This is a genomic window from Thalassotalea sp. HSM 43 (assembly GCF_004752005.1).
GTDB lineage: Bacteria > Pseudomonadota > Gammaproteobacteria > Enterobacterales > Alteromonadaceae > Thalassotalea_A.
Genome location: NZ_CP038493.1, coordinates 2535739 through 2593409, shown reverse-complemented (window position 1 = coordinate 2593409; position 57671 = coordinate 2535739). Strand labels below are relative to the sequence as shown.

General features: G+C 43.4%; 52 protein-coding genes, 1 tRNA gene and 2 pseudogenes (1 of these 55 running past the window's edge). 27 read left to right on the top strand and 28 right to left on the bottom strand.

Going from position 1 to position 57671, the window contains the following annotated elements; translation table 11 throughout:
* The 9 genes and pseudogenes from E2K93_RS11185 to E2K93_RS11145 all read left to right on the top strand — a co-directional run.
* A protein-coding gene (locus E2K93_RS11185; RefSeq protein WP_135439171.1) for a 2-hydroxymuconic semialdehyde dehydrogenase crosses the window boundary here: on the top strand, window positions 1–112 show its end. It extends 1358 nt beyond the left edge of the window; the window shows 112 of its 1470 coding nt (coding positions 1359–1470); its start codon lies beyond the left edge, outside the window; the stop codon is at window positions 110–112.
* 48 nt (window positions 113–160) lie between these two features.
* The gene (locus E2K93_RS11180; protein ID WP_135439170.1) at window positions 161–580 is read left to right on the top strand and encodes a RidA family protein; all 420 of its coding nucleotides are present in this window, start codon (window positions 161–163) and stop codon (window positions 578–580) included.
* Between the two features lie 7 nt (window positions 581–587).
* Window positions 588–1166, top strand: a complete 579-nt coding sequence (locus tag E2K93_RS11175) for a 3-hydroxyanthranilate 3,4-dioxygenase (RefSeq protein WP_135439169.1) — start codon at window positions 588–590, stop codon at window positions 1164–1166.
* Between the two features lie 3 nt (window positions 1167–1169).
* The gene (locus tag E2K93_RS11170) at window positions 1170–2162 is read left to right on the top strand and encodes an amidohydrolase family protein (RefSeq protein WP_135439168.1); all 993 of its coding nucleotides are present in this window, start codon (window positions 1170–1172) and stop codon (window positions 2160–2162) included.
* Window positions 2163–2223: 61 nt separating this feature from the next.
* The gene (kynU, locus tag E2K93_RS11165) at window positions 2224–4272 is read left to right on the top strand and encodes a kynureninase (protein ID WP_135439167.1); all 2049 of its coding nucleotides are present in this window, start codon (window positions 2224–2226) and stop codon (window positions 4270–4272) included.
* A gap of 14 nt (window positions 4273–4286) precedes the next feature.
* Complete coding sequence (locus E2K93_RS11160; RefSeq protein WP_135439166.1) at window positions 4287–5660, top strand: FAD-dependent oxidoreductase; 1374 nt, start codon at window positions 4287–4289, stop codon at window positions 5658–5660.
* The gene (locus tag E2K93_RS11155; RefSeq protein WP_135439165.1) at window positions 5660–6514 is read left to right on the top strand and encodes a tryptophan 2,3-dioxygenase; all 855 of its coding nucleotides are present in this window, start codon (window positions 5660–5662) and stop codon (window positions 6512–6514) included. The genes E2K93_RS11160 and E2K93_RS11155 overlap by 1 nt, the downstream gene beginning before the upstream one ends.
* Before the next feature lie 44 nt (window positions 6515–6558).
* Window positions 6559–7509 carry a class I SAM-dependent methyltransferase gene (locus tag E2K93_RS11150; RefSeq protein WP_135439164.1) on the top strand — a complete coding sequence of 317 codons (951 nt, stop codon included), beginning with the start codon at window positions 6559–6561 and terminating at the stop codon, window positions 7507–7509.
* A 142-nt stretch (window positions 7510–7651) separates the two neighbouring features.
* A pseudogene (locus E2K93_RS11145) lies at window positions 7652–7787 on the top strand (IS5/IS1182 family transposase); the annotation flags it as partial.
* 81 nt (window positions 7788–7868) lie between these two features.
* On the opposite strand, the gene E2K93_RS11140 reads toward E2K93_RS11145, so the two are convergent.
* The 5 genes from E2K93_RS11140 to E2K93_RS11120 form a co-directional block, all read right to left on the bottom strand.
* Window positions 7869–8342, bottom strand: a complete 474-nt coding sequence (locus tag E2K93_RS11140) for a hypothetical protein (RefSeq protein WP_135439163.1) — start codon at window positions 8340–8342, stop codon at window positions 7869–7871.
* Window positions 8343–8411: 69 nt separating this feature from the next.
* Entirely contained in the window at window positions 8412–8786 is a 375-nt protein-coding gene (locus tag E2K93_RS11135; RefSeq protein ID WP_135439162.1) for a hypothetical protein, read from the bottom strand.
* Between the two features lie 70 nt (window positions 8787–8856).
* Window positions 8857–9555: a single-stranded DNA-binding protein gene (ssb, locus tag E2K93_RS11130; protein WP_135439161.1), complete on the bottom strand. Its 699-nt coding sequence runs from the start codon at window positions 9553–9555 to the stop codon at window positions 8857–8859.
* Between the two features lie 347 nt (window positions 9556–9902).
* Window positions 9903–11438, bottom strand: coding sequence for an SO2930 family diheme c-type cytochrome (locus E2K93_RS11125; RefSeq protein WP_135439160.1), 1536 nt, complete (start codon window positions 11436–11438; stop codon window positions 9903–9905).
* 104 nt (window positions 11439–11542) lie between these two features.
* Window positions 11543–13351: a parallel beta-helix domain-containing protein gene (locus tag E2K93_RS11120; RefSeq protein ID WP_135439159.1), complete on the bottom strand. Its 1809-nt coding sequence runs from the start codon at window positions 13349–13351 to the stop codon at window positions 11543–11545.
* A gap of 672 nt (window positions 13352–14023) precedes the next feature.
* Between E2K93_RS11120 and E2K93_RS11115 the strand changes: the two genes are divergently transcribed.
* The gene (locus E2K93_RS11115) at window positions 14024–14830 is read left to right on the top strand and encodes a formyl transferase (RefSeq protein ID WP_135439158.1); all 807 of its coding nucleotides are present in this window, start codon (window positions 14024–14026) and stop codon (window positions 14828–14830) included.
* A 1153-nt stretch (window positions 14831–15983) separates the two neighbouring features.
* Here E2K93_RS11115 and E2K93_RS11110 read toward each other — a convergent pair.
* The 9 genes from E2K93_RS11110 to E2K93_RS11070 all read right to left on the bottom strand — a co-directional run bounded on the left by E2K93_RS11110 (window position 15984) and on the right by E2K93_RS11070 (window position 24569).
* Window positions 15984–16059 (bottom strand) — tRNA-Phe (locus E2K93_RS11110).
* A 182-nt stretch (window positions 16060–16241) separates the two neighbouring features.
* Entirely contained in the window at window positions 16242–16559 is a 318-nt protein-coding gene (locus E2K93_RS11105; RefSeq protein ID WP_135439157.1) for a DUF1289 domain-containing protein, read from the bottom strand.
* 210 nt (window positions 16560–16769) lie between these two features.
* On the bottom strand, window positions 16770–18329 hold the full coding sequence (locus E2K93_RS11100) for a SulP family inorganic anion transporter (protein WP_135439156.1): 1560 nt from the start codon (window positions 18327–18329) through the stop codon (window positions 16770–16772).
* 222 nt (window positions 18330–18551) lie between these two features.
* Entirely contained in the window at window positions 18552–19595 is a 1044-nt protein-coding gene (hemH, locus tag E2K93_RS11095) for a ferrochelatase (RefSeq protein ID WP_135439155.1), read from the bottom strand.
* 11 nt (window positions 19596–19606) lie between these two features.
* Window positions 19607–20191 (bottom strand): glutathione peroxidase, encoded by a 585-nt coding sequence (locus E2K93_RS11090; RefSeq protein WP_135440479.1) that lies wholly within the window; start codon window positions 20189–20191, stop codon window positions 19607–19609.
* Between the two features lie 46 nt (window positions 20192–20237).
* Complete coding sequence (ccmI, locus tag E2K93_RS11085; RefSeq protein ID WP_135439154.1) at window positions 20238–21530, bottom strand: c-type cytochrome biogenesis protein CcmI; 1293 nt, start codon at window positions 21528–21530, stop codon at window positions 20238–20240.
* 9 nt (window positions 21531–21539) lie between these two features.
* Window positions 21540–22019: a cytochrome c-type biogenesis protein gene (locus E2K93_RS11080; RefSeq protein WP_135439153.1), complete on the bottom strand. Its 480-nt coding sequence runs from the start codon at window positions 22017–22019 to the stop codon at window positions 21540–21542.
* Window positions 22020–22022: 3 nt separating this feature from the next.
* On the bottom strand, window positions 22023–22568 hold the full coding sequence (locus E2K93_RS11075) for a DsbE family thiol:disulfide interchange protein (protein WP_135439152.1): 546 nt from the start codon (window positions 22566–22568) through the stop codon (window positions 22023–22025).
* Between the two features lie 3 nt (window positions 22569–22571).
* A complete protein-coding gene (locus E2K93_RS11070) occupies window positions 22572–24569 on the bottom strand; it encodes a heme lyase CcmF/NrfE family subunit (protein WP_135439151.1) in 1998 nt (665 codons plus the stop codon).
* 370 nt (window positions 24570–24939) lie between these two features.
* Between E2K93_RS11070 and ccmA the strand changes: the two genes are divergently transcribed.
* From ccmA to E2K93_RS11035, 7 genes are all read left to right on the top strand, one after another.
* Window positions 24940–25584, top strand: a complete 645-nt coding sequence (ccmA, locus tag E2K93_RS11065) for a cytochrome c biogenesis heme-transporting ATPase CcmA (RefSeq protein ID WP_135439150.1) — start codon at window positions 24940–24942, stop codon at window positions 25582–25584.
* Between the two features lie 2 nt (window positions 25585–25586).
* The gene (gene ccmB / locus E2K93_RS11060) at window positions 25587–26267 is read left to right on the top strand and encodes a heme exporter protein CcmB (RefSeq protein WP_211183415.1); all 681 of its coding nucleotides are present in this window, start codon (window positions 25587–25589) and stop codon (window positions 26265–26267) included.
* A 1-nt stretch (window position 26268) separates the two neighbouring features.
* Window positions 26269–27009 carry a heme ABC transporter permease gene (locus E2K93_RS11055; RefSeq protein ID WP_135439149.1) on the top strand — a complete coding sequence of 247 codons (741 nt, stop codon included), beginning with the start codon at window positions 26269–26271 and terminating at the stop codon, window positions 27007–27009.
* A 10-nt stretch (window positions 27010–27019) separates the two neighbouring features.
* The gene (gene ccmD, locus E2K93_RS11050; protein ID WP_135439148.1) at window positions 27020–27229 is read left to right on the top strand and encodes a heme exporter protein CcmD; all 210 of its coding nucleotides are present in this window, start codon (window positions 27020–27022) and stop codon (window positions 27227–27229) included.
* Between the two features lies 1 nt (window position 27230).
* Window positions 27231–27692: a cytochrome c maturation protein CcmE gene (gene ccmE, locus E2K93_RS11045; protein ID WP_135439147.1), complete on the top strand. Its 462-nt coding sequence runs from the start codon at window positions 27231–27233 to the stop codon at window positions 27690–27692.
* A 516-nt stretch (window positions 27693–28208) separates the two neighbouring features.
* The gene (locus E2K93_RS11040; RefSeq protein WP_135439146.1) at window positions 28209–30812 is read left to right on the top strand and encodes a TonB-dependent receptor; all 2604 of its coding nucleotides are present in this window, start codon (window positions 28209–28211) and stop codon (window positions 30810–30812) included.
* Between the two features lie 107 nt (window positions 30813–30919).
* Window positions 30920–31186, top strand: a complete 267-nt coding sequence (locus E2K93_RS11035; protein WP_135439145.1) for a hypothetical protein — start codon at window positions 30920–30922, stop codon at window positions 31184–31186.
* Window positions 31187–31193: 7 nt separating this feature from the next.
* Here the strand turns inward: E2K93_RS11035 and E2K93_RS11030 are convergent, their stop codons facing one another.
* The 6 genes from E2K93_RS11030 to E2K93_RS11005 all read right to left on the bottom strand — a co-directional run bounded on the left by E2K93_RS11030 (window position 31194) and on the right by E2K93_RS11005 (window position 38554).
* On the bottom strand, window positions 31194–31517 hold the full coding sequence (locus E2K93_RS11030; RefSeq protein WP_135439144.1) for an ExbD/TolR family protein: 324 nt from the start codon (window positions 31515–31517) through the stop codon (window positions 31194–31196).
* Between the two features lie 551 nt (window positions 31518–32068).
* A complete protein-coding gene (locus E2K93_RS11025; protein ID WP_135439143.1) occupies window positions 32069–32791 on the bottom strand; it encodes a response regulator transcription factor in 723 nt (240 codons plus the stop codon).
* Window positions 32792–33111: 320 nt separating this feature from the next.
* Window positions 33112–34890 (bottom strand): acyl-CoA dehydrogenase C-terminal domain-containing protein, encoded by a 1779-nt coding sequence (locus tag E2K93_RS11020; protein WP_135439142.1) that lies wholly within the window; start codon window positions 34888–34890, stop codon window positions 33112–33114.
* A 425-nt stretch (window positions 34891–35315) separates the two neighbouring features.
* On the bottom strand, window positions 35316–36383 hold the full coding sequence (locus E2K93_RS11015) for a flavin-containing monooxygenase (protein WP_135439141.1): 1068 nt from the start codon (window positions 36381–36383) through the stop codon (window positions 35316–35318).
* 139 nt (window positions 36384–36522) lie between these two features.
* Window positions 36523–37035, bottom strand: coding sequence for an RNA methyltransferase (locus E2K93_RS11010; protein ID WP_135439140.1), 513 nt, complete (start codon window positions 37033–37035; stop codon window positions 36523–36525).
* A 136-nt stretch (window positions 37036–37171) separates the two neighbouring features.
* Complete coding sequence (locus E2K93_RS11005; protein WP_135439139.1) at window positions 37172–38554, bottom strand: PhoH family protein; 1383 nt, start codon at window positions 38552–38554, stop codon at window positions 37172–37174.
* Between the two features lie 422 nt (window positions 38555–38976).
* On the opposite strand from E2K93_RS11005, the gene rapA reads away from it, so the two are divergent.
* The gene (gene rapA, locus E2K93_RS11000) at window positions 38977–41880 is read left to right on the top strand and encodes an RNA polymerase-associated protein RapA (RefSeq protein WP_135439138.1); all 2904 of its coding nucleotides are present in this window, start codon (window positions 38977–38979) and stop codon (window positions 41878–41880) included.
* A 32-nt stretch (window positions 41881–41912) separates the two neighbouring features.
* The gene (gene rluA, locus E2K93_RS10995) at window positions 41913–42581 is read left to right on the top strand and encodes a bifunctional tRNA pseudouridine(32) synthase/23S rRNA pseudouridine(746) synthase RluA (protein ID WP_135439137.1); all 669 of its coding nucleotides are present in this window, start codon (window positions 41913–41915) and stop codon (window positions 42579–42581) included.
* 49 nt (window positions 42582–42630) lie between these two features.
* Here rluA and djlA read toward each other — a convergent pair whose 3' ends face one another.
* Genes djlA through E2K93_RS10980 form a run of 3 tightly spaced genes read right to left on the bottom strand, consistent with a single transcriptional unit; the run spans window position 42631 to window position 45124 of the window.
* Entirely contained in the window at window positions 42631–43425 is a 795-nt protein-coding gene (djlA, locus tag E2K93_RS10990; RefSeq protein WP_135439136.1) for a co-chaperone DjlA, read from the bottom strand.
* 23 nt (window positions 43426–43448) lie between these two features.
* Window positions 43449–44114 (bottom strand): N-acetylmuramate alpha-1-phosphate uridylyltransferase MurU, encoded by a 666-nt coding sequence (gene murU / locus E2K93_RS10985; protein ID WP_135439135.1) that lies wholly within the window; start codon window positions 44112–44114, stop codon window positions 43449–43451.
* A complete protein-coding gene (locus E2K93_RS10980; protein WP_189637753.1) occupies window positions 44111–45124 on the bottom strand; it encodes an aminoglycoside phosphotransferase family protein in 1014 nt (337 codons plus the stop codon). The genes murU and E2K93_RS10980 overlap by 4 nt, the downstream gene beginning before the upstream one ends.
* Before the next feature lie 178 nt (window positions 45125–45302).
* Here E2K93_RS10980 and lptD point away from each other — a divergent pair, with 178 nt between their 5' ends.
* The 7 genes and pseudogenes from lptD (at window position 45303) to E2K93_RS10945 (ending at window position 52928) form a co-directional block, all read left to right on the top strand.
* On the top strand, window positions 45303–47585 hold the full coding sequence (gene lptD, locus E2K93_RS10975) for an LPS assembly protein LptD (RefSeq protein ID WP_135439133.1): 2283 nt from the start codon (window positions 45303–45305) through the stop codon (window positions 47583–47585).
* Between the two features lie 40 nt (window positions 47586–47625).
* Window positions 47626–48933: pseudogene (gene surA / locus E2K93_RS10970) on the top strand (peptidylprolyl isomerase SurA); the annotation flags it as partial.
* On the top strand, window positions 48933–49916 hold the full coding sequence (pdxA, locus tag E2K93_RS10965; protein WP_135439131.1) for a 4-hydroxythreonine-4-phosphate dehydrogenase PdxA: 984 nt from the start codon (window positions 48933–48935) through the stop codon (window positions 49914–49916). The pseudogene surA and the gene pdxA, both read left to right, overlap by 1 nt.
* Window positions 49913–50719, top strand: a complete 807-nt coding sequence (gene rsmA, locus E2K93_RS10960) for a 16S rRNA (adenine(1518)-N(6)/adenine(1519)-N(6))-dimethyltransferase RsmA (protein WP_135439130.1) — start codon at window positions 49913–49915, stop codon at window positions 50717–50719. The genes pdxA and rsmA overlap by 4 nt, the downstream gene beginning before the upstream one ends.
* 13 nt (window positions 50720–50732) lie before the next feature.
* Window positions 50733–51119 carry a Co2+/Mg2+ efflux protein ApaG gene (gene apaG, locus E2K93_RS10955; RefSeq protein WP_135439129.1) on the top strand — a complete coding sequence of 129 codons (387 nt, stop codon included), beginning with the start codon at window positions 50733–50735 and terminating at the stop codon, window positions 51117–51119.
* A 2-nt stretch (window positions 51120–51121) separates the two neighbouring features.
* Entirely contained in the window at window positions 51122–51934 is an 813-nt protein-coding gene (locus E2K93_RS10950; RefSeq protein ID WP_135439128.1) for a symmetrical bis(5'-nucleosyl)-tetraphosphatase, read from the top strand.
* A 70-nt stretch (window positions 51935–52004) separates the two neighbouring features.
* Complete coding sequence (locus tag E2K93_RS10945) at window positions 52005–52928, top strand: Dyp-type peroxidase (RefSeq protein ID WP_135439127.1); 924 nt, start codon at window positions 52005–52007, stop codon at window positions 52926–52928.
* A 58-nt stretch (window positions 52929–52986) separates the two neighbouring features.
* Here the strand turns inward: E2K93_RS10945 and argR are convergent, their stop codons facing one another.
* Window positions 52987–53457 (bottom strand): transcriptional regulator ArgR, encoded by a 471-nt coding sequence (argR, locus tag E2K93_RS10940; protein ID WP_135439126.1) that lies wholly within the window; start codon window positions 53455–53457, stop codon window positions 52987–52989.
* A gap of 352 nt (window positions 53458–53809) precedes the next feature.
* On the opposite strand from argR, the gene mdh reads away from it, so the two are divergent.
* Window positions 53810–54748: a malate dehydrogenase gene (gene mdh / locus E2K93_RS10935; RefSeq protein WP_135439125.1), complete on the top strand. Its 939-nt coding sequence runs from the start codon at window positions 53810–53812 to the stop codon at window positions 54746–54748.
* 127 nt (window positions 54749–54875) lie between these two features.
* On the opposite strand, the gene E2K93_RS10930 is transcribed toward mdh, so the two are convergent.
* The 4 genes from E2K93_RS10930 to E2K93_RS10915 form a co-directional block, all read right to left on the bottom strand.
* Window positions 54876–55349, bottom strand: coding sequence for a TlpA disulfide reductase family protein (locus tag E2K93_RS10930; RefSeq protein ID WP_135439124.1), 474 nt, complete (start codon window positions 55347–55349; stop codon window positions 54876–54878).
* Window positions 55349–55678 (bottom strand): hypothetical protein, encoded by a 330-nt coding sequence (locus tag E2K93_RS10925; protein WP_135439123.1) that lies wholly within the window; start codon window positions 55676–55678, stop codon window positions 55349–55351. The genes E2K93_RS10930 and E2K93_RS10925 overlap by 1 nt, the downstream gene beginning before the upstream one ends.
* A gap of 216 nt (window positions 55679–55894) precedes the next feature.
* Window positions 55895–57139 carry an ammonium transporter gene (locus E2K93_RS10920; RefSeq protein WP_135439122.1) on the bottom strand — a complete coding sequence of 415 codons (1245 nt, stop codon included), beginning with the start codon at window positions 57137–57139 and terminating at the stop codon, window positions 55895–55897.
* Between the two features lie 12 nt (window positions 57140–57151).
* A complete protein-coding gene (locus tag E2K93_RS10915) occupies window positions 57152–57490 on the bottom strand; it encodes a P-II family nitrogen regulator (protein WP_135439121.1) in 339 nt (112 codons plus the stop codon).
* Window positions 57491–57671 lie beyond the last annotated feature (181 nt).

Below are 57671 nucleotides of genomic sequence, written 5' to 3'. Positions count from 1 at the left end.
TACCCCCTTTGGTGGTATGAAGTTATCCGGTGTCGGCCGTGAAGGTGGTCAGCATTCGCTAGGGTTCTACAGCGAACCAAGCAATGTATGTATCCAAATAGACCAACAATAAAATTAATAACACATTAAATTACAACAAGTTAAATATACCGAGAACAGTATGACTACAGAAGCAAAAGTTGTCAGTGGCAAAGCCACACCACGAGGTAAGTTTCCCCACGTTAAACGTGCTGGCGATTTTATTTTTATCTCTGGTACCTCATCACGCCTGCCAGATAACAGTTTCGCCGGTGTCAGCGTCGATGCCATGGGCGTTACCGATTTAGACATTCGTGAGCAAACTCGTGCGGTTATCGAAAACATCCAAGATTTATTAAACAGTGTTGGCGCCAGTCTTGACGATTTAGTTGAGTTCAATACCTTTTTGGTCAACATGAATGACTTTGGCGGTTACAACGAGGTGTATGCCGAGTATTTCGATTACGACGGTCCTACTCGCACCACGGTTGCGGTTCATCAATTGCCTCACCCGCATTTGTTGATCGAATGCAAAGCGGTAGCCTACAAACCACAAGGATGAGCTAAATATGTCAGCGTTAAAAGCATTTAATTTTCATGCCTGGATTGAAGAGCATAAACACTTATTGAAGCCACCTGTGGGCAATGTGCAAATATGGCAGGATACCGACATGATGGTGACGGTTGTGGGTGGCCCAAACCAACGCACCGATTTTCACGACGACCCAGTTGAAGAGTTTTTCTATCAACTTAAAGGTGACATGGTGTTAAAGGTGATTGAAGACGGTAAATGCAAAGATGTGTTTATTCGTGAAGGCGATATTTTCTTCTTACCGAAACATGTACGCCACTCACCACAGCGCCCACAAGAGGGCAGCATCGGTTTGGTTATTGAACCCAAACGCCCTGACGGCATGAAAGATGCCTTTGAATGGTACTGCTTCAACTGTGAGTCATTGGTGCATCGTTCAGAAGTCATATTGAAATCCATCGTTGATGATTTACCTAAGGTTTATCAAGCCTTTTACAATGATCAGCAGGCGCGTACTTGCCCAAATTGCGGTGAATTACACCCGGGTAAGCAACCACCACAAGGCTGGGTACATATTCCGCCTAGAGCAGAACAAACTACAGAGGCAGAGGAATAAACTATGCGCGTTGTCGATATTCACTCTCACTTTTTCCCGAAAACATGGCAAGACTTACAAGCCAAGTTTGGCGGCGATGACTGGCCATGGCTACGCCATCAAGACGATGGCAAAGCCATGCTTATGAAAGGCCAGCAAGAATTTCGCCCGATCTATTCCGCTTGTTGGGATCCTGCTGTACGCCTTGAAGAAATGGACAGAGATGGCGTAGAAAAACAAATCATTTCTGCAACGCCGATTTTGTTTGCCTATCAAAAGCCGCCAGAACAAGCACATTATTGCGCACAAATATTTAATGATGCGGCGATGGAGATATGCAGCCATGACGCAACTCGTTTATTTGCGATGTCACAAGTGCCATTACAGGACGTCGATTTAGCCTGTAAAGAAGTGACTCGCGCTAAAAGTATTGGCCATGTTGGTGTGCAAATAGGCAACCACGTTGGTCTTAAAAATATGGATGATGAAGGTGTATTAACCTTCTTACAACACTGTGCTAGCGAAGATGTTGCGGTATTTGTCCATCCTTGGGACATGATGGCGAGCGAGCGCACCAAAGATTACATGATGGGCTGGACCGTTGGTATGCCAGCAGAAACTCAACTGTCCATTGTCTCGATGATTTTAGGCGGTGGTTTTGACCGAGTGTCAGACAAGTTAAAAATCTGTTTTGCTCACGGCGGTGGCTCTTTTGCGTTTTTGCTAGGCCGTCTGGATAACGCCTGGCATCACCGTGATATCGCTCGAGGGAAATCTGAATTTCCACCGAGTCATTATTTAAATCGCTTCCATCTTGATACTGCCGTATTTGACCATGACTCTTTAGAGTTACTGGTACGCAAGATGGGCACCGAGCGCTTAATGTTTGGCACCGATTACCCATTCCCTTTGGGCGAACAGCAAATGGGACAATTAATTAAGACTGCGCCAACCCTCGCAGACGACGTCAAACAAAAATTACTTGCCAGCAACGCTGAGCAATTTTTTGGCATCTAGTGCTCTGTAACAATACAGACATTGCGCCAAGTGAAAAATAACCGAATTAAAGAATTTTATTATGTTAAACGAATTAGCCATCAAATTAGATAACGCAGCCATGACCGCAGAAAGTGTCGAACAGCTGTCGATAGATACCGAATTGTCATTACCTCAAGCTTATCAAGTACAAAAGCTCAGCATCGACCAGCGCCTTGAGCGCGGCGAGAAATTAGTGGGTTATAAAATGGGCTTTACCTCACGCGCTAAGATGATTCAGATGGGCGTCGATGATTTGATTTGGGGTCGCCTAACAGACTCTATGATCATCAAGCAAAATGACAGTATCAATTTAAATGAATACGTTCATCCGCGCGCTGAACCAGAAATTGCCTTCAAATTAAAAGCGCCTCTTTCTGGCATTGTTACCCCTGAACAAGCGCTCGCCGCCGTAGAAGCGATCGCCCCCGCTATTGAAATCATTGACTCACGTTATCGTAACTTCAAGTTTTCGTTGTCCGATGTTATCGCCGATAACTGTTCAAGTACCGGCTTTATTATTGGTAAATGGCATGCAGCTGATACCGATATCAGCAACTTGCATATGGACTTACTGGTTGATGGTGAAAGCGCCGCCAGCGGCGACAGCAGCGCGATTTTAGATCATCCGTTAAACTCTCTGGTTGAGGCTGCTCGTTGCATTGCCGAATCAGGCGAAGAACTGCTACCGGGACAAATCATTCTTGCCGGCGCCGCTACGGCTGCGGTTGCACTAGAGGCGGGTCAACATATCAGCGTCGAGGTTGAAGGATTAGGCGGCTGTGGATTTCATCTGTTGCCAAATAATGCCTTTGAAAACAGCCAAGAATTTGCCGAGCAAATGGATAATCAAGATCCATTAAAACCATACCGCGATAAATTTCATCACCCAGTAATTAATGGCGAGCAAGTATTGTACTTCACCGGCAACTCATTAGGTCTGCAACCAACAGCGGCTCGCGACTACGTTAATACCGAGTTAGACGAGTGGGCTAAATGGGGCGTCGAGGGCCACTTTGAAGCGAAAAATCCGTGGGTGAGTTACCATGAACTATTAACACCACAATCGGCCAATCTAGTGGGCGCGAATGAGTCGGAAGTGGTCTGTATGGGCTCATTAACCAACAACTTACACTTGTTGTTTGTCTCTTTTTACAAGCCAACAGCAAAACGCTTTAAGATCATCGCCGAAGCGAAAATGTTTCCATCGGATCGTTATCTGCTTGAAACGCAAGTGCGTCATCATGGTTTCCAACCGGATGATGCGATTATTGAAGTGGCACCGCGTGAGGGAGAACATACCATTCGCGAGCAAGACATCATCGATACCATACAACAACATGGCGATGAGGTTGCATTGGTGTTCTTAGGCGGCGTCAACTATTTCACCGGTCAAGTGTTTGATATGCAAACCTTAACAAAAGCAGCTCATAGTGTTGGCGCTTTAGCGGGTTTTGATTTGGCGCATGGTGTTGGCAATATCGAACTGCAATTGCATGACTGGAATGTCGATTTTGCTGCTTGGTGTACTTATAAATACTTGAACTCTAGCCCAGGTAATACCGCCGCTATTTTCGTTCATGATAAACACGGCAATAATACCGAGCTAAATCGTTTTGGTGGCTGGTGGGGTCATAACAAAGAGCGTCGCTTTTTGATGGAAAACAGCTTCCAACCGATGACAGGAGCAGAAGGCTGGCAACTTAGTAATGCACCAGTCATGGGGATGGCCGTATTGAAGTCATCTTTAGATATGTTTGATGAAGTCGGTATGGCAAAACTGCGCTCGAAAAGCTTAAAACTAACCAGTTACTTAGAGTTTATTTTTAACGATATTGTCGGTCAGTTTGACAATATTGAACTGCAAATTATCACCCCACAAAATCCAAATCAGCGCGGCTGTCAGCTGTCCGTTAAATTGGTGGGTACCGATAAGTCATTCTTTAAAACACTAACGGAAGCTGGCGTAATTGCTGATTTTCGTGAACCTGATGTTGTCCGTCTATCACCGGTACCTTTGTATAACAGCTTTAGTGATGTCTATCGTTTTGGCCAAGTACTTAAAGGTTTGCTTGCCAACTGGCAACACTAGGCGGGAGGTATTTGATGAGTAACTCACAGAAACAACGCATCGCCATCGCCGGTGCCGGCCCTGTTGGCAGCTTACTGGCGGTAATGCTTGCCAAGAAAGGCTATCCAATCGATTTGTTTGAATCGCGCCCAGACTCTAGGCAAACCAACATTTATCAAGGCAAGTCAATTAACCTTGCCTTATCTGATCGCGGTTGGTTGGCTTTACAATCAATTGGCCTTGATACAGAAATTCGTGAACATGCTATTCCGATGTATTGCCGGGTTATGCACGACAAACAAGGCAACTTGACGACATTCCCATACGGTAAAGACAATCAAGCGATATGGTCTGTGTCACGCTCAGGCATTAACGAACAGTTGATTAATATCGCCGAGCAACAAGACAACGTTAAGGTGCATTTTGAGCACCGCTTAGCAGAGCTCGATTTTGACAGCTTACACAGCACCTTTAGCTGCCAAGATGGCGATGCCGAGTTTGACAGCGACTTAATGATTGGCGCCGATGGTGCGTTTTCCAAAGTACGTCGCTTGGCACAAGAGCTGCAAGGCCAGCGCATAAGCCATAGTTTGGAATACATGCCGCAAAGCTATATGGAATTAAGCATTAGCGCCAATGCGGACGGTAGCCATAAGATGGAAAAAAATGCCCTGCATATATGGCCTCGCGGCGAGTTCATGCTCATTGCCCTGCCTAACCCAGATGGCTCATTCACCTGTACATTGTTTTTAGATCATGAAGGTGAACTGAGTTTCGAATCACTGGATAACGCGCAAAAAGTACAAGCATTTTTTGCCGATAACTTTGCCGATGCGCTTGATTTGCTTGATGATCCGGTAAATGATTTTCTCGCTAAGCGTCCATCCTCATTATGCCTAGTACATATCTATCCGTGGGTGTTTAACAATAAGGTTGCCTTAATTGGCGATGCCGCTCATGCTATGGTGCCGTTTTATGGTCAGGGGATGAATTGTGGCTTTGAAGACTGCCGCGTGATGGATGAGCTGGAAAGCCAATATAACGGCGACTGGCAACAGATTTTGCCCGCTTATCAAGCGGCACGAAAAGCCAATGGTGACGCCATTATCGAACTTGCTAAACGCAACTTCATTGAAATGAGTGAACTCAGTGGTGATGCCAACTTTTTGTTACGCAAGAAGATAGAAGCAAAGTTTAATGAACGCTACCCTGAACTTTGGGTGCCATTATATTCTATGGTAACCTTTTCACCCCATATTCCCTACGAATACGCATTGCGTACCGGTGACATACAAAAGCAAATCATGGATGAAATCATGCAAATCCCTAACATTGCCGAATGCTGGCAAGAAGCGCATGTTTATGACCGATTGCATTCCTTAGCTGTAGCAAAATTGGAGGCAGCATAATGTCTTGCCCTTATCATCAAGAAAAGAATGTTCGCGATCTCGAAGACAGCATTCACACCGACTTTAAAAACGATATGTCTTATGGCGATTATCTGTGTCTCGATCAAATATTGAGCGCGCAAAAGCCATTGTCAGATCAGCACGATGAAATGCTGTTTATCACCATTCATCAAGCCAGTGAATTATGGCTTAAATTAGCCGGCTTTGAATTAAGCGCTGCGATTAAAAATGTACAAGATGGTGACTTTGGCCATGCCTTTAAAGTGATCTCTCGGGTTAAACAGATTTTTATTCAGCTGACCCAATCCTGGGGGGTATTATCAACCCTAACACCGGTTGATTACCTTAAGTTTCGTGATGCATTGGGTCGCTCTTCTGGCTTTCAGTCGTACGAATACCGCAAGCTAGAGTTTTTGCTGGGAAATAAAAACAAAGCCATGTTGAAGGTGCACGAAGCAACGCCTGAAGTACACGCTGAGTTGGCTAAAGTATCAAGCGCGCCAAGTATCTACGATGAAGCAATCAAGGCGCTAGCAGGCGCAGGTTTCGCCATCGATGACGAACAACTGACACGTGATTTTAATTTGCCTTACAGTAAGAATGAATCGGTGTTAAATGCTTGGCTTGCGGTATACGCCAATTCTGAAAAACACTTTGAGTTGTATGAGCTGGCCGAGAAACTGATGGACATTGAAGATGCCTTTCAAAACTGGCGCTTTAAGCACATGTACACAGTACAACGTATTATTGGTAATAAAATGGGCACCGGCGGTTCATCTGGTGTCGGATTTTTGAAAAAAGCACTGGATATAAGTTTCTTTCCAGAACTGCTTGAATTACGAACACGTTTGTAATACAAGACACTTAAACCTAATGAATAACAACAAGGAATGGCCTAATGCAACATTGGGACGACTATTGGCATAGTGGCTTTTTAACGTCGTTTGGCAGTGCTTTCAACAATAATTATCAAGGCGTATATCTAGATTTTTGGCAGACCGTTTTTTCCAGTCTGCCTAAAAAAGCGAAGATTCTTGATCTCGCCACAGGCAATGCATCCTTGCCTTTGATCGGCGCTGAAGTGTCAAATAAATTAGCACTGGAACATCATTTTTGCGCGACCGACCTTGCTAATATAGATACCAGCCTAATTAGCGAAAAATTAGCTGATATTTCATCACAAGCTCAAGATACTGTCGAACTGTACCCCAACACCTGCTCCACTACGTTGCCTTTTGCTGATCAAACATTTGATTGTGTTACTTCGCAATATGGATTCGAATACAGCGACCAATTACAAACGTTGGCGCAAATATCTAGAGTGTCTAAGCCCAACGCACAGGTTATTCTAGTTACCCATCATGCTGATTCTGTGATTTTAAAAAGAAACAATAAAACCATTCAGTTGTTAACTAAAATCTTAAGCAGTAATGGCTTGCTTGCCATTATTATTAAGCTCGTAAAGCAACTTGGCGATGATGACAATCGCTTTGATCCCAAATCGGAAAAGCTAAGAAATAAACTAAACAATAAAATACGCAGTTTAGAGCAAGATAATAAAACCAGTTATATGGATACCAATATTCAAGATCTGATTTTAACATTGTTTAAGCAAGGGACACTTAGCCAGCAACAAAGGCTCAGTAAAGTAGACGCCTACAAAATGGAAGCGAGAAGTCACATACAACGTCTGTCTGACTTGAAAAATGCCGCGATTAGCGAGAAAAAGCTCGAGCTATTGTTAACTCAAGCAGACCAATTAGGCCTAAAACCTTTTGCGAAAGAGTTACTACACGACGACAAAGACAACCTGCTAGGTTGGATAATAAAGCTCAATAAAAGTGCCTAAAGCGATCTTAGTAAGCAGATATCAACTCTCTAGTGCAATAGCGAACTGACGATTATGCAAAAAATGCATATTGCACATGGTTTGATGATTTTTGATTGCACGATCCAGATTTGGTCTCAACCCTGATGAATTTGATTAGTGCTTATATAAATATAGGCACCTGGTTGAAAATTAAAAAATATCGGGCTGTTGCGACCCGTTACGACAAATTAGAAAGAAACTATGAAAGTACGGTTGCCCTTGCATTTGAAATGGTTTGGCTGCCGATGCATTGCTGATTAAACAAATAACACACAAAGTTCAACACCTCTAGCGATATGCTTAGTAATAACTTCAGTAATGTTCTTTCTACTTTGCAATTATGATTGAGTGTACGTTAAAAACCAACCGTTCCCCAGCGGCACGTCATATGTAAAAACACCTTCTTCATTTAAACCGACTCTCCAATTGTTTTTATCATGAACTTTTTCATCAAATAAGTTTGGCGATTGAAGATTATATCTGAATTTATAAGAATATCCTTTTCCCGCGAAACCTCTAACAAACCGAGTTAAAGCTAGATTGCAAAAATTTTCATCATATTTAATAAACACATATTCAACATTAACCGCTCTCAAATGTTTTTTTAACACATGTTTTTCGATATCTGATGCTTTTGAAGCGTAAAATGCACCGTTAAAATCAATTGAACACGATAACTCAGAGATTGCATCGAAAACATGCTTATTGTCTTGATACTCATTTACAAGCAATTGATCGTCCAAATCTGGATCGTGCAATAAGGCATACATCCCGAAAATAACAACACTTAAAAAAATAAAAAAAGCTCTCACTGTATACTCACTTTAAGTAAACTGGCAACCTATTTTTACGTTAGATTGCCTCAGCATATGTCGATGTTATTACTCTATCCAACAAAATTGTACTGTGTCATATGTGTCTACAAAACACCATTCTGTACCTGGAGATATTGGCGTAGTACCAGGCAAATAAACATTGCCATTAGGTGCGTTATTGCCGCCTGTCCCTCCTGGACTTGTGTTAGCTTCGTCTGCAACTTCTTGGTGATCTTCTATAGAATCAGCGTCCAAACATGAGCTAACAGAGCTATTATTTCCATTTTTTGAATGAACTTCATCATAATAATCCATTCCTCTAGTTACGGCATCTATATCCGCTTGCTCCTCGAATCCAGTGAAAAAGTTCAAAACTCCAAAGGAGGCCTTTTCAAACCAACTAAGATTACCATCCGTAAGAGCATCAATACTTTTTTTCAACAGGAAAAATAAAGGCCTGTAAAAACAGGCCCTTAGTTATAAAATCAACATTAAGTTATTTTGTTTTAGATCAAAACGGAATATCGTCATCAAAATCCATTGCTGGCTCTTGAGGGTTCACTTTAGCTGCTTGCTGGTTTTGCTGACCAGAGAAGCCGCTTTGTTGGCCACCTGATTGCTGACCTTGGAAGCCACTTTGTTGTTGACCGCCAGAGAAACCACTTTGTTGGCCGCCACCTTGCTGGTTAAAGCTACCGCCTTGATTTTGCTGATAACCACCTTGCTGCATAGCTGGTTTGCCTTGACCTTGGTTGAAGCCACCTTGGTTTTGCTGAGCAAAGCCACCAGAAGCTGCACCTGCCGCCGCGCCGCTCGCTGCTGCGCCACCTGCGAAGTTACCGCCGCCTGCACCAGCACCGGCGCCTGCATTGCGTGAGTCTAGCATTTGCATTTCATTAGCTCGGATTTCAGTTGTGTACTGATCTTGGCCTTGCTGGTTTTGCCACTTACGCGTACGTAGGCTACCTTCGATGTAAACCTTAGAACCTTTTTTCAAATACTCGCCTGCAATTTCAGCTAGACGACCATTGAATACAACACGATGCCATTCAGTTAGCTCTTTCGGCTCACCTGATTGTTTGTCTTTCCAGCTTTCAGAAGTAGCAATAGTTACATTACATACTGCTCCACCATTAGGGAAAAAACGTGTTTCTGGATCTTGGCCCAGATTACCTACAATAATTACTTTATTTACACCACGACTGGCCATGTGAAAAGTCCTGTTTCTATTTTATGTGAATCATTAAATAACTCGTCGTTGACGTTTGGAAACGAGTTACGATGCCTCTATACCTGCGTATAAAGATGAATTGAAATGCATTATCAAATTCAGTTAAGTCTGCCATCTTAGCACTGAATTTTGAATTTAAAAAGCACAATTAAGGGGTCAAATATAAGGTTTTTTATCAATCACAAATTAAGCGATTGGGAACTAGCTTAAAAACAATATTTTAGCTCGTCATTGCTCAAAATTAAGGCAAAAAAAAGCCGATAACATGCGTTACCGGCTTACTCTCCCCAGAGTACTATTGCCTAATGGTTATTTATTATTATTAATTAACACTCAGGCAAAGTTTTAATCCATTCTGCTATCAACTCAACACCTTCAATATGATGGATACTACGACCCAAAGGTGCCATACGCTGATTCGCATTATTTGTTGTCATACGATAAAGCAAGTAAGACTTTTCCGGGTGACCTGGTACAACATCGTATTGCAGGCTTTCCGGGAACTCTTCTTTTAGCTCTTCGCGGTTAGTGTCATCACGGTTAGCAATCGGTTGCTTACACAAACCAAACTTAGACGTTTCTTCATTTAAATCACGGTTAAACTCAAGTTGTAAACCGGTATAACCCGCAGGTCCTGTGTACTCATCTAAGCCACGCTCTGACAAGCTAAGCTCTGAACGGTGACAATGTGCACAGTTACTATCTAAGTAACCACGCGCTGCATTATCAAGCTCTTCCGCCGACAACTGGTTCAATTGCGTGTCGTCTCTGAATAACATCAGTTTTTGCAAGCTGTCTGCTGCTGACGGCATGCCCGCTAGCAAACCATTATCTTGCCAGTAGGTTAACTGGTTTTCAGTGCCTGACGCGTAATCGAAGTCTTTATTCAAATTACGTGCTTTAGGACCAATTGGCGTGAATTCAAGACTGCTCTCACCTTCTAATTGGTGACATGCATTACAATCTGTCGCTTTCGGTACACGGTAGGTGAAGTCTAGTTGCTCACCTTTGTGCATCGTGGTCACGTCTAAACTGGCACCGGTAATGGCAAGTTTCGCGTCTTTACCATCGGCATATTCAGCATCCCAATAATAAGGCAGTGCTTTCCAACCGTTTTCGCGGTGAATTAACAAACGCGTTTCGATAACCAATTCGTCACCGCTGCGGTCAGCTGTATCTACTGGCATGGTAAATGTTTTCACCAACACAGTACCTACAGGAAAATCAAAGATTTCATTTTCAGTATATTTCGCTTGCGTACCACCTGGTAAAAAGGCGAAACGATACTTGCTCGAGTAGTCAGTAAACAGTGGAATCGCTAAATCAAATGGCACACCACCTGAGTTAGTACCCGCTGTAGGATCTGTGCTGTCTGTAAACAAGTTATATGAAGACAAGCTTGCACAGTTCTTGGTCATCAATGCATCCCAGTTAACACCGTCAACATCGGCATCACAATCGCCTTCACCACCTGTTGGGCCACCGGCATCTTCATTGATTGGACGACCACTGTCAGCGTTGTCGCCTATGCCATTGCTGTTGTCATCTTTCCATTCATTTGGATCGTTAGGAAATACATCGATATTATCGCCACGACCATCGCCATCGCTGTCTAATTGTTCGGTTTCATCATGAGGGAATGCATCAGCGTTATCACCTACACCATCGCCATCTGTATCAAACCATTCGTTTGCATTATCTGGAAAAGCGTCATTGTGATCAGCGTAACCATCACCATCAGCATCTTGCAGAACGCTTTGGTTGCTTTCTGGCAAGCTTTCGCTATCACTGCCACAAGCCGTTAAGCCCAAGCTGAAAATCGCTGCCAGTGAAATGAGTTTTACACTTCTAGAATTTTTCATTTTATTCACCTACCCACTACAAATCTTTTACAAGTTTTGGGTTCAAAATTAAGGCGGGCAGTGCCCACCTTAAATTACCTTGTCATGCGCGTTTCTTTGAACTCTTATAAGTTACAAGAGAAAGCTGTTTGATCATCACCATTACAACCGTATTTCATACCACGGAAAGTTACCGTTGTTGGCGATAGTCTTTCTTGAGTACAGGCGTATGGGTGCGCATCACCGTGAATGTTATCTAGAGCGAATACTGGTGCAGGTAAGCCACCAGAAATACCTTTAACTGCTGCTCCGGCCATATCCACAGGGAATACGGTACCGACTTTGGCATCGCCAAATTCGCTGTGAGAAGCTGCAGAGTTGCCATCGATGTTATTTTGCAAACACAAACCGTCTTCACTTTCGTATGCAGTGAACGCATCTTTGTTTGCTGTTAACGCCAATAGTTGCTCGTCTTGGAATAAGTCTGTTTGAGTGAATACAAATTGACCGATACCATCAAACAAAATCGCAGGCATTAGCTTACCGGTGTTATCAACAACACCACCTGTTGGCATTGACTCAAATGTTGTTGGGTCAGCAACTAGCTCAAGCGTAAGACCAGTAAAGCCATTGGCGATAGTGAATTGTGGAGTACCCTCTGGCACGCCAGCAGGAAGTGGCACAATTTCAGCTTGTAGCAATAGACCTGCCCAGTCAGCACCAGAACGTTCAATCACGTTGTCATGAACATAGTTCAATTTGTAGTTTGGCGACCAACCTTGAATCATTGTTGCCAAGTAATCATTCTCATATTTTGAGAAGTCATCTTGAACTAGGAAGTAACTGGCGAATTCCATTGCTGATGTTTTGTTGTCACGGAAGTAGTTGTGATACACCTCAACACCTGAGGTCGCCAAGTTAAGGAAACCAGTGCCCGGTGGTACTAAACCAACAGTAGAGGTAAATGGCGCAACGTTTTCGGTATTATTGGCAATCATTTCGTTATCGAATACACGAACATTACCGCCGTAAGCTTGTTCAAGACCTGGTAAATCGAATACCAAAATACCACCGGTATTTTCAATCGCTAGGTTTTTGTATACATCGGCATTCATGGTATTTTCAATTTCGATACCAGCAACGTTCATGCGAGCAACGTTATGACGAACAACAACATTGTTTGATTGACCAACATAGATACCCGCATCAGCAGAACCATAAGAGTAGTTATACTCCATGATGATATTGCTAGAGCTTACTGGGTATAGACCGTAGGCGCCATTGTCTGACTTAAGACCTTCTGGCCAAACCGCACCAGTGTATGCCATTAATACACCATCACTGCCTTTAACTTTGATACCGTTTTTCTTTGGATCAAGTACAGTGAAGTCACGGATTTCAACATCTTTACAGCCTTCGAAACGAACCGCGTCTTCCGCTGCCGTTGCTTCTTTAAAGCTAAGTTGTGTTTCGTTAATACCGTAACCTGTGAAGGTTACATCTTCCATGTCTTGAATAAGAATGGTGTCAGAAACTTTGAAGTTACCTTGTGGAAGAACGATAGTTTGACCATCTTGTAGGTCAAAAATCGCCATATTAATCGCATCAGTAATGTCAGCGCCTTCACTTAGCTCGCCGTCAAAATAATCTGCTACGAAAATTGAATCAGAGTAAATTGCGTAATTTGATGTGGTGTAGGCAAATGCTGAAGCACCAGAACCATTTTCGCCAGTACCGCCAGAGCTTTCGCCATCTTGACCGTTGTCACCAGTTGGACCTTGTGGACCTGTTGGACCCACTGGACCTTGCAGACCTGATGAACCTTGTGCGCCGTCTTCCCCATCTTCACCGGCACAGCCTGTTAACATTAGCGCGCCAGATACTGCAGCGACTAACAACGATTTCTTCCAATCGTTCGCTTTGTTGTAACCCATTTTCACCCTCTTTTATATTTTTTAATTGTTTATTGAGTACTCATTGGTCAGAGGTCTAACTTGTAACATAAAGTTCACAAAACAGACAATAGTTTTTTTGTTAATCCGTGGAATCCAATAAAAGAGGGGAGTAAAAAATCCGATTTAACCATTTGATAAATATAGAATTTATCAATGTACTCCTAAACCATAATTATTAAAAACTGACCAAATCGCGCAATAAACTAAACTGGACATTTATCCTACGATCAGTATGGAGTGAAACTTACATGGAGTTACATTTGATTACAAGAGCAACAAATTTCGGTGACATATAATGTGGTTAATTTTTAATGATACAGTTGTTAATAGTTGTTTAATAAGTCATCAGACCATAGACCACCTACCAGATCGCACTCTAATTGAAAATGGGCTTTATATAACTTTTTAATCCCTTTAATAACAGAAACTTTGCAAAGAGTAATTACTCCAAAAACAACATTTTAGAGTAATAGCTTTATAAGATTTACATTTGTTAAATTTATTACTGGTACGACCATTAAAAAAAATTGTAACCGCAGCGAAATTTTTGCCATAAAGTTACTTACTATTGCTAGTATGGCTAAAAACAGCAGCCACTTAAGGGGTACATTGGTGTAACTCGAGTGGTTGTTGGAGTAGCAGGCCTAAATAATGAATATTGTATTTGTCGCGAATAAAGATCTTGCCGCGAATGTTTGTCTCAACAAAATTTTACCCAGTTTAGCGCAGCAACACAGGCTGAATTTGTACTTATCAAGTGCTGTTGGTAAACGTACACAACAACACCCAGACGCGCTGCAAAACTTAAAGCAGTTTGAGCAACATTGGGATGATTTAGTACCCGTTCAAACGACGCCCTCAAAACAGCCAGAAGCACACAGTAAGTACGTGTCGTTTGAACAATTGACTCCTTATTTGCAATCACCAATCGAGTTGGTCAATAACATTAATCACGACGAATCGCTGGCAAAGCTGAACAAGCTAGCGCCGGATCTTATTGTCTCTATCCGCTATGGCTGTATCATAAAACCACCAGCAATACGTGCTGCCAGTAAAGGCGTTATCAACCTCCACTCTGGGATCTTACCTGACTATCGCGGGGTGATGGCAACGTTTTGGGCAATGCTTAACGATGAATCTGAAATAGGCACAACATTACACTTTATAAGTGACGGTAATATCGACACAGGTAACGTCATCAAAATATCCAAACAAGCAAGAGATCCACAGGCATGTTACTTATCTCAAGTATTAAGCCTATACCAACAAGGCAGCCAGGATATATTGCAAGCGATTAACGCCATAAATAATGAAGAAACGATATCGGCGCTACCGCAGCAAGGGCAAGGTAACTATTTTAGCTTTCCAAGCCAGGAAGACCTACAACGATTTGACGACGCCGGTATGTGCCTCATAGACAAGGATGCTTACAATCGTTTTATTAAACAGCATTACTAATATCACACTTGTATAGTGATGAAGCCTAGAAAGCTGTGCCTAAAAAGCATCTCTTAAAAACGAAGCCTAGAAAGCAAAAAACCAGCCATAAGGCTGGTTTTTTATATATGGTGCCCACGACTGCATGGATGCAGGAGGTAGAGCAATGCAAGGAGCAATTGCCGAGAGGCGGTTCCACCGACAGGGCTCTAGCTAACGTTAGCAATCAGCTAGGTGTAGAAACGAGAAAAGCCCGCTAAAAATAGCGGGCTTTTGGAATGATGGTGCCCACGACTGCATGGATGCAGGAGGTAGAGCAATGCAGGGAGCAATTACCGAGAGGCGGTTCCGCCGACAGGGCTCTAACTAACGTTAGCAATCAGCTAGGCGTAGAAACGAGAAAAGCCCGCTAAAAATAGCGGGCTTTTGGAATGATGGTGCCCACGACTGCATGGATGCAGGAGGTAGAGCAATGCAAGGAGCAATTGCCGAGAGGCGGTTCCGCCGACAGGGCTCTAGCTTACTTTAGTAATTAGCTAGGTATTATTAGTAAACTTAAAACCCAATTAAAGAAAGCGAACCCTAGAAAGCAAAAAACCAGCCATAAGGCTGGTTTTTTATATATGGTGCACACGACTGCATGGATGCAGGAGGTAGAGCAATGCAGGGAGCAATTGCCGAGAGGCGGTTCCGCCGACAGGGCTCTAGCTTACTTTAGTAATTAGCTAGGTATTGTTAGTAAACTTAAAACTCAATTAAAGAAAGCGAACCCTAGAAAGCAAAAAACCAGCCATAAGGCTGGTTTTTTATATATGGTGCCCACGACTGCATGGATGCAGGAGGTAGAGCAATGCAGGGAGCAATTGCCGAGAGGCGGTTCCGCCGACAGGGCTCTAGCTTACTTTAGTAATTAGCTAGGTATTATTAGTAAACTTAAAACCCAATTAAAGAAAGCGAACCCTAGAAAGCAAAAAACCAGCCATAAGGCTGGTTTTTTATATATGGTGCCCACGACTGCATGGATGCAGGAGGTAGAGCAATGCAGGGAGCAATTGCCGAGAGGCGGTTCCACCGACAGGGATCTAGCTAAGTAATGTTAGTAAGCTTAAAAGTTAAATTAAAAAAACGAAGTCTAGAAAGCAAAAAACCAGCCATAAGGCTGGTTTTTTATATATGGTGCCCAGAGGCGGAATCGAACCACCGACACGGGGATTTTCAATCCCCTGCTCTACCGACTGAGCTATCTGGGCAAATCTCGGTTTTAACTTTAAATCCCTTGGAATTTCAGTGTAATTCCAAGTCGCTCTACCGACTGAGCTAGACAACAAGGTATTTCCTTGAAGTGCGCGTATAATATAGCGCATCCTTGGCTATGGCAACCTCTTTTTTATGAAAAAAACTCACATGCCTAATTTATGCACAATAATTGACATTAGAGTTCAAAATCATTGAAATCGTCTTCATCCACGGATGTACAAATAAACTGTTCTGGTTTGAAATCGAGCAAAGATGGCTGTTTATTTTCACTGTCTGATTGCTCTTTTTTCTCTTTCGGTGGGGCTTTGCGGCGCTTCTCTCGTTGTAAGCATAACTTAATGACGCGTTGCTTTTCACTGTTGCTCAAATCTAACCAACCAAACCTCTCATCCCGCGTGCGAAAGCAGCCCTGGCAATAGCCACGCGCATCTGCCTTGCAGACACCGCGGCAAGGGCTCGGCACATCAAAAAAGTCGAGTTGCAAATCTTTCATTCAGTACAACGTTTCTCTGAGTTAATTTAATAAGGTAACGGATGGGTATCTAGCGGCTAGCTAAAAAACAACCAGTTCAATAACTAAATGTACTTCGAAAACAGGCGTATGGCAACTTACACAGCGATTTAAGGCGGATAAGTTAGCGTGCGTTTCGGCAATAAAAAACGGCCCTGAGGCCGTTTTTCAAATATCGATAACTGCTAAATGTTAGTCTAGCTTATCCGATGCTATGCGATAATTCGGATCTTCATAGTAATTCAATTCAACCAAATCACCGGCTTTCTTCAACAATAACTTACACTCAGGGCTTAGGTGGCGTAAGTGTAAGGTTTTACCGCGTTTCTTATAACGGTCGGCCAAGGTATCAATTGCTTCAATACCAGAATGATCAGCCACTCGTGACTTTTTAAATTCGACGATGACATCTTTGCTGTCATTTTGTGGATCGAATTGCTCTAGGAAACTGGTTACCGCACCGAAGAACAATGGACCATCAACTTCATATAACGTCCAACCGGTTTGCTCACATTCAGAGCGATGAACGATAACATGCTTGGCATGTTGCCATGCAAATACAAGCGCAGAAACGATAACACCAACGATAACCGCGACAGCTAAATCACTGATTACCGTAACACCTGACACTAAGGCGATGACAAACGCATCGGCTTTAGGAATCTTGCGCATGATACGAAATGAAGACCATTCAAATGTACCGATAACAACAATAAACATAACACCAACTAGCGCAGCCAGCGGTATCATCTCAATTAAGCCTGAAGCGAATAGGATAAAGAACAACAAACCAAGGGCTGCCACAATACCTGACGTTCTGCCACGGCCGCCAGAGTTTACATTGATCATTGATTGACCAATCATCGCACAACCACCCATGCCGCCGAAGAAGCCGTTCACTGTATTAGCGGCACCTTGCGCAACACATTCACGGTTGGCTTGACCATGGGTCTCGGTCAGCTCATCAATCAAGCTTAGGGTTAATAATGATTCAATAAGACCAATCGCCGCCAATACTAACGAGAACGGTAGGATGATCATCAGCATATCCCAGTTCCATGGTACATCAGGGATATTAAAGCTAGGTAAACCACCTTGTAAGGTTCGAGCCGGATCACCAGTCATATCACGGACATAATCAATAACCGTACGCGCATCAACGTCGGTATAAACGGCAATCAAGGTAACCACAACAATGGCAACCAATGACGACGGTACCGCTTTGGTTAACTTAGGTAAGAAGTGAATAATCGCCATGGTCAAAGCAACAAGTGCCAACATGGTGTACATCGCGGTACCTGTCATCCATTCAAATTCACCGGCTTCATTCATCACTTTGAACTGACCTAGCTGGGCAAGGAAGATAACAATCGCTAAACCATTTACAAATCCGAGCATGACCGGATGCGGTACCAGACGAATAAACTTACCGAGCTTGAATATACCGGCGAGAATTTGTATCAGACCGGTTAACAGCACCGCGGCAAATAAATATTGCACACCATGCAAGGCGACAAGGGACACCATAACGACAGCCATAGCGCCGGTTGCACCAGAAATCATTCCTGGGCGGCCACCAAATGCCGATGTAATCAAGCCAACCATAAAGGCAGCATATAAACCAACCAGCGGATCAACACCGGCGACGAATGCGAAAGCCACAGCTTCAGGTATCAAGGCCAACGCAACGGTTATGCCGGATAACACATCATTCTTTAAGCTAGCGACTTTACTCGCATGAAGTTCAAACATGATTTACTCACAAAAGAGAAGAAGAGCTGAGCGCAGTCAAGCACTTAGCTAATAACTATAGTTGTTAAGCCAATAATTGATGGATTAACGCGCAGAAAACAAGCGCGGGATGTTAATGATTTTTGACGTTTTTGTCAATGTAAACGGCAATTTACTGAAAACTAATTCGCTGTCGTCAGCAAGGTTGGATGCCCCGACTATCGCTTAATTCGGGGCGTAGAGTTAAATATGCGGTTTAATAAGATTAATTATGGTATCGATATGATCATCGCGATCATTTAACGCTTTGATGTAATGGAAGGTTTCGCCGCCGGCATCGCTAAATACCTTACGACTTTCAACATCCAATTCTTCAAGAGTCTCTAGGCAATCGGCGCTAAATGCCGGGCTAATCAAGGCAATGTGTTTTACCCCTGCTTGGGCTAATTCCTCAATGGTGTCATCAGTATATGGCTTTAACCACTCTGCTTTACCAAAACGAGACTGAAACGTCATAACAAAATCATCGTCACTAAAGCCGAGTTTTTGTGCCAGTAAACGCGTCGTCTTATGACAAAAACAATAATATGGATCACCATTGCTATGGAACAATTTTGGCATACCATGATATGACAACAATAGCTTTTGTGGCTTGCCATGTTGCTCTATATGCTCATTTATAGACGCTGCCAAAGCATCGATATACCCTGGGTTGTCGTGGTAACTGCCAATAAAATGCAAGCTAGGAATCCAGCGCCAAGATTTGACCTCATCGACCACCGCATCAAACACCGAGCCGGTGGTAGGTCCAGCATATTGCGGGTAAAGCGGCATAACAATAATTTTATTAATGCCTTGGCGTTGAAAGTTTTGTAACGCCTTATCGATAGATGGTTGGCCATAACGCATGGCCAAATCTACCGCAACATAATCACCGTATTGTGCTGCCAACACCTCAGCCACTTTGTCTTTTTGTTGTTCAGAAATCACCATTAAAGGCGAACCTTGCTCGGTCCATATGCTCTGATACAGCTTCGCAGACTTTGCAGGTCGAATGCGCAAGATAATGCCATGGAGGATTATCATCCACACCAAACGAGGGATTTCAACAACACGCGGGTCACTTAAAAATTGACGCAGGTAAACACGCAATGCGTCGCTTGTAGGCGCTTGTGGCGTGCCTAAATTAGTTAATAACACACCTACCTTGGCTTTGCCTGTGTTGGCAGGCCCTTGGCTGATGTCGGCATCATGAAGCTGTTTATTATTGGCTTTATATCGTGACATTCTGTCGACTCTTAAATACTGCTACCAAGTTGTTTTTCTATCGCCTGAATTAACTCTTTTGAATCCGGGTTTGTCTTAGAATTAAATCGTTCAATGGTTTTGCCGTTGGCACTGACCAAATATTTATAAAAATTCCAATAAGGCGATGCGGTTTTTTCCCCTAAGTGAGCGAAAATTGGATGAGCACCATCACCGCGCACTTCGACCGTGGTAAACATTGGGAACGTGACGCCGTAGTTTACGAAACAGACTTTAGCGGTATCCTTTTCATCATCTTCTTCTTGGAAAAAATCATCCGAAGGGAAGCCAAGAATAACGAGACCTCTGTCTTTGTACTTTTGATACAGCGCTTCAAGGCCTTCAAATTGCGGTGTGAAACCACAATTACTGGCGGTATTGACGATTAAAAACGTCTTACCTGCGTATTGTTCGCAAATAGCGGTTTGCTTACTTGAATTCAAACGAGTGATATTGTGATCAAGAAACGCTGGGCAAGTGGCTTTGTTTACTGCCTCAACATTGCTGTCTGTATCAGCAGCTTGGCTTGTTAGTGACGCAAACGCTAAGCTCAACACGGTTGCGGTTTTGGTAATCATTGGGTATTTCATGGTTTTCTTCCCTATTTAATAGTGTTTATTGTTGTTATTTAACGACACTATCAATGATTAAGTTTAATGGCTCTGCACCTTTAACATTAATTTGTTTGGCTTCGCCTTTATAATCGCCCGCTTTAATGCCAGGTGTTCCTGATTGTGAAATCACGGCAAAAACGTCAACTTGCTCGACCATAGACAAAGTCATTTGGCCATTCATAGACATCGAGTCATCCAAGGTAACCGCATACGGTAAATCGCTGGCACGTACTTTAACAGCAGCTAATGGCATTCTTGGACCATTACTGGCGACCGCATAAATAAACACGGTTTTATCGGCTTGGTCAGCCATCAGTGACATGATCTCATCTGACATAGAGACTGATAAGGCAATTGCTGCCACATCAGCACCTGTGTTCGCTGAGCGCTCAGTGTTCTCAGAGTTCATCGTCGCGCTTTCTTCTGCCATGCCGGTAACCGGTGCACCTTCCGCACGCATATTCGCTTCTTTTATGGCTTCCATAAGTGCAGGTGCATTGCTACCCGCATTGCCACTGTCAAGAATCTGCTGCCAACTTTGCGAGGCCTGAGTGAAACGGTTATTAAGGAAATGATCCATACCTATCAACATTAATGTGGTCGCATCATTTGGATCTAAGGTCAGTGCCTTAGCCAATAAGTTATCGACTTGCTCATTACGTTGACGGTTGTTTTTGTAATATATCGATTGCGCTTGCAAGGCCAAAATATCGGCTTGTTCACCTTCTATCTCATTGACCTTACCAAAGGCAACAAAGGCGCTATCAAACTCACCAACATTGGTTAGGATTTGCCCTAACTGAAACCACGCATTGGAATTATCCGGATTATCTTGCACTTCTTTATGCAAGGTTTGCAATTGAGCTATGATCATCTGAGCTTGCGACTGCTCACCCTGAGGATGATCAGTTGGCATAGATTGTGCCAATTCGACTTGTTCGTGGGCGCCGTATTGCACATACATAACAACACTATATGCAACAACAAACACGGTCATAATCGCCGGCCAAACAAAGGATGTTTTCTTATCTTTGGCTTCCGCTTCTTTATCACTGGCATTCATATCCAGCACTAATGATCGATCTAGCTCTTGTTTCAAAAATTCGAAGTTTTCTTGATCAATGCCGCCTTCTTGCAGATCTTTTTCAAGTTCCGCTAGGTGCTCGTAATACAAATCTTTATTGGTTTGACCGCGCATATTTGATTGGTCAGCTTGGTATAAACGGCGTTGGAAAAAATGGCGCCAAATAAACAAAATTGCCAACAACAGTAGCAATACAGCAAAAATATAAAAAGTTGTCATATTGGGCCTTTAGTCCTTGAGAATATCTTCAAGTTGTTTTTGTTGTTCTGCAGACAATGCTTTCGGTTGGCGTTGCTTTTTACGCAACAGCGAAATCACCACGATCAGACCTATTAATACAAACGCCGCCGGACCAAACCAAAGAGCGTAGGTCAGCTCATTCACTTTTGGGCGATACAATACATACTCACCATAACGCTCAACCATAAAGTTCATGATCTCACTATCTGAGCGACCATCAAGTAACATGGTGTAGACTTCTTTACGTAAGTCTGCCGCTATTGGTGAATTTGAATCCGCTAGATTTTGATTTTGACACTTAGGGCAGCGCAGCTCATAGTTCAATTCCGCAAAGCGCTTTTTCATCACCTCGTCAGGAAACTCATAGGTATCGATTGGACTAGCCTGTATTGACATCGCCGCCATCGCGGCAAATATCAAGGTCAGTATTGCCATCCATTGTGACTTTGCCATAGATAATCGGTTCATTGCTTAACTACCGCCCATTTCCATTTCAATTTGATTTATTAACGGCAGAAACTCTCGTTGCCATACGTTTTTTTCCAGTACACCAGCAAAACGCTTACGGATAATATTATTGTGATCAACCACAAAGGTTTCCGGTGCGCCATAGACGCCTAAATCGAGGCCAAGCTTGCCATCAACATCGTAGACTGAAAATTGATAAGGGTCTTTGTAATACTGCAACCATTCTACGGCAGCACCGCGCTCGTCTTTGTAATTGATGCCATACACGCTAAAGCGAGGATCCTTAGATAACTTAACTAAGAACGGGTGCTCAATTTTACATGACGGGCACCAAGTGGCCCAGACGTTGACAATTTTAATGCCCGGATTAAAGTTTTCCGAGGTCATGGTTTGTCCAGCATCTTTTAATTTAGTGAGCTGAAACTGTGGAAACGATTTGCCCACCAAAGCCGACGGCATATCCTGTGGGTTTAAACTCAAACCACGGAATAACAAAAGACCCAACAGTAAAAACAACACTAAAGGGATCAGGCGAATAACAACTTTCATTAACTAAGCTCCAACCTCAGCTTCGGTACTGACAACACCGTTGTCGACAACTTTTTGCTCGCTGCGTTTCGTCTTACGGCGACGATAACGTTTATCCAGCATGGCAAAGATACCGCCCATTCCCATAAAGATTGCACCTAGCCATATCCAACGTACAAACGGTTTGTAATGCACACGCACGGCCCAGGCGCCACCACCGAGTGGATCGCCTAATGCGACATAAACATCACGAAACAGTCCAGGATTAATGGCCGCTTCGGTCATGCCCATGGTTTGCACGCGATATGTGCGACGTTCTGGTTGCAACAAATCGATCATCTCACCGTCATCATACAGCGCGATTTGACCTTGCTCTGCTGAATAGTTTGGCCCTTCAACGGCTTTAACACCATTGAACTCTACCTCGTAACCGGACACCTCAACACGGGTACCTGGCGACATCTTGATATTACTTTCCTGTTCATAGGTTGACACCATGGTCACACCGACGATGGTAACGCCAATACCAATATGCGCAACCGCCATGCCCAAGTGTGACAAGCTAAGGCGCTTGAACTGCCATTGACCTTTGCCAATGTGAATTTGATTCTTTAAATCTTTCGCAGCGACCAGCATGACCCATGTCGCTAAGGTAATACCAAAGGCAACGGAGCTAATAAATTGACCGCCATATAACATAGGGAATGCCAAACCAAATAATACCGCAAAGATAGATATCCACTTAAGTTGACGACTAAGCTCACCTTTTTTCGCTTTCTTCCAGCGAATCAGAGGCCCAATGCCCATAAAGATAAACATCGTTGACATTATCGGTACGAACACCGCGTTAAAATACGGCGGTCCAACGGATATTTTGCCCATGCCCAGCGCATCAATAATCAATGGATACAGGGTACCGAGTAACACGGTTACCGCAGCAGCCACTAAAAAGACATTACAAATTAGAATCGCCGTCTCACGAGAGACCAATTCAAAGCGCGAGAAACTGCCAACATTGGTACCACGAATTGCGTACAGTAATAACGAACAACCGACGGCAATCGCGAGCAACACTAATATAAAGCTACCTCGCGTTGGGTCAGCCGCGAACGAATGCACCGATGTCAGTACGCCGGAACGTACGAGGAAGGTTCCCAGCAAACTTAAGCTAAACGTAAAGATAGCCAATAACACGGTCCAATTTCGAAATGCGCCACGTTTTTCGGTCACCGCTAATGAGTGTATTAACGCGGTTCCCACTAACCACGGCATAAAAGAGGCATTCTCAACCGGATCCCAGAACCACCAGCCACCCCAGCCAAGTTCGTAATACGCCCACCAACTGCCCAAGGCGATACCTATGGTTAAAAACATCCATGCGGCTAATGTCCAAGGTCGTGACCAACGTGCCCAAGCCGCATCCATTTTGCCACACATCAACGCGGCTATAGCGAAGGCAAAGGCAACGGAAAAACCAACATAGCCCATGTACAACATAGGCGGGTGGATGATTAAGCCAACATCTTGCAACAATGGATTTAGGTCTCGCCCTTCCATCGGCATGTTAGGCAATAAGCGTTCAAATGGATTAGAGGTGAAGATGGTGAAGGCCATAAAGCCAACCGCAACCATGCCCATAATCGCAAGAACACGGGATACAAATGCTTGATCGACATGTTTAGAGAACTTGGCGACCGCCATGGTCCATGCCGTCAGTGAAAACACCCACAGTAATAAGGAGCCTTCATGACCGCCCCATACGGCACTAATTTTAAAATAATAAGGAAGCTGCGAGTTCGAATGCCCCGCGACGTACTTTACTGAAAAATCATCAACGACAAAGCAATAGCCGAGCAACAGAATACTTATTGTCGTAAATAAAAACATTGCGCTTGTTAGTGGTTTGGCATAATTAATAAGTCGCTGGTTTTGACCATACACGCCCACCAAAGGGACTATAGACAAACACACAGCAAACGCCATAGCTATGATAAGCGACAGCAGGCCAAGTTCAGGAATCATTCACTTCTCCAGAATTGCATTAAGCAAACTCTATCTTATTGGGTACACAGTAAAATGGATAAAATCGAACCATTATACCAACACCGATCAATATTAAAACGTAAATAGCAGCAAAAATGTTTAACAAAGTGCATCAAAAAGCCATTTAAATCAGCATAACGTATAAGAAATCTGGTTGCACATATACTAGATAACAACAAACAAAGCCTATTTGATATAGATTAATTGTATTGCTTCAGCCTCGTAATAAACTGAGCAACAAACTCTGCCAACAACTTTAGTGAATATTTTTATTAAAGTCTTCTTTTGCGACGCACAAAGAAGTAGAATTGGCACTAAAATAAACAACTTATTGAACAACAGGTGGCCCTTGAGCAATACCCCATATTTGCTACAAGCTGACAATTTGACCTGCATTCGTGAAGACCGAATCTTGTTTGAAGATTTGAACTTTTCCGTGCATGCCGGTGATATTATTCAGATTGAAGGCGCAAATGGCACCGGTAAAACCAGCCTGTTACGAATTCTCTCTGGTTTATCAATGCCTTATGCCGGCCATGTGCGTTTCGCAGGTGAGGATATCCACCACATTAATGAAGAGTTCAATCAAGACTTGTTGTTTTTAGGTCATTTGCCTGGGGTTAAAGGTGAAATGACCAGTGAAGAAAATTTACGTTTTTATCTAAGCTTGCACGGCCTCGATGCCGAACTTGCTGAGCAAACCCTTGAACAAGTCAATTTGTATGGCTTTGAAGATGCCAAGGCCGGTCATTTAAGTGCCGGTCAACATCGTCGCATTGCCCTTGCTCGTTTATGGCAAAGTAATGCGCGTATTTGGATTTTAGATGAACCTTTTACGGCAATCGATAAAAACGGTGTTAAAAAACTGGAACAGTTGTTATTAGCCCATGCCGCGAAAGGCGGTTGTGTTATTTTAACCACTCACCAAGACCTAAGTTTGCCGCCAGAGCAGTACCAAAAAATCACCTTAGAGCACAGCTATTATGGAGAATAAGCATGTCATTATCCTATAGCTCTGCCTTTATGCTGATTTTGAAACGCGATTTAACCATCGCCTTTCGTCATCGCGACGACATCGTCAACCCGTTGCTGTTCTTTATTATTGTTTGTTCTTTATTTCCGTTAGGCATTGGCCCGGCAAGCAATACCTTAATGAAAATTGCACCTGGGGTTATTTGGGTTGCCGCCCTGCTCGCCACCTTATTGTCACTGGAACGATTATTTAAAAATGATCACCAAGACGGTTCGTTAGAACAGATGCTATTGAGCCCGTGTCCGAATTTCATCTTAGTTTTGGCGAAAATAACCGCACACTGGTTGATCACTGGGCTGCCGTTGATTATCATCGCGCCATTACTCGGCGTATTGCTGAATTTGCATGAGCAAAGCTTTATCGCATTGATGTTAACCCTTTTGGTGGGCACACCCGTATTAAGTTTATTAGGGGCTATCGGTGTAGCATTAACCGTTGGCTTGAAAAAAGGCGGTGTGTTGTTGAGTTTACTGGTATTGCCTTTATATATACCGGTACTTATATTCGCCACTAACGCCATTGATGCAGCCAGTATGAATTTGCCCTATAATGGCCAACTGGCAGTGATTGCTGCGTTGTTTTTTGGTTCTCTAACTTTGGCACCTTTTGCGGTAAGCGCCGCTTTGAAAGTGAGTACAAACTAATATGTGGAAATGGTTACACCCATACGCTAATCCAGAAATCAGCTACCATTTTTGCGGTAAGCTGACACCTTGGTTGACGGCTATCGCCATTATTTTATTGACGGTTGGCATGGCATTCGGCTTGCTATTTTCTCCGGCGGATTATCAACAAGGTGAAAGCGTTCGCATCTTTTATCTGCATGTACCATCTGCCATGTTATCTATGGGCATTTATTTAGGTATGGCCATTGCCGCATTGTGTGGTCTGGTTTGGCAGTTGAAACTCGCTGAGGCATCTATTGCGGCACTCGCACCGATTGGTGCGGTATTTACCGCCATAGCATTATTTACAGGCGCCGCTTGGGGCAAGCCAATGTGGGGCACATGGTGGGTATGGGATGCTCGATTAACATCAGAGCTGATCTTACTATTCCTCTATTTTGGTGTCATTGCCTTGCACAATGCCTTTGATGATAAGGCGCTGGCAGGTAAAGCGGCGAGCGTATTGGCATTGGTAGGTGTGATTAATTTGCCGATTATTCATTATTCGGTTGAATGGTGGAACACCTTGCATCAAGGAGCAACCATCTCAAAATTTGAGAAGCCATCGATGTCAACGGATATGCTGATACCATTTTTGATATGTTTTCTCGGCTTCGCCTTTTTGGTTGGCAGTTTATTTTGCGTTCGATTCAGAGCACAAATTATCGAACGAAATGCCATGCGCCCTTGGGTTAAAGAACTTGCGATGAAGGCTCAGTAGGAGAAATAGCATGGCATTTGACAGCATAAGTGAATTTTTTAATATGGGTGGCTATGGCTTTTATGTCTGGCTATCTTATGCGTTTTGCGCGGTATTGCTAACCGCATTAACCATCAACAGTATGGGTATGCAAAACGCTTTGTTTAAAAAAATTAAGCAAAGACTCAAACGTGAGGCCAAACTTAAACAAGCCGCCGAACGTCGTAAACAAGGTATGTAGTATGAATCCTCGTCGTAAAAAAAGATTAACCATTATTAGCTCCATTCTCGCTGGTGTGGCCATTGTTGCCGGTTTATCGCTGTATGCACTTAGCACAAACATAGATTTGTTCTTTACCCCGTCAGAAATCGTTAACGGTAAAGACGATACCGGTGAAAAGCCCGTAGTCGGTCAACGTATTCGTGTTGGCGGTTTGGTTGTCGCAGGTACAGTAAACAGAGACTCAGAAAGTTTAAAAGTACAATTTAAGCTGATTGATACCGGGCCGATGATCACAGTTAAATACGATGGCATCTTGCCAGACCTATTTCGCGAGGGTCAGGGTATCGTTGCACAAGGTACGTTAATAGAACCAACGGTGCTTGAAGCAAGTGAAGTCTTGGCTAAGCATGACGAAGAGTACATGCCAAAAGAAATCGCTGAAAAAGTTGGCAAGCATCACCAAAAGCCAACCTATAACTAGAGACACCATATTAAGTCTTTTATAAAGTCCGCCTTATGCGGACTTTTTTGTTTCTATGGTAACAATTGATACCAGTTACATTCTCAAACCGGCCAAAAAATGTGCCAATTTCAGAAAAAACCTTCAAGCAAAGTGCAAAAAACAAGCAAATCAGGGGCTTAAAATGTTTCAAGTTTGCAACAGCCAGCAAGGTTGATTACATATTGTTACAGATGGCGATTTTCCGACATTTTTCCTCAAGATACTGTTTTAGTTAGATAAAATTATATTATCTGGTCATCTACTCAGCAAACGCACATTGCTCAATATCTAACCAACAATACATAGCACTCGTCAAAACAGCAAAAATAAGGCTTAATAATCAACATCTTAAGCCATTGCGCAACATATCATTAACAGCCCTTGCGGCTGTGTTACATAGCATTCTCCTTGGTTACACATTTCTCATAAGATGTGACCGAACGTAACGAGCGAATAAAAATTTTAACGCTCATTATCTATCCCCAGGAGTAAATTATGTTTAATAAGAATTTAATAACAAGAGCATTAATGCTTGGTGCCGCAGCATCGACGACGATGTTTGCAGCGAACACCAAAGCTGAAGAAAATGAAACAGCCGATGTAGAACGCATTGAAGTTACCGGTTCTCGTATCAAGCGTGCCGATATGGAAACAGCGAGTCCTGTTACTGTGATTGGTGCTGAAGAAATTCTTGCCTCAGGTGCAACGTCAATCGACCAAGTATTACAAAAAACCACCGCAGCAAGTGGTGCAATGACGAACCCAGGCATTAACAACGGTTCAGGTGGTAACGCGACCATCAACCTACGTGGTTTAGGCTCTAACCGTACCCTAGTGTTGGTTAACGGCCGTCGTATGATCAATTCAGGTACCGGTGCGTCGTCATCAGTTGATTTGAACACCATCCCTGTTTCTATGATTCAACGTGTTGAAGTTCTTAAAGATGGTGCTTCTGCGGTATATGGTTCCGATGCTGTTGCAGGTGTTGTGAACATCATTCTAAAGAAAGATTTTGAAGGCTTTGAGATCAATACCTCTGGTGGTATCTCAGGCGAAGGCGACGGTGAAGAGTTTAGCATCGACGTCACCATGGGTGGTTCTTTCGACAAAGGTAATGTTGTCGTTGGTATCCAATATATGGACCGTGGTGAAGTAGGCATGGGTGACCGCGATGGCACTAAGTGTGATTACACCGAAGTTGAAAACGGTAACGGTGATCTTGAACTAGCCTGTGGTGGTTCAAGCTACACGCCATACGGTCACATCTGGTCAGGTGACAAGAGCTTGCAAGGTGAAGAAGGCGGTGGCTGGCACGATTTTGGTGCCGACGACAAGTATAACTACAACCCAGAAAGCTACTTGTACACACCAATGCAAAAACTAAACATCACAGGTTTAGGTACCTATGAAGTGTCTGATTACACCATGTTCTTCTCAGAAATGATGTACTCAAAGCGTTGGTCAGAGCAACAAATGGCACCTCAGCCTGTATGGTTTGATTTTGAATACCAAGACTGGATGGGTGACTCGTTACTAGAGCACGGCATCAACTATGGTGACGAGATATCTTACGGTCGTCGTATGACCGACACCGGTGCTCGTGAGTTTTCACAAACGGTTGATACCGTGCGCGTTGTTGCAGGTTTAGAAGGTGAATTGGATAACGGTTGGACTTGGGATACATCAGTAACCTTTGGCCGTAATGACTCTGTAGACAAGCTAGCTAACCTGCACAATATGGGTATGATTCAGCAAGACATTGAAGCCGGTGAATTCAACCCGCTAGATCAGTCGTCATGGCAGCCAGAAACCATGGGTGAGTACGTTTACACTGAAGTAAACAGTGGTGGTAGTGAAATGTTTGTTCTTGCTGGTTCACTTGCCGGTGAAGTTATGGAACTTCCAGCAGGTTACTTAGGTTTCGCAGCAGGCCTAGAAACTCGTACTGAAAAAGCATGGTACACGCCTGACTCGTTAACCTCACAAGGTATGGCAAATGACCCGAAAGTTGACCCAACTGCCGGTGAGTACGATGTAAATGAAGCCTATTTAGAATTGGCTATTCCAGTATTGTCTGACTTGCCATTTGCTGAGCATGTTGAAATCAGTACCGCGGTACGTGCATTTGACTACTCGACATTCGGTAGCGATTCAACCTGGAAACTTGGTTTAACTTGGAAAGTAAACGACCAACTAATGTTGCGCTCTGTCGCCTCAACAGCATTCCGTGCGCCGTCAGTTGACGAGCTTTACGGTGGTGCGTCACCATCGTTTGACCAAATTTCACACCCGGCAACGGATCAAGAGCAAGCTGAAGTGACCGTTGGTGGTAACTCAGAGCTTACTCCTGAAGAAGCAGATACCTTTACAGTTGGTGTGGTTTACGAGCCAGAGTGGTTAGATGGTTTATCAATCACTGCGGATTACTACCAAATCGAAATCGACAACGCGATCACGCAAGTAGACTCGCAATACATTGTTGACCAATGTTTGGATAATTCTGGTACCCCGATCAATCAAGACTCGGCACTTTGTCAATCAGCTGACATCAGCATGGACAATACTGGCCGTATTAGTTTTAACAACCAACTGCAAAACATTGGTGCAGAAAACACCTCTGGTGTCGATTTAAACATCGCTTATGCATTTGATGCGTTCGGTTTGGATTGGAGAACAGGTCTAGATACCACGTTCCTAAACGAGTACGAAGTTGAAGCGACCGGTGAAACGGTAGATTATGCCGGTGTTATCACAGGTGGTATCGGTAGCTACGCTGAAATCAAGTCTAACTTGTCAGTAGACGTAAGTGGCTCTAACTGGGATGCAGGTTATAAACTTCGTTATATCTCAGGTATGGACAGCGCCGTATGTTTGGATGATCCATCATCTTGTTACGCGCCGACCACACCAAGCGTTGTCTACCACGATTTGAACGGTGCTTACCACTTCAGCGAAACGCTAACTTTCTCTGGTGGTGTTAACAACATGTTTGATAAAGAGGCGCCTTACTACACTGGTAATAACGATGCCAATACAGACCCGTACACATATGACACTATGGGTCGTTACTTCTTCGCACGCGCTACTATCAAGTTCTAAGCGAAGCAGTTAACTAAAATCAGCAAGCGATGGCATAAGCCATCGCTTCTATTTTTTTAAATTTCAATTTATTCACACGTATATTGATTAAAACTTAGGTAAACACCATGTCATTCAAAAAACTCATACGAGAAGAAAGCAAACGATTTGCACAGGCGCCTTATGCCTATACGCTCGCTTTATTCTTGTTAATTTTTGGCTTAAGCACATGCTCATGGAGTATTGCTGAACTGCTTGAAATAACGAGTTTTTCTTATAATTACAGCCTGACCACAATATTTTCATTAGCGTTGTCGATTTTCACCTTAATTTTACTCAATATCGAAGCGGACAAATGCCAAGCCAAGGACAATCAAATAACACGTAATTGTTAATGCTGTGTCACTTAGACACTAAGGCGATTGCAAGACCTTCAATTTCTTTAATCTGATCCATTACCGCGACAACGACGTCATGTGTGGTTTGTGCGCTGGCAGATATCATCACCGTCGACACTGGTTGTTTGACCAACAAAAACTGCAAACTGGCACTTACCCGCTCAACATCAACCATCCTATTATTGACATAGACTGCCCCGTTATTATCGATTTGCACTAAAATAGACGGCTTCGCTGGATCGGCATTGGTGTTATTAAGTTGCGGACGATGTAAGTCCAACCCCGATTCTTTGACAAACGAGGTGGTGACAATAAAAAAGATTAGCATGATAAATACATAAGGGCGTTTTGACCTTTGCTGTGCGATTTTGCAGTGAGTTGTTTGAGATTTATTCGCGGCAACGACTGTGAAGTTTAGTTATCTAAACGAATAGGCGTTAACAAAGGAGAAATATCAAACAAACACAGCCCAAAGGGTTCTTCCTAAAAACTTCTTGCCCTTCAATAGTTATAACTTGCATAGATGGCTATGCTTCGTGACAACTATTTAGTGCACAAAGTATTTAGATTGAACAAAACTCGTACCTCAATGGTCAACACGCCCTGACATTGGCGTCATATCTACGCCTGCGTCTTGGTTTATGTGATTGCGCTTTTTCGCCAACATATAATTCCCCTGTTTTTTTGCTCGTTTGCTCGTTTGCTTAGTTGCTTGCTTGTTATTGCCTAACCATCACCAAGCCAATCCGCCGCTCAATCTAAACAGCTAAATTTAAACGGCTCTGTTACAACAACGCTCGAGAAACCTTAAAGGGGTTAAATAGATATAAAAAAACGAGGCCAAGCCTCGTTTGTTCAAAATTTATGTTGGTAATTCGCTTATTCGTCGTCTGCTGACAATAGATAACCTTTACCCCAAATGGTTTTAATTTGGGTTTTTTCTACACCTTGGCTTACCAATTTATCGCGCAAACGCGACAACCTCACATCAACAGAACGTTCCGACCCGTCATATTCTCTGCCAAGCAATAATTTGTAGATATCATCGCGAGTTAACACTTTACCGGCATTAAACATCAGCAAGCTTAGCAATTCAAACTCAAACACACTGAGTGATATTTCATTGCCACTGACTTCACATTTTTGCTCACTTGGCGTCAAGGTAATTTCACCAACAGTGACTTTTTGACGGCTATTACTGGCGCTTTTACCTTTACTGCGACGCAATAAAGCTTCGATATGGGCACCAATAAGTTGCGGACTGGTCGGTTTAACCAAATAATCATCGGCACCGACGTTAAAGGCGGCTAATTGCTCAGCCTCACTATCGCTCGATGTTAAAAATAGAATAGGACCACTATAAGTCGCTCGCAATTCGTGACAAACCTTGAAACCATCTTTACCAGGTAAACCTATATCAAGAATGATCAGATCCGGTTGGATCTTAATTTGACTGCGCGCAGCCTGATCACCACGAAACACCTGATGCACAACATGGGAAGATTTTTCTAAAAATGATTTCAATAGAGACGACAATACCTTGTCATCTTCAACGATCATTATGGTTGAAAACTCGCTCACCGAAGCTAAATCTTTATTCATTTTCCAATCTTTTGGCAAAAGTATGGGTGTGGAATTACATCTTTGACACGTCGCATAACGTATTTTGGATACAAATCCGCCTTTTAAACTAATCCTAAATACTAGATCAACTAAATGGTTAAAACTGTTTACAATTGTAACCTGATATTCTTAAAAGTCATGGCACAACAAAGAAATGGCGTTAAAAGCTGTGAACGCGTCTCGATTGAGTGGCTTTTATGGCTTTTTATTAATATTTAGCTGTTACATTTACGGGCACATAAATAAAAAGACCGAGGCAATGGCCTCGGTCTTTCAATTAATATCATTCATCTATATGACTAAAATAGCTCGTCATCTAATTCGAATACCACTTCAGCCGCTGATGCTGCTGATGCTGCCAATGACAATCGACGAGGCAAGATACGGGCGAAGAAATAACGCGCCGTAACCAATTTGCCTTTATAGAAATCATCACTGTCTTGTTTTTCAAGTGACGCTTTCGCCATCATAGCCCATACATAGGCCATTGCGGTATAGCCAAACACATGCAGATAATCACACGCTGCTGTGCCTAATTGTTCAGGATTTTTCGCCGCTTTACCAAGCACATCCGTGGTCAGTGACACGAAATCCTCTACAGCTACAGCCAGTGGCTGAATAAACTCCGCCATTTCAGGGGTTTGATTGGCAGCAATAAAGGCACCAACTTCTTCACCAAATACGCGTAAGAATGCACCTTGGTTAGCGGCTAATTTACGACCAATTAAATCCATTGCTTGCACACCATTGGTGCCTTCATAAATTTGCGCGATACGAGCATCACGAACAAGCTGTTCTTGGCCCCACTCTCGCACATAACCGTGACCACCAAAAACTTGCTGACCAGCAATGGTATTTTCTAAGCCCAAATCAGAGAAGAATGCTTTGGCCAACGGTGTCATCAACGCCGTTAAGGCCTCACCTTTGGCTTGTTCATCACCACTGGCGTATTTACTTAAGTCCAACTGCTTAGAAATATACATCGCCAGAGCACGATTACCTTCGTTAATCGCTTTCATGGTAAGCAACATACGACGCACATCACCATGGACCATTAACGAATCCGCTGCTTTATCAGGTGATTTCGTGCCCGTTAGACTGCGACTTTGTACACGATCTTTAGCGTATTCAACGGCATTTTGATACGAACGTACGCCAGCGCCTAAGCCTTGGATACCAACACCAATTCGCTCGTAGTTCATCATCGTAAACATACACGCTAAGCCTTTGTTTAACTCACCGACAAGATAGCCTTCCGCATCATCAAAGTTTAAAACACAGGTTGCCGACGCATGTATACCCATTTTGTGCTCAACACTACCGCAAGATACGCCATTGCGTTCGCCCAGGCTGCCGTCGGCATTTACTTTAAATTTAGGCACAAGAAATAGGGAAATACCGCGAGAGCCGGCAGGCGCATCAGGAAGTTTCGCCAGCACTAAATGAATAATGTTATCGGTTAAATCTTGCTCACCGCCGGTGATGAATATTTTCGAGCCGGTTAGCTTATAGGTGTCATTGTCACTTGGCACGGCTTTGGTGCGAATCATACCTAAATCGGTACCAGCATGAGATTCGGTCAAACACATAGTACCTGCCCATTCACCACTGTACATACGCGGTAAGTAGGTTTCTCTTAATTGATCTGAACCATGTTTCGCCAGTGACAAACACGCACCGCTGGTAAGCCCAGGGTACAAAGAAAATGCCATATCGGCGCCACACACCATCTCTTCTTGCAGAGCAGTTAGCATTTTCGGCATACCCATGCCACCGAACTCGGTATCACCGCCTAAGCCAATCCAGCCGCCTTCAGCGTAGGTTTGAAACGCTTCTTTATAGCCCGGTGCGGTTGTTACTTCACCGTTATCCCAGCTAACACCAACTTCATCACCTTCACGACTGATAGGTGCAATGACTTGCTCACAAATTTTTGCGCATTCCGACAAAATAGCGTCAGCGGTTTCTTTATCTATATTTTCTGCCAACTGCGGTAGTTGTGACCACATTTGATCCGCTTTAAATACATCATAAAGCAGAAAATTCATATCTTTTAAAGGTACTTGATAATCAGCCACGTCGGCCTCCTGAAAATTATTTAACGCCTATCGCCAAAGTTATTATTTAGTTTAGATTGTATACGGCAATAGATTGAGATTAGTTTAAAATTAAAACCATCAATTAAAACACTTGTTTGAATAATGCTATAACTGGACGGATGTGTAAAGAGCTAATGTCAATAATTTGCCCCAGACAGGGCGATATCTTGGCTGATGGCCATCGACAACAACAAAACCAGACAATGCCAGCGAGCAAGACCAGCCCGTAAAAAACCAAGTAACCAACTGATTTTAAATAAGATATATTATGTCAGGCATGACGAAAGCAACGCATTGTTATGACAGGCGTTGAGTGTCTTTATGGGTAGATTTGATGAGCAATTAGAAATAATGGTGCACGCAGATCACCTTGATGCATCACCTTGATAGGTTAACGGGATGCACTAAGCAATGGCAGAGTTGAGCGGACGCGCCAGTTGTTGCTGTTGAAAGTATTGGCTAAGGTATTCTGCATCTTTAGCGACGCCACCTAATGTTGCCGAGCCACGAGTATGCATCCAAGGTAAACCGATAAAGAACATACCGGCACACTCACCAACGCCGCGGTAGTTAACCGGGTAACCCGCTTCATCGAACTCAATATTACCAAGCCAACGATAATCTGGCTTATAACCTGTGGCCCAAATGATGTTTTTAATGTCGGCGATGGATTCACCCTCAAAATCAAGCCTATTATTTTGTGCTGCGGTAATGCGTGGCAAGGTCGTCACATTACTTTTGCTAAGCAATGCTTTTACATTGGTACCAATAACTGGCTGCATACGCTTTTTTATCTGCTTGCCTAAATAGGAATATTTGTTGAGTGACAAAATACCGAATGACTTTAACCACCACCATAAGGTTTTTCCCAAAAACTGTTGCGGTAACGATGCCATACTGCAGATACCTGAGATGTAGCAATCTCTGTTGGTTTGCGCGACCTCTTTTAGAATCTGCACCCCAGAATCACCGCCACCAACGACTAAGGTTTTGCCCGGCTGCAACTGCTCTGGGCTCTGGTATTCTCGTGAATGGATTTGAACGATATCATCACTGATATGCTCGGCGCATGACGGCAAAAAAGGCGTATGGAATGGGCCGGTTGCAACAATGACTTGTTGGCACGATAACTCGCCTTGATTGGTATGCAAGGTAAAGGCACCTTGTTGACCTGTGAGTTTTTCAACTTTGGTGTTTAATTGAAGCGGAATATTAAAGGTTTCAACGTAACGTTTTAGATAGTGCGCTACATCATCCTTATTTGGGTACTCGCGTTCACACTCAAATGCTAAGCCAGGCAGGTTATTGTATTTTTTCGGGGTAAATAAGGTCAGCGAATGCCAACGAGATAACCAACTGCTGCCGACTTCAGGACCTGCATCGACGACCAAAAATGACGCGTCTAACGTTTGTAATTGTTGCGCCATGGCCAATCCTGCCTGACTACCACCAACAATAATAAACTGATACATAGAACCTATTACCTTATTCACCGTAAAAACGCGCACATGGTAACAGCATGGATTGGCTAATTGGAGTTTTGCACTAAATTAACGCGAGACTAATTTAGGTAAAGTGTAAACTTGCAACGATTTACCGCTTAAAAAAAGATTATGGTGATTTCACTTTCACCTTGTTATTAATATCTCGACTGCTGCGAATAAGCTCGTCACCGGCTATTTTATTGGCCGATTTTGCTAGTCTATCGTACAACACCACATTCACCGTAGCCGCCAAATTCATGCAACCTATGGTCGGGATGTAGACTACATCGTCAGCACTGTCGATAACACTTTGACTGATAGTGCCATCTTCTGGACCAAAGACATAATAGGCATTATCTGGGTGTTGATAGTCTGGTAATGGCGTTGCCCCTTCGACAAGATCAACACAGACCATGGTTGCGCCTTGCGGTTTACCGGCAATAATGTACTCGACTTCGGTTAACGGAATCTTTTGCGTTATGTTTTTGGTGTCAGTATGAAACTTCGCTGCGTGACTGTACCGTTGACCGCTATAACATACAGCGTCCACCTGATAGTTGCCGCTGGCACGCATCACTGAGCCGACATTGGTGGGGCTTTTGGGGTTGATTAAACCAATATGTACCTTGCTTGTCGTCATTTGGATACCTTATTCACATTACTTAGCTGTCATTACTTGGTAAAGGTTCTATTTACCAATTAAATCCGGGCAATTAAACGCAAAAAAGCTTGCCGAAGCAAGCTTTTTAATGTCGACCATTGAGTCGCTGTAACGATTACAGGTTTTCTTCGGCAAAAGAGGCCAATGAACTACGTACCACACCATTAAGATTTACCGTGGTACTTCCAGGGTAATCTTTAAAGCGTTCAACAATATAGGTTAAACCTGAAGTTAACGCGGTTAAGTAATTACTATCGATTTGCGCTAGGTTACCAGAACAAATTAACTTAGTGCCTTGACCACAACGCGTGATGATAGTCTTTAATTGCGCCGCAGTAAGGTTTTGACATTCATCTAAAATGACCACCGCGTTTTGCAATGAACGACCACGCATAAAGTTCACCGATTTAAACTGAATATTGGCCTTTTCCATGATGTAGTTCATGCTGCCGTGCATGCTTTCATCTTGCTTATGTAACACTTCCAAAGAATCAGTGATGGCTGCCAACCAGGGTGCCATCTTCTCTTCTTCGGTACCGGGTAAGAAACCTATCGATTCCGCTATCTCTGGTGTTGAACGGGTAACAATGATTTTCTCATAGGCGCCACGTTCAACCACATTTTCCAACGCACTGGCCAGTGCCAATAAGGTTTTACCACAACCGGCAGGCCCAGTCAGAATGACTAAGTCAATATCTGGATCGAGCAACGCATCAAATGCCATGCCCTGATAAATGTTTTTTGGATGTATACCCCAGGCATTGCGGCCCATTAAACGCTCATAACCTAGATCTTGAACCACTAACTTATCGTCGCGTATTTCAACGATTTTGCCTGCAAAGGTTTTATCTTCGTCAATTAAGTATTCATTAATAAAGGCGCCGGGAACGATGTCTTTGTCAATAAGATGCTGCGTGTAACGACCAGTGGTTTCACTGTCACAGTCTTCGACTTGTTGCCAAAATTCGCCGGTGAATTTGTGATAACCCTTGGTAAGAAATTTAATATCGTCAACCAATTGGTCAGTACGATAATCTTCTACATAGGCAAGTCCAGCACCTTTACCTTTAAGACGCATATTGATGTCTTTGGTCACCAAGACAACGCGTTTGTCTGGGTTATGTTCTTGCAAATACAAAGCACTGTTTATGATGCGATTGTCGTTTTCATTGTGGGACAATGCGCCACTTTTTTCTTCCAAGCCAAAGTCATTAAAAATGGACAAGGTGCCTGGATTCGCTTGTGTTTCACTGGTGTTGGGTAGTGGCACACCTGCTAAAACTTCTTCAGGTGTTGAGTCTTTGAGTACATCTTCTAAAGCTCGTATTGCGACGCGAGCATCACGACTGACGTCTTTGCGTCTGTCTTTAATACTGTCGAGTTCTTCGAGTACCGTCATGGGTACCACAACTTCATGTTCATCGAAGGAGAGAAAAGCGAAAGGTTCGTGGAGAAGAATATTGGTGTCTAGTACATAAAGGGTGCTTTTTTCTATCATAGTTAGTCCTACAGCGCTTAGTGGTTTAACTGAATGTTGTTACCAGTCCCACTGGCAGAGCAGCATTCGCTAAAGTAAGAGTATGTTGCCTGTATTCCTCCTTTTGTAGCCATCCTTAAAACCAATCTGACAGCTTTTTACAGAACTTACAAGGGGCAAATATGAAATATAGATGAAGATTTTTAAATTGATTCTATGCTTATATTCGGGGTGCCGTGTTCTCATTCAACCAAGGCCATGTATTATCTGGCGAACAGGTTATCGCACGCCTTGCATTAGTGCGCTAATCATAGGCTGCAACAGTTCGTTGTTCAGGAACTACACAAACATTTAGATTTACATAAATAAGGGGTGAAAACTCCAGTCTAAATCGTTACCATAGCGCCCTTTTTTGCATTGCCCTCGGTGTGGAGTTTATCAATATGACGTTTTCTTTGGGTCAGCGCTGGATCAGCGACAGTGAATCAGATCAAGGTCTGGGTACGATTGTCGATATTTCTGGTCGTTTTGTCACTGTGTTATACACAGCAACCGGCGAATCTCGCCAATACGCGATTAAAGATGCGCCTCTGACTCGGGTTATCTTCTCCGTCGGAGATGTCATTCCTTCACACGAAAATTTCAGTATTACCGTTAGCGAAGTTCAATCTACCGACGAACTGTATACCTATATTGGTGAACGATTGGATAACGGTGAGACCATCGCGTTAAAAGAAATGATGTTAGATCATTTCATCAAATTTAATAAACCACACGATCGCTTAATGAATGGTCAATTTGATCGTTTAGACTGGTATCAACTGCGCAAATCATCTTTGCAATATCAATATCAACAGCAGCAATCCGATCTCACCGGCTTACTCGGTGGTCGTGTTTCATTGATTCCACACCAGCTACATATTGCTGAAGAAGTTGGTAAACGATTTGCTCCAAGAGTATTGCTTGCCGATGAAGTGGGCTTAGGTAAAACCATAGAAGCAGGTTTGATCATCCATCAGCAACTGGTATCAGGCCGAGCACAACGGGTTCTTATTGCCGTGCCTGAATCATTGATGCACCAATGGCTAGTGGAAATGCTGCGTCGCTTTAATCTCAGGTTCAGCATTTTTGATGAAGAGCGATGCCAACAATATGATGGTGAAGAAAACCCATTCAGTAGCGAACAACTGGTACTCGTCAATCTCGATTTCCTATCTCACAATGCTGAGCAATTTGAAAATATTGCAAACGAAGATTGGGACCTGTTGGTGGTCGACGAGGCACATCATCTGCAGTGGTCAGCAAGCGAACCTTCGATTGAATATCAATGTATCGAAATTCTTGCCCACAGCATTCCCGGTGTGTTGTTGCTAACCGCAACACCAGACCAACTTGGTCATGAAAGCCATTTCGCACGATTGCGCTTGCTCGATAGCAATCGTTTTTATGACTACCAAGCGTTTCTCAAAGAAGAAGGCGGCTATCAACAAGTTGCCGACGCAGCCAATAGTGTATTAGCAGAGCAAGGCTTAACGAGTGCACAGCAAACCACGCTAAAAGAGCTGATTGCCGAGTCTGATATCGAACCACTGCTGCTTGACTTGCAACAGGATGATGAGCGCCGAGATAACGCCAAACAGTCGTTACTATCCATGTTGTTAGATAGACATGGTACCGGTCGTATTCTATTTAGAAACTCGCGAAATACCATAAAAGGCTTTCCAAAACGTCAGCTATTTAGCCAAGAATTGGCGTTACCTGTGCAGTATGACGCAGTCATGAATCAGCTAATTGAAAGCTCGGATATAGAAGAGTTAAGAACCCGCGACGTAAGTAAGTACCTATTTACCCCCGAGACTCTTTACCATTTAGATGCCCGAGAAGATAACTGGACTGAGTTTGATCCTAGGGTCGACTTTTTAATCGACTTGTTATTGCAAAATCGTCAGCAAAAAGTTCTGGTTATTTGTGCGCATGCACAAACGGCAAAAGACCTTGAACAGGCGTTAAGAATAAAAGAAGGCATTCGTGCCGCAGTTTTTCATGAAGGTATGAGTATCTTCGAACGCGATAAAGCGGCCGCCTATTTTGCTCAGCAAGAAGATGCAGCGCAAGTCTTATTGTGTTCGGAAATCGGTTCCGAGGGACGCAACTTCCAATTTGCCCATCATTTGGTGTTATTCGATTTACCAACCAACCCAGATTTATTAGAGCAGCGTATTGGTCGCCTCGACCGAATAGGACAAACCGAGGATATCGCTTTGCATGTGCCTTATTTTGCCAACTCGCCACAAGGCATGTTGCTCAATTGGTACCATAATGCACTCGATGCGTTTGAGCATACCTGCGTCACTGCGCGTGCGGTTTATGAGCGATTTTCTCATGACGTAAATACGTTAGCCTTGCAAGGCATATGGCAAGACGAAGCGATGACCAACCTGATTGAGGCTAGCAAAGAGCTGCATTTGCAACTCAAAAAAGACCTTGAACAAGGCCGCGATAAACTGTTGGAGATCAATTCATCAGGCCAAGGACACGCGCAAGCATTGGTAAGTCGTATTGGCAAACAAGACGCCAGTTTTGACTTACCAACGTATATGTTTGGCGTGTTTGACGTGTTTGGTCTCAATCAAGACGACCGCAGTGACAACGGCATTGCTCTGACACCTAGCGAGCATATGCTCAGTTCTAATTTCCCACATTTACCGGAAGACGGCACTACGGTCACCTTTGATCGTGATACGGCATTAAGTAATGAAGATTATCAATTACTGACCTGGGATCATCCGATGGTAACTGGCGCGATGGACATGGTGCTCAGTGATGATATTGGTAATGCCAGTATAGGTATTTTAACCAACCCAGCGATTCCTGTCGGTACCTTCTTTGTTGAGTGTATTTATACTTTAGCGGCTATGGCACCAAGCCAGTTGCAAGTGGGGCGTTATCTGCCAACCACACCAATCCGTATATTGCTTGATAAAAACGGCAATGATTTATCTGACAAGGTCGCCGAGTCGGTATTTGATAATCAGTTATCTCCGGTGAAAAAGCAGGTCGGTTTGCAACTAGTTAAGGCGCTTAAGAGTCAGATCCCAGCTATTGTCGATAAAGCGGAACAGCACAGTAACAGCAAGATCGCCAGCCTCATTGCCAAGGCGAAACAGCAAATGCAACAGTCACTGACACAAGAACATCAGCGTTTAACCGCCCTTGCGAGCATTAATCCTAACGTGCGACAATCTGAGATTGATTTTATTGTTCATCAACAACAAGAGCTTGAACACGTTATTGATCATGCGCAATTAAAGTTTGAAGCCATCCGCTTAATTGTGGTCAGCAGCTAAGTTGGCCATTCATTGCACGCAGTAAGGTTGCCATGAGCGCTAATCCTGATTTTGTATATCAACCACCTATGAGCCCTTATCTGGATATTATTTATCTGGATCAGGACTTATTGGTCTTAAACAAACCAAGTGGCCTGTTAACCGTGCCTGGTCGCTTAGCGGAACATCAGGATTGCTTGCAAACTCGAGTACAGCGAGTGCTGCCAACCGCCACCATAGTGCATCGTCTTGATATGGCGACTTCCGGTATCATCATCATGGCGCTGAACAAACAAAGTCATGTAGCCATATCCCGCCAGTTTGAAAAACGCCAGACCGAAAAATACTACCTCGCCCGCGTGTACGGACAATTACAACAAAAACAAGGCAGTGTTGATTTACCCTTGATATGTGACTGGCCGAATAGGCCAAAGCAAATGGTATGTCATGAGCGCGGCAAGCAAGCCCTTACCCACTATAAAGTCTTAGATGAACAGCGCGAATATAGTTTGCTGGAACTGAAACCGATTACCGGTCGCTCGCATCAACTTAGGGTACATATGTTGTCATTAGGTCATCCGATTCTCGGTGACCGTTTATATGCCCATGCTTCGGCGCTCGCCTTAGCTGAGCGCTTGCAGTTGCATTCCCGATATTATGCTATTTATCACCCAAAAACCGGCGAGCAGTTAGAATTTCTCGCGCCGTGCCCATTTACCTAGCCTGTTAGCAAGCGCTATTAATAGCGTGCTGGTTAGCAGGCAGCAATGGCTATTTATTTTGCTCGCTGACTAACTCATACGCGGCCTGAATATCTTGTGCCTTTTGTTTGGCATCGTCCATTAATTCCGGTGGTAAGCCTTTCGCGACTAACTTGTCAGGGTGATGTTGTGCCATCAATTTTCGGTATGCTTTTTTCACGTCTTTAAAATCGGTATTGGCATCGACGCCAAGCACGCGATAAGCGTTTGCGAGTTGCTGCTTTGCTTGAGCTGGTGATACATGGCCACCTTGCTGATGAAACTGCTCACCGGCAACAATTCGATCTAACAAGGCATCTAACTCACGGCTAGAGATACCTAAGCCTTTCGCTAATTTATGTAATATACGGCGTTCTTCTGGGTGCAAGTCACCATCAGCGAACGCTGCTTGAATTTGGATTTCAATGAACATTTGCAGCAAGTCGTGGCGGCCAAAGCAGGCAACGCGCAGTTGTCTGATTTTCTTTTGCAACTGAAAATCAGCCTGCTTGCCATCACCAAACGCTTGTTGCGCAAGTTTGGTGGTCTCAGCATCCAGTCCCCAACGTTTCATTGACGCACTGGCAAAGGCGATTTCTTCTTCACTGACTCGACCACTGGCTTTCGCGATATGACCCATGATCGAATACGTGGCATCAAAGAAGATGCGCTGGCGATCGGTCTCGCTTTGTTTTCCTAAGGTACTAAAGTCGAAATTTAGCCCTTTATCGACTTTATGACCTAGCCACAGCCCCAATAAAGCACCAATAAGCCGCCCAGCCATAAAACCGAGTAGAAAACCAATGACTTTGCCCCAAATACGCATAATTTTGTGCCTGTAATAACTCTTTATTGCCTTAAAAGGCTATCAATATGTTGTAGTCGTTCGATGGTGCCAACATCACTCCACAGCCCGTGATGGCATTGACCACCAATACGGTTTTCTGCCATAGCTTTCCTTAAAATGGGTGCCAATGGCTGTTTTTCAATGGCTAGCCCTGCAAATAGCTGCGGCTGATAAATACCAATGCCGGCATAGGTTAGTTTTGCTTGCTCACCGTCAACCGATAAGCGTTGTTGTTGTAAGCAAAAATCACCCTGTGGGTTATGCTCTGGGTTTTCAACCATTAACAACTGCGCCAAATCACCATCTTGGTACTTTAAGTCAGCATAGTTAACGTCACAATAGACATCACCATTGACCAGTAAGAAGGGCTCATCACCGAGTAACGGTAAGGCTTTGACGATTCCGCCGGCGGTTTCTAAGGCGCCGTCGCGCTCCCAAGAATATTGAATATCGATACCCCATTGGCTGCCATCCGCAAAATATTGCTCTATTTGCTCACCAAGCCAGGCCAAGTTAATAACAAATTCAACATAACCGGCTTTTTTCAGTGCCAAAATATGATGTTCAATCAACGGAATACCGGCGACTCTTAATAACGGCTTCGGGGTATTGTCGGTTAAAGGCCGCATACGCTCACCGCGACCGGCTGCCAAGATCATAACCTTCATAGTTGTTCCTGCTTATCTGCAACTAATGGCAACACCTGTTGCGCCACCAGTTCACTTAAAAACTGTAACTCTGGGTATTTTGCCGCGATATCGACCACATAGGACAGCGTCAAAGGGATATCGTTCAAATAACCAGGCTTATTGTCTCGCAAATATAGACGCGCAAATATGCCGCTGGCTTTTACATGACGTTGCAGGCCCATTAAATCAAACCAGCGCTGAAAATGTTGATAGCTGACCGTATCCGTTACAGATTGTGCCCATTGTTGATAATATTCATAAACCAAAGGTTCGATTTGCTGCTGCGGCCAGCGTACATAACAATCGCGTAATAACGATACAAGGTCATAGGTAACAGGCCCTATCACAGCATCTTGAAAATCTATCACAGCTAACGGCTCATCCGTGCCGGTTAACATCAAATTTCGGCTATGAAAATCGCGGTGCACAACGGTTTGTGGTTGTTCTAAGGCGCTATCAATTAGCACTTGAAAGCACTGCTGTAATTGCTGCTGTTGCTGCTCAGTTAAACGTATATCTAAATAATGCGCCACTAACCATTCACTAAAGATATCCATTTCCATTTGCAAAAAAGGACCGTCATAGACCGGTAACTGCCAGTCTTTTATATCTTGTAACGATTGGATCTTGGCAAGTTCAGTAAGCGCCAGGCGATAATAATCTGGCATGGTATGTGGCGTTAGTTTGTCAGACAACAAGGTTTCACCAAGATCTTCAAGGCAGAAAAAACCCAACGACTGATGATAATGAAAAATAGCAGGTACGTGTATGTGCTTAGCCTTCATCGCCGTTGCAATCGCAAAGAACGCTTGGTTATTGCATTTATCCGGTGGTGAGTCGACGGCAATATAGCGTTTACCTTGGTTTTCAAAGCGAAAATAACGGCGAAAACCAGCATCGCCAGTCAGTGCTTGTAGTTGAATTGATGAAGATGAAAATTGTTCAGTTAACCAGCGTGTTAGCGCTTCGATACGACTTTGTGCAGACAATATAAGATCCCGGGAATTATTTGTTTAATCATGGACAAAAAATTGCCAAGCTATGTTAAACTATAAAGCAAGAATAAGATTAAAGATACCAGATACTTATTTGCGGTAACAAGTATTGGTAGTAGGCTTTTCAATAAAAATCAGACAAGCCTTTATTAGCATTTTGAACGGACAGTGAATGCAACACTACACGAAACTAATATTAATAGCGTGTGCCGCTGGCCCGGCTATAGTTGACGCACAAGAGCAAGAGCCAAAAAGTTCTACTCGATGCCAGATTATCCCGCCAGAGCCGATTGCCCTTGTTAACGACATCGACCGCACTAATGAGTTAATCATTATTGAGTCGAAGAAATCCGTCGTTGAGAAAAATAAAAAGACCACGTTAAGTGGTGGTGTCGTGTTGTCTAATGGTGGCAATAAAATTGCTGCTGATGAAGTCACTATCGACAAAGAAGGTGGCCAAATCACCACCAAGGGTCAGACAAAATTCCAAAATGACAGCGTCACCGTTGATGCCGATAGTTTATCTGCCAGCAGTACCGACAACACCGCCGAGCTTACCAATACCAGTTACCGCCTAAATAACAGCCCTGGTCGCGGCAGTGCGAAAACCTTGGGCTTAAATGAAGATGGCGTGGTGCTAGAAGACTCGACCTTTACCACCTGTACTGAAGAAGTACCTGATTGGCAATTAAGTGCCAGTGAAATTCGACTATCAAACGATGATAACGAAGGTGAGGCTTGGAATTCGGTATTTCGTATCAAAGACGTACCGGTATTTTACTTACCGTATTTCAACTTTCCGCTAACCGACGATCGCAAGACCGGTTTGCTGTATCCACAAATAGGTTCGTCAGGCAGCAGTGGTTTTGAATATGGCCAGCCATTTTATTGGAATATCGCGCCAAACATGGACGCGACTATCACCCCTTATTACATGTCAAAGCGCGGTACGCAGCTAAATAGTGAGTTCCGTTATTTATTTTCCGGTCAATTTGGTCAGTTAAACCTCGAATACCTTGATGAAGATGATGAGTTAATCAATAACGACGACGCGCGTTACTTGCATCGCTATCAACACTTTGGCACCTTCGCTGAAAATTATCGTGTGCATATTGATTACAGCGATATCAGCGATGATAACTACCTAGTAGATATTGGCAGTTCACACTTTAGTAAGTCTGACGCCTATCTATGGCGTATAGGTGAGCTGTCGTATTTCAGCGATTTTTGGCATACCACGGTCAAGCTACAAGATTTTGAAGTACTCGGTGACAACAACGAAAGCTATCAAACCTTGCCGCAATTGGAAGGTGAGTTATACCTACCTGTCGGGTTGTCCCACGCCACATTTAACATGTACGGCGAATATTCTCGATTTGATATCTCAGAACCGAATTTACCTACCGCGGATCGTTTTCACTTAGAAGCTGGCTTTACCTTGCCAATTTCAACGCCGGGCTGGTTCTTTGACACTGACATGCGGGTAATGCATACCTATTATCAACAGGACAATATCGATTTTATTTCTCAAACCAGTGGCATTGAACTGGATGATGAAGTTAATCGAACCTTACCAAAAGTGCGCTTGCATGGTGGATTAAACTTTGATCGCGATACCTCGTTTCTGTTTGCTGACAAGATGCAAACATTCGAGCCGCAAATTCAATACCTGTATATTCCACAAGATGACCAAAGCAATATCTTTATTTATGATACCTCGCCATTGCAAGATGACTTTGATGGCCTGTTCCGCGACCGCCGTTTTAGTGGCTTAGATCGCATCGCTGAAGCGAATCAAGTATCAATCGGTGCCACAACGCGTATTTTAAATGCCGATAATACGGAACTTTTCCACCTAAGCTTAGGTCGTATTTTTTATCTCAATGATAGTAACATCACGTTTGATGAAGACGGTGAACGTGTTGATGAGTCGTCGCTTGCCGGTGACTTGTTTATTCAGTTAGCTCGACGCTGGCAGTTACAAACGGAAATTCAATACAACACCGACAATTCGACCACAGACAAAAGTCAGGTGAGCTTGGATTATCGTCATAACGAACGTAACCTGTTTCAAATCAGTCACCGGTATATTCGTAATTTCTCTGGTGAAACGATTGAGCAAGTGCGGGCATTAACCAGTTTTCCTTTAAATCAAGACTGGACATTTGTCGGTCATGTGACTCAAGATTTGGTTGGCAGACGCTCTTTAGAGAGTTACGCTGGCTTCCAATATGAGAGCTGTTGTTGGGCTGTACGATTTGCTTATCATCGTGATATTAATACAAACCTTGACGATGAAGACTTTAATGATCAAAATCGCGATGAATTCGATAGTGGTTTTATGATACAGTTCGTACTCAAAGGTCTTGGCGGCAAACAACAACCGTTGCCGATCGACGATATGCTTGAAACAGGTATCTTCGGCTACAAGCGCCCCTATTTTTTAAATAATTGATTTGGCGAGTGATCTCGCCCAATAAAATAAACTAAGATGTAAAATGAAAACGATTACTAAGACGGCTATAGCATTATCAGGCCTCATCCTGTCCCTTGTTACCAGTTTCAATACTTTTGCCAAGCCTCAAGAACTAGACCGCGTAGTTGCTATTGTCAACTCGGGTGTGGTACTTGAGTCTGACATCGATGACTTGGTTAACAGCGTAAAGCAACAAGCAAAGGCTGAAAATCAAAGCCTACCCTCAGACAAAGCACTGCGCACTCAAGCAATGGAAAAGCTAATTAATGACAGCTTATTGTTGCAAATGGGTGAGCGCATGGGTGTACAAATCAGCGATGCGCAACTGGATCAAACGTTGGCCAGCCTTGCCCAAGAACGCAACATGACGGTAGAACAGTTTCGTCAAAAGCTGGTCGATGCCGGTGCTAACTTCGAACGTTATCGTGAAGGTATTCGAACCGAAATGATCGTTAATGAAGTTCGTCGAGGTAGTGTGCGTCGTCGCGTTAACATAACGCCACAGGAAGTTGATAACTTAGTTGAGTTGATGAAAGAGCAAACCAACGCCAACGTTGAATACCGCCTTGGTCACATCTTGATTGCGTTCCCAGATGAGCCGACTCAAGCCGACCTTGAAGATGCTAAACAACGTGCCGACAAGGTTATTGATCTGTTAAATACTGGCGCTGACTTCAAAAAGATTGCGATTGCTTCATCAAGTGCGCCTACCGCTCTTGAAGGTGGTGATTTAGGCTGGCGCGGTATTAATGAACTACCAACCTTATTTGCCGACTTAGTTGACGGTAAGCCAGAAGGTGAAGTTTATGGTCCGATTCGTACCGGTCTTGGTTTTAACATCATCAAAGTCATGGAAATCCGTGGTAAAGAAAAAGTTGAAGTAACCGAGTCACGTTCTCGTCATATCTTAATCAAGCCATCTATCATCTTGTCTGAACAAAAAGCGGAAAACATGCTGCAAGATATGCTAGATCAAATTGAAAAAGGCGAAGCCGATTTTGATACCCTAGCCAGAGAGCATTCAGAAGGCCCTACCTCTTCGCGCGGTGGTGACTTAGGTTGGGCAGATCCTGACTCTTACGATCCTGCCTTCGCGCAAGTCATCAAAGCATTGGACGTTGAAGAGTATTCTAAACCGTTTCGCTCTTCGTTCGGTTGGCACATCGTGCAATTAACCGACCGTCGTACCCTTGATGCAACGGAACAAAATACTGAAAACCGTGCTTATCAGTTGATATTCAATCGTAAATTTGGTGCAGAAGCACTGCGCTGGATGAAAGAAACCCGTGACGGCGCTTACATTGAAGTCATGGATGATGACGAGTAATGATTAACAAAATCGCGATTACTCCGGGCGAACCCGCTGGTGTTGGCCCGGATATTCTTATTGCACTGGTGCAACAACAATGGCCAGCGCAATTGGTTGCTGTAGCGGATCCACAATTATTAGCGCAGCGCGCCGAACAGCTTGGCCTACCGCTAACGATAAGTGAATACGATTCAACAGCGGCGCCGAAAGAACACCTACCTGGTCATATCGATGTTATCACGGTACCACTCAATGATACCTGTGTGGCGGGTGAGTTGAACCCGAACAATGGTGCTTACGTGGTCGAAACTTTACGTATCGCCAGTGAACGCAATATGTCAGGGGAGTTTAAAGCGGTGTGTACCGGTCCGGTGCACAAAGGCTTAATCAATAAAGCTGGTATTCCTTTTTCTGGACACACCGAGTTTTTTGCCCAGCAAGCAAATTGTAATGACGTGGTTATGATGCTCGCAACAGAAGGTTTGCGTGTCTCGTTGATGACGACCCATATTCCTTTAGCTTACGTATCAAAAGCCATTACCTACGACAGAGTTTTAAAGATTACTCGTATTCTCAATCAAGACTTGAAAGAAAAGTTTGGCATCAAAGAGCCGAAAATTTACGTCTGTGGATTAAACCCACATGCCGGTGAAGATGGTCATTTAGGTAAAGAAGAGATCACCACGATAACCCCTGCCCTTAATGCCTTGCGCAATGAAGGTATGAAGCTATTTGGTCCATTACCTGCAGACACCATATTTCAAGATAAATATCTACGTGATGCCGATGCTGTTTTGGCTATGTATCACGATCAAGGCTTACCAGTGCTAAAATATAAAGGGTTTGGCGATTCAGTAAACATTACCCTTGGTTTACCATTTATCCGTACTTCGGTAGATCACGGCACAGCGATTGAACTTGCAGGAACCACAAAAGCCGATGTCGGCAGCTTTAAAGCCGCATTATCCCATGCGATTGAACTGGTAGATAATCAGCAATGAGTAAGTCACACTTAGGCCATCAGGCCAAAAAACGTTTCGGTCAAAACTTTCTCCACGATGACGCCGTAATCAGTCGCATTGTTGATGCCATTGATCCCGGTGAAGATGAAAACCTAATTGAAATTGGTCCAGGCTTAGGCGCATTAACCGAGCCGGTTATAGAACGTGCCGGTGATATCAGCGTGGTTGAACTTGACCGCGACTTAGCGCATCGATTACGTCATCATCCATTTATCGCCAAGCATTTGACCATCTATGAAACCGATGCGTTAAAATTTGATTTTTCGACCCTTGCTAATGACAAACCACTGCGTGTGTTTGGTAACTTACCTTACAATATTTCCACGCCATTGATTTTTCACTTGCTAAGTTTTGGTGACAAAATCAAAGATATGCACTTTATGCTGCAAAAAGAAGTGGTAAATCGTATGGCTGCAAGTCCTGACAGCAAAGCCTATGGACGTTTGTCTATTATGTGTCAGTATTACTGTAAAGTAATGCCTGTCATGGAAATTGGTCCTGAAGCGTTTCAGCCGCCTCCGAAGGTCGATAGTGCCATTGTGCGTCTGGTTCCGCGTGAACAAATCGAGCACCCTGCCCACGATATTAAGTGGTTAAATAGGGTATGTACCGAGGCTTTTAATCAGCGTCGTAAAACCATTCGTAACAGCCTGAAAAAGCTACTCAGCGCTGAACAATTAGAGCAATTAGGTATCTCGCCGTCACTACGTCCTGAAAATATCAGCTTGCAGGAATACGTAAAAGTTGCTAATTATTTAGCAGAGAACCCGCCAAAAAAATAATAGTAGGGCAAAGATGAGCAGTAATGATCCAGGACAACTTGTCAAAGTCACAACCTCAGTAGATTTTATCGAGGAACAATCGGACAGTTACCAGAATCGCTTTGTATTCAGCTATACAATTACGATAGAGAATAATAGCGACAAGACTTTACAGCTTATTTCCCGCAGCTGGTTAATAACCGACGCCAATGGTCACAAAGTCACAGTTGAAGGCGATGGCGTCGTCGGCCAACAACCTATCTTAAACAGCGGTCAGCGTTACCGTTATTCAAGTGGTTCAATTATTAAGACCCCTATTGGTGCTATGGAGGGGTTTTACACCATGCGTGACCTCGACAAGAACCAATATCGCGTCGACATTCCAGTCTTCGGTCTCGCCGTTCCTAATATGTTGAACTAGTTATGGCGATATACCTGATAGGAGATATTCAGGGTTGCCATACAGAACTTCTGCAACTCGTAGACAAGATTAATTTTAATGCCAAAAAAGACCAGCTTTGGTTTTGCGGCGATCTTGTTGCCCGAGGACCAGACTCGTTAGCGACATTACGTTATATAAAAGGCTTAGGAAAAGCGGCGAAAACGGTATTAGGCAATCATGATTTGCATTTAATTGCCACCTACCATGGTATTGGCCGCGTCAATAAAAAAGACAAGCTTGAAGAGCTACTAAACGCCAAAGACTGTGCAGAGCTGATGGATTGGCTGCTGCAACAACCTCTCGTATTGCAACTTCCCGATGCCGATGCCTACTTAAGTCACGCCGGTTTACCACCGGAATGGACACCGAAAAAAGCCTTAAAAATGTCGGCCTTTGTACAAAAAAAACTGCAAAGTAAGAAGCGTAAAAAGTGGCTACGGGATATGTATGGCGATTTCCCGAATAAATGGCAGCACGCCCATTCCGATATCGAAAAGTTTCGCTTCACAGTCAATGCCATGACTCGTATGCGCTTTTGTTATCAAGATGGTGGCCTAGAACTAAACTGTAAAGGTTCACCGCAAACCAATCAAAACAAGCACTTACAGCCTTGGTATGAAGTGCAACAGAATTTAGCCAACGTTGATTGGATATTTGGTCATTGGGCCGCTCTTGAAGGCAATACCATCGCGAAAAATATCCATGCCATCGACACCGGTTGCGTATGGGGAGGAACACTCACCGCCCTACGCTGGCCAGATAAGAAACTTTTTCAGGTAAATGCCGTCAAATAATGCCCGCCTCGCTTTCTTAATTGTTCATTAATTCATATACTTAATTAAAAATATTAGCGAGTTAATAATTATGGCTATTGAGCAATTTGGCGTTTGTGCGGAACCGAATCTGCACAGTTACTACCTGATGTTTAACGTAACAGATAATAATGATGCGTTTATTCGCAAGATTTTGGCAAAGCTTCCCGCCATGTTCGACGAATATGCCCACAATTTCTCCGAAGCTAACTTAAATACTGTTATCGCCATTGGTGCTAATTATTGGGATCGTTATTACCCTACTGCTCGCCCTAGCCAACTTAAAGCCTTTGAGCATATTCAAGTTGATAATCGCGTTGCACCGGCGACAAACTATGACCTGTACCTGCAAATTCGCAGCGATCGCGCCGATGTTAACCATGTTGTATCGACCAAAGTATGTGAAATGTTAGGCGATGCCGTCGAGTTGGTTGAACAAGTAAAAGGCTTTCGATATCTCGACGGTCGCGACTTAACCGGCTTTGTTGACGGTACCGAAAACCCCAAAGGATTACACAAGCGCGAGGTCGCTCTTTTGGACGACAGCTGTGGCGACTTTAGCAAAGGCAGTTATCTGCATATCCAACGTTTTCGCCACAACTTTAACGCGTGGGAAGGCTTAGAAACAAAACAGCAAGAAGATATTATTGGCCGTACCAAGGTTGATGATATTGAATACGCGTCAGAAGATAAAGCGCCAACAGCACACGTTAAACGCACCAATCTAAAAGATGCTGATGGCAATAGTATGGAAATACTCAGACAAAGCATGCCGTACGGCCATATGAAGAATCAAGGCCTGTTCTTCGTGTCCTTTTGTTACACCCCAGTTAACTTTGAAGAGCAGTTAAAGAGCATGTATGCCGGTGATGAGCACGGCAACTACGATCACATCTTAAAATATACTCAAGCCGAAACAGGTGCATCTTTCTTTGTACCGTCGATGGATTTATTAGAACAAGCCGCCGAACTTTAACTTATTAGAAAAAACAAAGGGCGCTTAAAGCGCCCTTTGTCATCAATTCTTGAATTGCCTAATTCATTTTCTGAAACAGCATAAACAATTTTTCTTTAATTGACTGTATATCATTAACCGAGGTTGGTGAGATAAAGATGGTATCATCGCCAGCAATGGTACCTAAAACGCCGTCGGCTTTGCCTAGTGAGTCCAGTAAACGAGCAATTAATTGTGCCGCGCCCGGGCTGGTACGAACGATTAACATCACTTCATTCGACTCGATATCTAGCACTAATTGTTTGAGTGGACTTTTTGCCGTCGGCACACCAAGTTCTGCAGGTAAACAATAGACCATTTCCTGACGGGCATTGCGGGTTCTGACCGCGCCAAACTTGCTTAACATACGTGAAACTTTTGACTGACTGACGTTATCAAAACCTTGCGCTTTAAGGGCTTCAACGATATCGCCCTGTGAACCAAACTGCTCTTGTTTTAGCAGTTCTTTAAACGCATTGATTAAAGCTTCCTGTTTTTGCTGTGTGCTCATAAATTATTCTTTTGACCGTATTTTCGGTGTTTACCGGTGACAGTAATCACTGTTAAAACAATTCCCCAATACCTATTGGTTAACGCTCATTTCGGCTGAGCCTATTTGACCAAAGGTGTCCCAATTCTTGTCGTTTCTTATTGTAATGTTCAGTTTATATTACAAATATCGAGATTCTGAACTAAAGTATCATATCACCATAGCCCTATTGTTGACAAAAGTGTTTGTATTTTTAGTCTCAATTTTGTATCTTTTGTGCACTAAAAAATTAAAGTAATTACTCAATCTGGAATTATCCTCTAGATTGGCTGTTAAGTGATTACTAACACTCACATCATTTTGGAGAAATTCAATGAAAGTTGCCGTTCTTGGTGCAGCCGGTGGTATCGGTCAAGCCTTATCACTATTACTTAAAACTCAACTACCAGCAGGTTCAGAGTTATCTTTGTATGACGTAGCCCCAGTTGTTCCAGGTGTTGCCGTTGACTTATCTCACATCCCTACTGATGTAACAGTTAAAGGTTACGGCGCTGATGATTTAGCGACTGCCCTAACAGGTTGTGACATTGTAATTATTCCAGCAGGTATGCCACGTAAGCCTGGTATGGACCGTGCTGACCTATTTGCTGTCAATGCTGGCATCATTAAGACGCTTGCTGAAAGCATCGTTGCTAACAGTCCAAAAGCGCTTGTTGGTGTTATTACCAACCCAGTAAACGGCACTGTGCCAATTGTTGCTGAAGTTTTCAAAAAAGCAGGTACTTACGAAGCGAACCGCGTATTTGGTGTAACAACTCTTGATGTTATCCGTAGCGAAACCTTCATTGCTGAGCTAAAAGGCAAGTCGACTTCAGACATTAAAGTACCAGTAATCGGTGGTCACTCAGGTACAACTATTCTTCCTCTACTTTCACAAGTTGAAGGTGTTGAGTTTACTCAAGAAGAAATTGACGCACTAACACCACGCATCCAAAACGCTGGTACCGAAGTTGTTAACGCAAAAGCTGGTGGCGGTTCTGCGACGCTTTCTATGGGTGCTGCAGCAGCTCGTTTTTGTTTATCACTGGTACGTGGTCTACAAGGCGAAGAAGGCGTTGTTGACTACGCATACGTTCAAGGTAACACCGGTGATGCTGAATACTTCGCACAACCAGTTGTACTTGGTAAGAACGGTGTAGAAGAGTACTTACCATACGGTGAGCTTAGCGCTTATGAGCAAAAAGCAAAAGACGACATGCTAGCGACTCTAAACAAAGATATTCAAGAAGGTGTTGATTTCATCAACGCCTAATCACTTGATTGCTACGCAATAAAAAACGGTCGCAATAGCGACCGTTTTTATTTTCAAGGGGTCAGATGACTTGATTCAATTCAAGTCATCTGACCCCTTGAAAAATGTGAGTTTAACTGCTGGTCATTTACTGTTTTAGTAGCTCGACCAATTCAGCTTCATATTGCGCCTGCTTGTTAACAAAAAAGCCGGTGTGTGCTTTGACTATTTTGCCACTGCGATCATAAATGAAACTGCTTGGCATGCCTTTTAATTCAAACTTTTTCGCCAATCGGCCATCGGGATCGTAGATCACCGAAAAGTTTGCCGGGTGTTCGGCAATAAAGGCTTCGGCCATGGCCTGTTTCACATCAACGTTAACCGAAATTACCGTTAGTCCTTGCTGCTGATACTTGTTCTGCATTTCATTCATCCAAGGAAAGGACTTTTTACAAGGAATACACCAAGAGGCCCAAAAATCGAGGTAAATAACCTTACCTTTATTTTCCGCGACCATGGTTTTCAGTTCACTGATACTATCGACAACCGTTTCGGCCTGTAATGACTTGCTCGCGAATAGCAAAGGCGAAATCATGACTAACACCGCAAGCATGTTACGCATTAATCATTGGCTCCAGTTGCGGTTTCTACGTCTTCTGGGCGACCTTCGCGTAGGATACTATCAACCGAGGTTTGGTTATTACAGCGCTCATCGGTTTTATCATCACGATAGTAACGGATATTAACGCAATCTTGCTCATAGCGACGCTCGAGTTCAGTGCGTTTAATGGGATTATTTTTTGCGTTTACGATTTGCCTTTGCAGTTGTGCACATTGTTCGCGTTGCTCCGAGGTAAAGACGATATCTTCACAGGGATCTTCAGTGATAAAAGCACATCCGGCTTGGCTAAGCATTAGGGTGGAAAGAAGCGATATAGTTATTGTTTTCATAAGTACTACCTGATAATGCTGTATTAGTTATTTGTAACATAGCACCTGATTTGGCAATCGGCAATGTGATCAGTCGACAAAGCGAAAAAACAACGAATTTGTCTTTGAGTGGTGTTTAATAATTCAACAAAACAGTCGCTAACTATTTATTAATAATAAAAAAAGGGCCGGTATAAACCGGCCCTAAACTTTAACCAACTAGCGTCGTTATTGTTATTATCCTTTTAGCGAGACAAACTCAGGGTATGCTTCGACACCACAATCAGATTTGTCCACACCATTGTATTCTTCATCTTCACTAACACGGATGCCCATGGTTTTCTTCAATACAAACCATACTGCAAAACTTGCTGCAAATACCCATGCGAAGATAACGAATGCACCGTATAACTGAGCACCAAATGTTGCATCGCCGTTGCTAAATGGTACAACCATTAGCGCGAAGAAACCAACAACACCGTGAACAGAGATAGCACCTACTGGATCATCAATCTTGACTTTATCCAGAGAGGTAATTGAAAGTACCACTAACATACCACCAAGTGCACCAAGTAAGCTTGCAAACAGTGGAGATGGAGATAGTGGGTCAGCGGTAATCGTTACCAAACCAGCTAATGCACCATTTAGAATCATGGTTAGGTCTGCTTTACCCCAAATTACTTTATTAAGTAATAGTGCGGCAACAGCACCTGCAGCGGCAGCAGCATTGGTGTTAACGAAAATTTGACCAACAGCGGTTGCGTTTTCAGCATCAGATAGAAGCAATTGAGAACCACCGTTAAAACCAAACCAACCCATCCATAAGATGAAAGTACCAAGCGTAGCCAATGGCATGTTTGAACCTGGGATTGGGAAGATTTCACCGTTTTTACCGTATTTACCCTTACGAGCACCTAACAGTAATACACCAGCAAGTGCAGCAGCGGCACCGGCCATGTGAACAATACCAGAACCTGCGAAGTCGCTAAAACCAGCTTCAGATAAGAAACCACCGCCCCAAGTCCAGTAACCTTCAACTGGGTAGATAAAGCCTGTTAAAACAACGGTAAATATTAAGAATGCCCAAAGCTTCATACGCTCAGCTACGGCACCCGATACAATAGACATTGCAGTAGCAACGAATACTACTTGGAAGAAGAAGTCTGACTCTAGAGAGTGATCAGCACCTTCCGCTTGTGTACCAATTAAACCGGCAATTGATGGTAAGATACCGCCTTCAGCGTTATCTACGTACATAATATTGTAACCAACCAACAAAAACATCACACATGCAATTGAATACAGCGCAATGTTTTTAGTTAGAATTTCAGTAGTGTTCTTAGAACGAACCATACCCGCTTCAAGCATGGCAAAACCTGCCGCCATCCACATTACTAATACACCTGACAACAAAAAGTAAAAGGTATCAAGCGCGAATCTAAGTTCGGTTACTGTACCTGTTAATGTCGTTAACTCTTCCATTTTATCCCCCTGTTAAAGCGCTGCAGTATCAAGCTCACCAGTACGAATACGTACCGCTTGATCCAAGTCATATACAAAAATCTTACCGTCACCGATTTTTCCGGTATGTGCAGATTTGCTGATGGCTTCAACAACACGTTCAGCATCTTCTGCTTTTACCGCTATTTCTAGTTTTACTTTTGGTAAGAAATCTACTTGATATTCAGCACCGCGATATAATTCGGTGTGACCCTTTTGACGACCAAAACCACGTACTTCTGATACGGTTAGGCCTTCGACACCGACTTCAGAAATAGCTTCTCTGACGTCGTCTAATTTGAATGGTTTAATTATTGCGTTTATTAATTTCATTATCGCCCCCTAATAGTTGCTGGGTTAATGGTTACAAGTTGCGTACCAACAAATATAAAACCAACAAAAACAAACACTTAAACGATTTACAGCTTAATAACGAAAACACAACGCACCAAGTTGGGGCGTTGCGACCGCCATATTGCTTTAAAACTGTGCTAATTATTTTTGCAGAAATACC

Bases quoted from the DNA above. Each gene is read 5' to 3' on its own strand.
- E2K93_RS11180 (WP_135439170.1), top strand. From the start codon at position 161: ATGACTACAGAAGCAAAAGTTGTCAGTGGCAAAGCCACACCACGAGGT.
- E2K93_RS11175 (WP_135439169.1), top strand. From the start codon at position 588: ATGTCAGCGTTAAAAGCATTTAATTTTCATGCCTGGATTGAAGAGCAT.
- E2K93_RS11170 (WP_135439168.1), top strand. From the start codon at position 1,170: ATGCGCGTTGTCGATATTCACTCTCACTTTTTCCCGAAAACATGGCAA.
- kynU (WP_135439167.1), top strand. From the start codon at position 2,224: ATGTTAAACGAATTAGCCATCAAATTAGATAACGCAGCCATGACCGCA.
- E2K93_RS11160 (WP_135439166.1), top strand. From the start codon at position 4,287: ATGAGTAACTCACAGAAACAACGCATCGCCATCGCCGGTGCCGGCCCT.
- E2K93_RS11155 (WP_135439165.1), top strand. From the start codon at position 5,660: ATGTCTTGCCCTTATCATCAAGAAAAGAATGTTCGCGATCTCGAAGAC.
- E2K93_RS11150 (WP_135439164.1), top strand. From the start codon at position 6,559: ATGCAACATTGGGACGACTATTGGCATAGTGGCTTTTTAACGTCGTTT.
- ssb (WP_135439161.1), bottom strand. From the start codon at position 9,555: ATGGCCAGTCGTGGTGTAAATAAAGTAATTATTGTAGGTAATCTGGGC.
- E2K93_RS11125 (WP_135439160.1), bottom strand. From the start codon at position 11,438: ATGAAAAATTCTAGAAGTGTAAAACTCATTTCACTGGCAGCGATTTTC.
- E2K93_RS11120 (WP_135439159.1), bottom strand. From the start codon at position 13,351: ATGGGTTACAACAAAGCGAACGATTGGAAGAAATCGTTGTTAGTCGCT.
- E2K93_RS11115 (WP_135439158.1), top strand. From the start codon at position 14,024: ATGAATATTGTATTTGTCGCGAATAAAGATCTTGCCGCGAATGTTTGT.
- E2K93_RS11105 (WP_135439157.1), bottom strand. From the start codon at position 16,559: ATGAAAGATTTGCAACTCGACTTTTTTGATGTGCCGAGCCCTTGCCGC.
- E2K93_RS11100 (WP_135439156.1), bottom strand. From the start codon at position 18,329: ATGTTTGAACTTCATGCGAGTAAAGTCGCTAGCTTAAAGAATGATGTG.
- hemH (WP_135439155.1), bottom strand. From the start codon at position 19,595: ATGTCACGATATAAAGCCAATAATAAACAGCTTCATGATGCCGACATC.
- E2K93_RS11090 (WP_135440479.1), bottom strand. From the start codon at position 20,191: ATGATTACCAAAACCGCAACCGTGTTGAGCTTAGCGTTTGCGTCACTA.
- ccmI (WP_135439154.1), bottom strand. From the start codon at position 21,530: ATGACAACTTTTTATATTTTTGCTGTATTGCTACTGTTGTTGGCAATT.
- E2K93_RS11080 (WP_135439153.1), bottom strand. From the start codon at position 22,019: ATGAACCGATTATCTATGGCAAAGTCACAATGGATGGCAATACTGACC.
- E2K93_RS11075 (WP_135439152.1), bottom strand. From the start codon at position 22,568: ATGAAAGTTGTTATTCGCCTGATCCCTTTAGTGTTGTTTTTACTGTTG.
- E2K93_RS11070 (WP_135439151.1), bottom strand. From the start codon at position 24,569: ATGATTCCTGAACTTGGCCTGCTGTCGCTTATCATAGCTATGGCGTTT.
- ccmB (WP_211183415.1), top strand. From the start codon at position 25,587: ATGTCATTATCCTATAGCTCTGCCTTTATGCTGATTTTGAAACGCGAT.
- E2K93_RS11055 (WP_135439149.1), top strand. From the start codon at position 26,269: ATGTGGAAATGGTTACACCCATACGCTAATCCAGAAATCAGCTACCAT.
- ccmD (WP_135439148.1), top strand. From the start codon at position 27,020: ATGGCATTTGACAGCATAAGTGAATTTTTTAATATGGGTGGCTATGGC.
- ccmE (WP_135439147.1), top strand. From the start codon at position 27,231: ATGAATCCTCGTCGTAAAAAAAGATTAACCATTATTAGCTCCATTCTC.
- E2K93_RS11040 (WP_135439146.1), top strand. From the start codon at position 28,209: ATGTTTAATAAGAATTTAATAACAAGAGCATTAATGCTTGGTGCCGCA.
- E2K93_RS11035 (WP_135439145.1), top strand. From the start codon at position 30,920: ATGTCATTCAAAAAACTCATACGAGAAGAAAGCAAACGATTTGCACAG.
- E2K93_RS11030 (WP_135439144.1), bottom strand. From the start codon at position 31,517: ATGCTAATCTTTTTTATTGTCACCACCTCGTTTGTCAAAGAATCGGGG.
- E2K93_RS11025 (WP_135439143.1), bottom strand. From the start codon at position 32,791: ATGAATAAAGATTTAGCTTCGGTGAGCGAGTTTTCAACCATAATGATC.
- E2K93_RS11015 (WP_135439141.1), bottom strand. From the start codon at position 36,383: ATGTATCAGTTTATTATTGTTGGTGGTAGTCAGGCAGGATTGGCCATG.
- E2K93_RS11010 (WP_135439140.1), bottom strand. From the start codon at position 37,035: ATGACGACAAGCAAGGTACATATTGGTTTAATCAACCCCAAAAGCCCC.
- E2K93_RS11005 (WP_135439139.1), bottom strand. From the start codon at position 38,554: ATGATAGAAAAAAGCACCCTTTATGTACTAGACACCAATATTCTTCTC.
- rapA (WP_135439138.1), top strand. From the start codon at position 38,977: ATGACGTTTTCTTTGGGTCAGCGCTGGATCAGCGACAGTGAATCAGAT.
- rluA (WP_135439137.1), top strand. From the start codon at position 41,913: ATGAGCGCTAATCCTGATTTTGTATATCAACCACCTATGAGCCCTTAT.
- djlA (WP_135439136.1), bottom strand. From the start codon at position 43,425: ATGCGTATTTGGGGCAAAGTCATTGGTTTTCTACTCGGTTTTATGGCT.
- murU (WP_135439135.1), bottom strand. From the start codon at position 44,114: ATGAAGGTTATGATCTTGGCAGCCGGTCGCGGTGAGCGTATGCGGCCT.
- lptD (WP_135439133.1), top strand. From the start codon at position 45,303: ATGCAACACTACACGAAACTAATATTAATAGCGTGTGCCGCTGGCCCG.
- pdxA (WP_135439131.1), top strand. From the start codon at position 48,933: ATGATTAACAAAATCGCGATTACTCCGGGCGAACCCGCTGGTGTTGGC.
- rsmA (WP_135439130.1), top strand. From the start codon at position 49,913: ATGAGTAAGTCACACTTAGGCCATCAGGCCAAAAAACGTTTCGGTCAA.
- apaG (WP_135439129.1), top strand. From the start codon at position 50,733: ATGAGCAGTAATGATCCAGGACAACTTGTCAAAGTCACAACCTCAGTA.
- E2K93_RS10950 (WP_135439128.1), top strand. From the start codon at position 51,122: ATGGCGATATACCTGATAGGAGATATTCAGGGTTGCCATACAGAACTT.
- E2K93_RS10945 (WP_135439127.1), top strand. From the start codon at position 52,005: ATGGCTATTGAGCAATTTGGCGTTTGTGCGGAACCGAATCTGCACAGT.
- argR (WP_135439126.1), bottom strand. From the start codon at position 53,457: ATGAGCACACAGCAAAAACAGGAAGCTTTAATCAATGCGTTTAAAGAA.
- mdh (WP_135439125.1), top strand. From the start codon at position 53,810: ATGAAAGTTGCCGTTCTTGGTGCAGCCGGTGGTATCGGTCAAGCCTTA.
- E2K93_RS10930 (WP_135439124.1), bottom strand. From the start codon at position 55,349: ATGCGTAACATGCTTGCGGTGTTAGTCATGATTTCGCCTTTGCTATTC.
- E2K93_RS10925 (WP_135439123.1), bottom strand. From the start codon at position 55,678: ATGAAAACAATAACTATATCGCTTCTTTCCACCCTAATGCTTAGCCAA.
- E2K93_RS10920 (WP_135439122.1), bottom strand. From the start codon at position 57,139: ATGGAAGAGTTAACGACATTAACAGGTACAGTAACCGAACTTAGATTC.
- E2K93_RS10915 (WP_135439121.1), bottom strand. From the start codon at position 57,490: ATGAAATTAATAAACGCAATAATTAAACCATTCAAATTAGACGACGTC.